Genomic DNA, 57,671 nt, shown 5'->3' on the forward strand with positions numbered 1-57,671 from the left:
GTGGCCCTTGCCGGCACCGCGGAATACGGTTCTATCGGTGCGTTCATCAAGTCGCCCAATCGTGCCATGGACAAGCTTGCCTGCTGAAACTGCTGCCACAGCCCAACCAGGCGCAGCATGGGTTGTGACAATTTTCCAGAAAACATCTGGAAGGCGACCAGCATGCCTATCGTGAATTCGGTGCTGTGCATCACGGTATACGCGCCGATCCCCAACACCAGCAAACTCATCAATTGCTCCATCAGGTTGGCCACTGTGTTATAGGTGTTCGCCAACTGCTTCGTCGCAAATCCCGCAGCGAGGTAAGTGGCCAGGTAGCCGCTGTACTTGCTGTTTAATTGAGGTTCCAGTTGCAGCGACTTGACGGTCTCCAGCCCGACGATGTATTCGGTCAGAAATGCCTGATTGCGCGCGCCCAGTTGAAATTGCTGCTGCAAACGGGTCTGGAACATGGGAGCGATAATCAAACTCATCGTGATGATCCCCGCCAGGATGGCCAGCACGACCAGGGTGAGCGTAACGCTGTAGTAGAACATGATGGCGGCGAAGATGACCAGGAATGGCAAGTCCAACACCAGCGTTACCGCCGCGCTGGAAATAAACTCGCGTATCGTCTCGATGCCATGCAGGCGAGCGGCGATCACGCCGGTCGGGCGGTGCTGAAAATATAAGGGCGGCAACTTGAACAGGTGCTCGAACACCGACGCGCCCAAGACTGCATCAACACGGTTACCTGTGTGAAGCACCAAATACTGGCGCAGCCAGGAAAGACCTGCGGAAAACAGCATAAAGACGCCCATGCCGATCGCGATGACGATCAAGGTACTTTGCGTGTGATGTACCACGACCTTGTCGATAATCGTCTGCGTGAATAACGGCGTTGCCAGCGCGATTAACTGGATCACCAGCGAGGCCAACAAAATCTCCTGCCACAGGCGCTTGTACTTCAGCAATTCTGGAACGAACCAAGCGAAGCCGAATGTACGGGGTTGCTGTGCGCGCATGCCTAAGTCCGGGTCGTTAACGGCTTCCGCCTTAGGTCTGACCCGGGTGATCATACCTTGGTAAATGTGTTCAAAATGCTCGAGCGGCATGGTTTGCGGCTTAGGCTGCTCTGCACTGACGAACAGGACTTGGTCACCAGTTGCCTGCAGTACCAGCATCGGGACCAAGTCCCCAATCGTGTCGCCACCTTGATTGGTAGCCCCCCCGACATCATCAGCGCCGCACTCAACCAAACCCCAAGCCACCAGCGGAAAGGATTCCTTGTGTAAATTTTTTCCCCGCGCTTTGCGCAGAGCCGTGTCGAAACCGTACCCTTCGCCGGTTAGATTGAACGAGCGCAAAGTGTACGGCGCGGCGGTTTGCTGCTTTGCCAGCGCCAGCGAGAATGGGGTTCTGTGTACTGCGCAGAGCGTTTGCAATGCCCAAAAAAAACCGTGTTGTTGTACTGGAAGATGTTCCATATTCTGCCGAGGTATTTTATCGGGTAAGCATCATGCTGCTCGAGTCGCCATCTTCCGGAAACGATACAAATACCACCTGCGGAATTGCCTTGCGGCAAGTGTAGCAAGTGTTTCGCATAGAAAATCTATCGAAAACCCACTTTTAGTGAAATTGGGCAATATTTTTTGATTTTCCGTACCACTCGCACCAACAAAAAAAGGCCCGCATCCAATGGATGCAGGCCTTTGATTTTCTTGCTGAGTTCTGGTGGGAAGTGCAAGTTTCGAACTTGCGACCCCTGCAGTGTGAAAGCTCAGATACGAGACAGTAGGAGCGGCCCAAGGACGGGCTTCATTGGGAGAGCCTGCGATTGACGACTCCCGAGAAATCCCGAGAGACTCCGTACTGACTCCGTACTCGCCCTCCAAATTTTCTTTGACACGGCGTTGATACGCTGGATTTCCCACAATGCCATCGAAACGGTGTAACTGCCAGAACTCACGCGCGAACAAGTCTAAGCTTTCGGGCAACACCTCAGTGCAAAACCCGCACGGACAAATTACTCAGGCGGTACCCGGCCACGTGCGAAAAGTGATCTGCTGACGGCCGCACAAATGAATGGCACCTCCGTGGATCAGCTTTGCCTAAATTATGGCTCAGGAATGTCTACAATAGTCGTGGCGATTCATTCCCTAGCTGGCAGTAACATGTAAAGCGAATTGGGCGGAGATTAAACAACGCTATCCCCGCCGGCTTCCGGTATTCAGCGCAGCGCCACCGCGTCGGTTTGCGAAGATTGCCAACCACCGCCAAGCGCCTTGAAAGCAGCAACCGCCGCACGTGCGGACTCAGTTTGCGCTTGCGCCCGCATGTCCGAGGCCCGCAGCAAGTTCTCGTCGGCCTGGAGGACTTCGATCAAGCTAACCACGCCTTTCTGATAAGCGGCGAACGATGCCTTCCTTGCAAAGCCCAGGGAGTCCACGCCTTGCCCCAGCATGGCGGCCTGCCCTTCACGCTTGACCAGATCCGACAGCGCGTTTTCCACGTCCGAGGTAGCCCGCAGCGCCGCCAGCCGGTAAGCGGACAGCGCCTCCGCCTCCTGCCCCTTGGCCTGATCAATTTGCGCATTGATGCGGCCGAAGTCAAACAGCCGCCAGCGCAGCCCCAGCACGCCGGAGCCTTGGCTGGCGCCGCCGGTGAACAGATTGCCGCCAGAGACCGATGTCGCGCCACCTATCATCCCGCCGAAGGACAGCTTCGGGTAAAACTCGGAGATGGCCATGCCGATGCGCGCGTTCGAGGCGGCGAGGCGGCGTTCGGCAACGATCAGATCCGGCCGGCGGCGCAACAAATCTCCGGGTGTACCGGTGGCTGCGATCTGTGGCGCAGCCGGAATCGCGCGCGCAATCGCCAACTCCTCCCGATACGTTCCAGGTGCGGTGCCCAGCATCACATCCAGCGAATTCATGGCCGTTTCCAATCCAGCCTCCAGTACCGGCACCGCCGCCCTCACCTGAGCCAGCGCGCCTTCGACCTGCCGCACCTGCAGTTCCGCGACCAGCCCCTTGCCATACAGCAAATTGATCGTCGCCAGCAGTTCTTGTTGTGTCTTGACCTGATTGCGAGCTACGTCAAGGCGGGTTTGCAGGCCGCGAATGCCGATGTAGATGTCGGCAGTCTCCGCTGCGACCGCCAACCGCGTCGCCGCCGCCCCGGCAGCCGATGCCTGATACTCTGCAAGCGCGGCCTCGCGCCCGCGACGCAAGCCGCCAAATAGGTCGAGGTCCCAACCGATGCCGAGGTTGGCTTCGTACGCGTTTCCATAGCGCTCAAAATTTGGCTGGGCGTTAAGCACTTGTCCCAGCGGCGTTTCCACCGATTGGTAGGCGCGCGCCGCTTGCGCATTGACGGAGCCCGATGGCAGCAGCGCTGCATTGGCCGCTCCAAGTCCGGCGCGTGCCTGCGCGACCCGGGCGGACGCCTGCGCGAGATCCAGATTCTGTTCCAATGCAAGCGTGACGAAGCGCGTAAGTTGCGGATCGCCAAAGCCGGCCCACCACGTGGCGAATTCGGTACCGGCACTGGCGTGTCTTTGCTCGACGGCTGCTTGTCCAAGGTAGCGATCCGGCAAGCGCATGTCGGGACGGACGTAGTCAGGTCCGACCGCACAACCGGTGGCAATGCAAGCGACGGCGAACGAAATGAGTGTGCGTTTGAGTAGCATAGGATTTTTCGCATAGTGAAGAAGTCATGGTGACTATATCACGTATTGGTCACTTGTTGTGCAAATCAACGACTAGCATTAAGCTGTCGGACATGACTAAACCCACCACCAATCAGAGCGCCGCCCGCGGCCCTGTCGATCACGAAGTACGCGATCAAATCGTTTCCGCCGCTACCGCACACTTCCGCCTGTACGGCTATGAAAAGACCACCGTCTCCGACCTGGCTAAAGCCATCGGCTTTTCCAAGGCGTATATTTACAAGTTTTTCGAGTCCAAACAAGCCATCGGAGAACTCATCTGCGCAAACTGCCTGCGCGAAATCGAAACCGATATCAGGGCAGCCATTGACAGCGCAGACCGGGCTCCAGAGAAGCTACGCCGCATGTTCAAGGCGATTGTTGAATCCAGCATGCAATTATTCTCTGAAGATCGGAAGCTATATGACATCGCGGCGTCTGCCGCCACCGAGCATTGGGAAGCCGTGCGGGACTACGAATTGCGTATCCAACAAATGCTGCAGGAGGTGTTGCGCCTGGGCCGGGAAACCGACGATTTCGAGCGAAAGACGCCACTGGACGAGGCGGCGAATGCCATTTACCTGGTCATGCGCCCTTACCTCAATCCGCTGCTGTTGCAATACAGCTTTGACTCCACCGACGACGCGCCGGCTCAACTATCGAGCCTGGTGCTACGAAGCTTGTCAAGATGATCATGAAGAAACGACGGTGACTATTGACATATTTAGTCACTAGTCTCAAAATGAAATCCTGTTTTGTTCATTTACGGGATTTCTATGCTTCGCCGTCGCCTCATTTTCTCCGCTGTCATGTCCGTATTGCCGCTGATGCTGGTCGCCTGCGGCGAGAAAAAGCTATCTGACCCACGTACCGATGCCCCGTTGGTGCGCGCCGCAATCGTCAAGGAAGCGGCGCTTGCTGCACGGGCGTTCACCGGAACCGTCGCCGCCAGGGTGCAAAGTGATCTGGGCTTTCGGGTCGCCGGTAAAGTGCTGGAGCGCTTGGTGGATACTGGCCAAACCGTAAAGCGCGGCCAAGCACTGATGCGCATTGATCCGGTCGATCTAAAACTCACCGCTCTAGCCCAACAAGAAGCGGTCGCGGCTGCCCGCGCCCGCGCGCAGCAAACGGCGCAGGACGAAGCACGCTACCGCGACCTGCGTGGCACCGGCGCAATTTCGGCGTCTGCTTATGACCAAATCTCGGCCGCTGCCGATGCTGCGAAAGCCCAGCTGAAAGCAGCCGAAGCCCAAGCCGAAGTGGCGCGCAACGCCAGCCGCTATGCCGAACTGGTGGCGGACGCTGATGGCGTCGTCATGGAAACACTGGTCGAACCCGGCCAGGTCGTCGGCGCAGGACAGGCGGTCATACGTATCGCCCATGCAGGCCGCCGCGAGGCCATCATTCAACTCCCCGAAACGCTACGTCCTGCGATCGGCTCGACCGGGTTGGCCGCGCTTTTTGGCAAGGATGGCGCAGCTGCTCCGACCAAACTAAGGCAGCTTTCGGATACAGCAGACCGCCTCACACGTACTTTTGAGGCGCGCTATGTGCTGGAGGGCGAGTTGGCCAACGCGCCGCTCGGCGCCACGGTGACTATCCAAATCCGGGATGTGCAGTCCGCTCCGCAGAGCGCCTGGCCGGTACCACTAGGCGCGCTGTTTGACGCTGGCAAGGGGCCAGGTGTCTGGGTGATTCAGGGCCAACCGACCAAAGTCAACTGGCGTCCGGTTACAGTCCAGCGTTTGGGCGACGACACCGCGCTAATCACCGCTCAACTCAAGCAAGGTGAGCGGATCGTTGCACTTGGCGCGCACCTGCTGCGCGACGGCGCGCAAGTGCGTGTCGCCGGCCAAGCTGCAGCGGGCGCAGGAGCGCAACCATGAGCGCAAGTCGTTTCAACCTGTCAGCGCTTGCCGTACGCGAGCGCTCCGTCACATTGTTCCTGATTTTCCTGATCTCCGTAGCTGGGATCGTTTCGTTCTTTAAATTGGGACGTGCAGAAGATCCCGCTTTCACGGTCAAGGTAATGACCGTGGTCACCGCCTGGCCAGGCGCAACCGCGCAAGAGATGCAGGACCAGGTCGCCGAAAAGATCGAGAAGCGGCTGCAGGAGTTGCGCTGGTATGAGCGTAGCGAAACCTACACCCGGCCGGGATTGGCGTTCACAACCTTGACGCTGCTGGACAGCACACCGCCGGCAGAAGTGCAGGAACAGTTCTACCAGGCGCGCAAGAAAGCCGGCGATGAAGCCGGCAACCTGCCAACTGGCGTGATCGGCCCCATGGTCAACGACGAATATGCGGACGTTACTTTTGCGCTGTTCGCGCTGAAGGCCAAGGGCGAGCCGCAGCGCTTGCTGGTGCGGGATGCCGAGACGCTACGTCAACGCCTGCTGCATGTGCCGGGCGTTAAAAAGGTCAACATCGTTGGCGAACAATCCGAGCGCGTCTTTGTCGAGTTCTCGCATGAACGCCTGTCGACCTTGGGAGTCAGCCCGCAGGAAGTGTTCGCCGCGCTGAACAATCAGAATGTCCTGACGCCGGCCGGCTCGGTGGAAACCAAGGGGCCGCAAGTATTCATTCGCCTCGACGGCGCTTTCGATGAATTGCAGAAGATCCGCGATACACCCGTCGTTGCGCAAGGTCGTACCTTGAAACTGTCGGACATCGCCACGATCAAGCGCGGCTATGAAGACCCTGCAACCTTCATGCTGCGGAACGGCGGCGAGCCTGCCCTGCTGCTCGGCATCGTTATGCGTGACGGTTGGAACGGGCGCGACCTCGGCAAGGCACTCGATCAAGAGGTGGGCGCGATCAATGCCGAACTGCCACTCGGCATGGGACTGACCAAGGTCACCGATCAGGCCGTCAACATCAGTTCGGCGGTCGATGAATTCATGGTCAAGTTCTTCGTTGCGCTACTGGTGGTGATGGTGGTGTGTTTTGCCAGCATGGGCTGGCGCGTCGGCATCGTGGTTGCTGCAGCTGTGCCGTTGACCTTGGCGGTGGTCTTCATTGTAATGGCCGCCACTGGCAAGAACTTTGACCGCATCACGCTGGGCTCATTGATTCTGGGACTGGGCCTGCTGGTGGACGACGCCATCATCGCCATCGAAATGATGGTGGTGAAGATGGAAGAAGGCTACAGCCGTATCGGCGCGTCCGCCTACGCCTGGAGCCATACCGCTGCGCCTATGCTGTCGGGCACACTGGTCACGGCGGTTGGCTTCATGCCCAATGGCTTCGCGCGCTCCACTGCGGGGGAGTACACCAGCAATATGTTCTGGATCGTTGGCATCGCACTGATTGCCTCGTGGGTGGTCGCCGTGGTCTTCACCCCTTACCTCGGCGTCAAACTGCTGCCCGAACTCAAACAGGTCGAGGGCGGCCACGACGCGCTCTACAACACCCCGCGCTATAACCGCTTCCGTCAGATACTGAAGCGCGTCATCACCCGCAAATGGCCGGTTGCAGGTGCGGTGGTAGGACTGTTCATCCTGGCGATTCTGGGCATGGCCGTGGTCAAGAAACAATTCTTCCCGATCTCTGATCGTCCGGAAGTCCTGGTCGAGGTACAGATGCCATATGGTGCGTCGATTGTGCAAACCAGTGCGGCCGCAGCGAAGGTGGAAGCATGGCTGTCCAAACAGGCAGAAGCGAAGATCGTCACCGCCTACGTTGGCCAGGGGGCTCCGCGCTTCTACCTGGCCATGGGGCCTGAACTGCCTGACCCGTCGTTCGCAAAGATCGTGATCCGCACCGATAACCAGAATGAGCGCGACGCGTTGAAGCAGCGCTTGCGCATGGCGGTTTCCGCCGGCCTCGCACCGGAAGCGCGCGTGCGTGTCACCAAATTGGTGTTTGGCCCTTACTCGCCATACCCAGTTGCTTACCGGGTCACCGGACCAGATACGGACAAGCTACGCAGCATCGCGGCAGAGGTGCAACAAGTCATGGAAGCAAGTCCGATGATGCGTACTGTGAATAACGACTGGGGCACCCGCACGCCTACACTGCATTTCACACTGCAGCAGGATCGGTTGCAGGCCGTCGGCCTGACCTCCACCGCCGTCGCGCAGCAACTGCAATTCCTGCTGAGCGGTGTGCCGGTGACCACGGTACGTGAAGATATCCGTACGGTGCAAGTTGTGGCCCGGTCTGCCGGCGGCAACCGCCTCGACCCAGCCAAGATTGCCGACTTCACACTGACCGGCGCGGGAGGGCAACACATCCCGCTATCGCAGGTGGGCAAGGTCGATGTGCGCGCAGAGGAACCGATCATCCGTCGCCGCGACCGGATGCCGACCATGACCGTGCGAGGCGACATTGCCGATGGTTTGCAACCACCGGACGTATCCGCCGCCATCACCGGGCAGCTGCAGCCCATCATGGACAAGCTGCCAAGCGGCTACCGTATCGAGGAGGCTGGCTCGATCGAGGAGTCTGGCAAGGCGACGAAAGCGATGCTGCCACTGTTCCCGATCATGCTGGCGATTACCCTGCTGATCATCATATTCCAGGTGCGCTCGATTTCCGCGATGGTCATGGTGTTCCTGACCAGCCCGCTGGGATTGATCGGCGTGGTACCGACCTTGATCTTGTTCCAGCAGCCATTCGGCATCAATGCGCTGGTCGGGTTGATTGCGCTGTCGGGCATCCTGATGCGCAACACGCTGATCCTGATCGGACAGATACACCATAACGAACAGGCGGGCCTGGATCCATTCCAGGCTGTGGTCGAGGCCACCGTGCAGCGTTCTCGTCCCGTGATCCTGACCGCGTTGGCGGCAATCCTGGCCTTCATTCCGCTGACCCATTCGGTGTTCTGGGGCACGCTCGCCTATACGCTGATCGGTGGGACCTTCGCCGGGACAGTGCTGACTCTGGTGTTCCTGCCAGCCATGTATTCCATTTGGTTCAAGATCGGTCCGACCACGAAAGCAGAGCCGCATCGCAGCCTGCACGCCGTAACGGCGCACTGATTTGCTCTTCTTAAATATCCACACAAATCGAAAGGATTTTTCATGTCGAAATCTACTGTTGTCATTATTACCGGCGTGTCATCAGGCATCGGACGTGCCGCCGCAGAAAAATTCACAAAACAAGGATGCCAGGTGTTCGGTACCGTGCGTAGTATCGCCAACGCCAAGCCGCTGCCCGGCGTCACACTCATCGAGATGGATGTGCGCGACGACGCGGCGGTTCAACGTGGGATCAACATGGTCCTCGGTCAGGCCGGCCGCATCGATGTCCTGGTCAACAACGCGGGCATGAACCTGATCGGCGCGGTGGAGGAGACGACCACCAGCGAAGCCGCATCGCTGTTCGACACCAATGTATTGAGCATCTTGCGCACTACCCAGGCAGTGCTCCCGCACATGCGAGCACAGGGCCAGGGAAGAATTGTCAATGTCAGCTCGGTGCTCGGCTTTCTGCCGGCACCGTACATGGGACTGTATTCGGCCTCCAAGCATGCAGTGGAGGGATTGTCCGAGAGCCTGGATCATGAGGTGCGCCAGTTCGGGATCCGCGTCACACTGGTCGCGCCGTCCTTTACCAAGACCAATCTGGACGCCAACTCGCCTCAGGCCAATTCCAGAATCCCGGACTACGACCGCGAACGGGATCTGGCAGCGCGCACCGTCGCCAATACTGTCAGCGACGCACCTGCCCCATCCGGGGTGGCCAACACGATCGTCGAAGCTGCCCTGGGTGCCTGGCGCATGCGCCGCACGCCCGCTGGAGAGGCATCGCTGTTGAGTAAATTGCGCCGTTTCATGCCTGCCGGCCCGGTCGACTCTAGCCTGAGAAAGACATTTGGGCTGGCTTGAACCTTCACCATGAACTTCACTATCAATCGTTCCTGAGACTGCACCTTGAACCCAAGCCCCCCCATCTGCTTCGTCACACCCTACGATTCGCCGAACAAGTCTAAATAGGCAAAGGGACGGGCTGGCGGAGCCCGTGTCTTCCAGACCCTTTCGAACGCCGCCTGCAATTAATCCGACGCGTAAGCGCAGACGACTGTCGATTGGGAATACGACCGAACAATCTACTAGATAGCTCACATGCTGCCGAAGAATACAAACAGGAAAAATCATCCGCACTTTTCCGTACTCTTCATGCCAACAAGCAAAAAAGGCCCGCGTCAGATTGACGCAGGCCTTTGATTTTCTTGCTGAATTCTGGTGGGAAGTGCAAGTTTCGAACTTGCGACCCCTGCAGTGTGAATGCAGTGCTCTACCCCTGAGCTAACCTCCCGAAGCGGGGCGAATTATCGCATACAACCTGCCCGCAGGGGAAGGCCATGGGCGAAAATTCTATCGATCTTTTTACGCGGCGGCCGGCGGAGCGGTCGTCGCGGTCCAGATGCACTGCCCTTTGACGGCCTTGTCCAGCCCCGCCAAGGTGGCCGCATGCGCCGCCAGCTCGTCGTCCGAGGCCGGCAGGAAGATGATGTCGGCCAGCGGCACCGGCTCCAGCAACTCGGCGCCGGCCACCACTTCCTCTTCCGCGTCCATGCCCAGGCTGTTCTGCCCGCGCGTCATCGACAGGTAGACGTCGGCCAGCAGCTCGGCATCGAGCAACGCGCCGTGCAGCTTGCGGTGCGAGTTCGACACGCCGTAGCGGTCGCACAGCGCGTCGAGCGAGTTGCGCTTGCCCGGATGGAGCTCCTTGGCCTGCACCAGCGTGTCGATCACGCCGCCGATGTGGCTGGAAAAGTCCGGCAAGTTCAACAGCTTGAATTCGTGATTCAGGAAACCCAGGTCGAACGGCGCATTGTGAATGATGACTTCGGCGCCCTGGATGTAGGCGCGCAGATCTTCGACGATCTGGTGGAATTTCGGCTTATCACTCAGGAACTCCGTGGTCAGGCCGTGGACGTTCAGCGCGCCCTCTTCCGACTCGCGTTCCGGGTTGATGTAGACGTGGAAGTTATTCCCCGTCAGCATGCGGTTATTCAGCTCGACGCAACCGATCTCGATGACGCGGTTGCCCAGTTTGGGGTTGATACCGGTGGTTTCGGTATCGAGTACGATTTGGCGCATAGTGTTCTGTGGTGGCTACATCTGGACGGAGGAGTATAACAGGCCGCTGCCGCTCAACGGCCGCGTGCCAGTTCGACGCCGCGATTGGCCAGCATGTCGGCCCGTTCGTTGCCCGGATGGCCGTTGTGGCCGCGCACCCAGCGCCATTCGACGGTGTGCATGGCCTGCGCGGCGTCCAGCGCGCGCCACAGGTCCTCGTTCTTGACCGGCTCCTTGGCGGCGGTCTTCCAGCCGCGCGCTTTCCAGCCGTGTATCCATTCGCTGATGCCTTTTTGCACATACTGGCTGTCGGTGTGCAGCGTGACCATGCACGGGCGCTTGAGTGCGTTGAGCGCTTCGATCACCGCCTGCAATTCCATGCGATTGTTGGTGGTGTCGCGGGTGCCGCCGCAAATTTCCTTCTCGGCGCCTTCGGCCACCAGGAACGCGCCCCAGCCGCCGAGGCCGGGATTACCCTTGCATGCGCCGTCCGTAAAAATCTCTACCTTATCCATCCTGCTGTTCCCGCCTTTTATTTGTTGCCGGCACGACCGCGGGGGCCGACGCCGTTTTTTTGGTCCAAGCCGGACCGATCAAATGCATGCCTTTCACGCGCTTGATCGCCTGCACGATATAGACGCCGCCCAAGTACGGCCACCAGCGCGGCCCGGCATTATCCATGAATGCGTAGCGATGCAGCCACTTTTCTGTGCGGCAGGCCGGCGCGTAGCAGCCGAAGTGACTCTGGCTGGCGCCCATATTCAATAATTTTAACCAGTCTTTCATGCGCGGCATAGAGATCAACTCCTCCGTGCGCGGCAGGAAGGAGGTACCGCCGACGCGCCGCAGCACGTGGCGCGCGCCCCACAGGCTGGCCGGGTTGAAGCCGCAGATGATGACCTGCCCTTCCGGGATCAGCACCCGCTCGACCTCGCGCAGCACCTGGTGCGGATCGGTGGAAAATTCCAGCACATGCGGCAGCACCACCAGGTCGATCGATTGCGAAGCGAACGGCAGCTCGGTGCAGTCGAGCGTCAGCGCAACCGGACGCTGCGCGGCATCGGTGACGGCGCGCACTTTGCGGTCGACCAGGAACTTGTACGGCATGCGGTTGGCGGCCAGTGCATCGATTTGAGGCATGCCGATCTGCACCGCGTTGAAACCGAAGATATCGGCTGTTAAATTATCGAGACAGGTTTGTTCCCACTCACGCAAGTACACACCGGCGGGCGTTTGCAGCCAGCCTTCCAGCGCTATAATGGATTTCTCAGATCCTGCCTTGTCCATGCCTAGCCTTTTTGCGATCCAATGACCAATTCATCTACTCAAGCACTCAGCGTTCTGACGGTTCCCGCGTTCCACGACAACTATCTGTGGCTGATCCATGACGGCGTCAACGCCGTCGCCGTCGACCCCGGTGACGCCAAGCCCATCCGGGCTGCGCTCGAAGCAAACGGACTCAAGCTCACCGCCATTCTACTCACCCATCACCATGCTGACCATATTGGCGGCGTCCCTGAATTATTACAGCATTATCAGGTTCCCGTTTTCGGTCCGCGCAACGAGACCATTGCCGCGGTCACTTTACCGGTCGGCGAAGGCAAGGTGTTCGACGTACCCGGCCTGCCGCTGCGGCTGTCGGTGCTCGACGTGCCCGGCCACACCATGGGCCACATCGCTTACGTGCGCGAAGCGTCCGACGATGCGCCGACCTGGCTGTTCTGCGGCGACACGCTGTTTGCCGGCGGCTGCGGCCGCCTGTTCGAAGGCACGCCGGCCCAGATGATCAGCTCACTGGGCAAACTGGCCGCACTACCAGATGATACCAAGGTCTACTGCGCCCACGAATATACGCTGTCCAACCTGCGCTTCGCGCGCGTGGTGGAGCCGGACAATGTGGCCCTGCAGGAACGGGTCAAGGTGGAGACCGACAAGCGCGAGCACAACCTGCCGACGGTGCCGAGCACGATAGGCGTGGAAAAGGCGACCAATCCCTTCCTGCGCTACCGCGAACCGGCCATCGCAGAACAATTGGTGCAGGCCGGACGGCTGGACCGCATCGATACGCCGCTGGCCACCTTCACCGCGCTGCGCTTGTGGAAAAATGACTTCTAATTGAAAACGGCCCTTGCGGGCCGTTGTCTTTTTCTTGGTTAGATCTCTTCGTACAGCGGCAGGGTCAGGAACTCCGCGAACTCGGTCGAGGTCGACATCTCTTCGAAGATGTGACCGGCGCGCACGTAGGTCGGACCGTCGCCGCCCGGCGCATCGCGCTGCACTTTGACCAGCTCTTCCTTGATCATTGCGCGCACCATGTCGGCGGTCACTTTACGGCCGTCTTCCAGCACGCCCTTGTCCGAACGGATCCATTGCCATACTTGCGAACGGCTGATTTCCGCCGTGGCCGCATCTTCCATCAGGTTGTGGATAGGCACGCAACCGTTGCCTGCCAGCCAGCTGCCCAGGTAGTGGATACCGACGTTGATGTTGTAACGCAGGCCGGCTTCGGTGATCGGCGCTTCCGGCTTGAAGTCCAGCAGCTGCGCGGCGGTCACGTCGATGTCCGGACGCTGCTTGTCGATTTGGTTAGGCTTGTCGCCCAGTACTTTGGTGAACTCGGTCATCGCCAGTTCCACCAGGCCCGGGTGGGCAACCCAGCCGCCGTCGTAGCCGTCGGTGGCGTCGCGCGCCTTGTCGTTGCGCACGCCGCCCATGGCGATCTCGTTTTTCTCCGGATCGTTCTTGATCGGAATCAGCGCGGCCATGCCGCCGATCGCCGGCGCGTTGCGCTTGTGGCAGGTCTTCAGCAACAGCAAGGCGTAGGCGCGCATGAACGGCGCGGTCATCGTCACCTTGGCGCGGTCGGCCAGGCAGAAGTCCTTGTCCAGCTTGAACTTCTTGATGCACGAGAAGATGTAGTCCCAACGGCCGGCGTTCAGGCCCGAGCTGTGTTCGCGCAGTTCGTACAGGATTTCGTCCATCTCGAAGGCGGCCAGGATGGTCTCGATCAGCACGGTGGCTTTGATCGTGCCCTGTGGCAGGCCCAGTTCGTTTTGCGTCATCACGAAGATGTCGTTCCACAGGCGCGCTTCCAGGTGCGATTCCATCTTCGGCAGGTAGAAGTATGGACCGGCGCCGCGCGCCAGCTGCTCTTTGGCGTTGTGGAACATGAACAGCGCGAAGTCGAAGATGCCGCCGGAAATGCGCTTGCCGTCGACCAGCACGTGCTTCTCGTCCAGGTGCCAGCCACGTGGGCGCACCACCAGGGTGGCGATCTTGTCGTTCAGCTTGTAGGACTTGCCGTTCTGCTCGAGCGAAATGGTGCGGCGCACAGCGTCGAACATATTGATCTGGCCGGTGATCTGGTTGTCCCAGTTCGGCGTGTTCGAATCTTCGAAGTCGGTCATGTAGCTGTCGGCGCCCGAGTTGAAGGCGTTGATGACCATCTTGCGCTCGACCGGGCCGGTGATTTCCACGCGGCGGCATTCCAGCGCCTTCGGAATCGGGGCGATCTTCCAGTCGCCGGCGCGGATGTGCGCGGTCTCGGCCAGGAAGTCGGGACGCTCGCCGGCGTCCAGGCGCTTGGCGCGTTCGACGCGCACGGCCAGCAATTGTTGACGGCGAGCTTCGAACTCGCGGGTCAGCTTGACCACCAGCGACAGTGCCTCGGTGGTCAGGATGTTTTCGTAGCCAGGCTTGATCTCGCCCGTGATTTCCATGCCTGCCGGCAGATTGATGGTGGACTGCGTCATGAGGTCTCTCCGAAAGAAAATATTAACTACAAGATCAAATTATAAGCACTGGCCTTCTTGTTGCACGTTGATTCTTTTAGTGTGCAGACTCAGTTACGCCTTGATATGTTTTACAGTATATTCACTAATAAGTTATGCAAACGAGACTAAAAATCACATCATCTATGCGTTTTTATCACAAATGACGGGCTAGGCTTTCCATGGGTCAATTCAGACAGATTTCCACCTTCGTAGAAGTAGTGTCCAAGGGCAGCCTGTCGGCCGCCGCGCGGGCCGAGGGCATTGCGCCCGCCATGATAGGACGCCGCCTGGACGCGCTGGAAAGCCGTCTGGGTGTCAAACTTTTGCAACGCACCACGCGCAAACTGGCGCTGACCAACGAGGGCGCGGCCTTTCTGGAGGATTGCCAGCGCATCCTGGCCGAGCTGGAGGAAGCGGAAACCGCCGTCGCCGAACGTAGCGCGCACGCCACGGGGCACCTGATGATCTCGGCCCCGGCCGGTTTCGGACGCCAGCACGTGGCGCCGTTGATCCCCTCCTTCCTGGCCGAGCACCGCGATGTCAGCGTCACGCTCAACATGAGCGACCGCGTGGTGGACATCGTCGGCGAAGGCATCGACGTCGCGATCCGCATCGCCAGCCTGTCCGATTCCAACCTGGTCAGCGTCAAGCTGGCCGACAACGAACGGGTGGTGGTGGCCGCGCCCTCCTACCTCAAGCGCCACGGCGAGCCGAAAACGCTGGCCGACCTGGCCAAGCACAACTGCCTGGCGATCAGCAGCGAAGGCAGCCAGCGCGGCTGGACCTTCCGCGACAACGGCAAGAACGTGGTGATGAAGGTCAACGGCAACATGGGCAGCAACGACGGCCAGGTGCTGCACGACTGGGCGCTGGCCGGCAAAGGCCTGGCGTGGCGCTCGATGTGGGAAGTGGGAAATGAGATCGAAGCGGGCAAGCTGCAAACCGTGCTCAACGAGCATGCCGCGCCGGGCAACGATATTTATGCGGTGTTCGCGCAGCGCCGTCACTTGCCGCTGCGGATACGCGCCTTCGTGGACTTCCTGCGGCACACCTATGCGCAGCCGGACTACTGGCGCAAATCCTGGAAATGATGCCGTTTGGGCCGCCCGCACAAAAACGCGGGCGAAAAAAAATCCTCGGATACCGAGGATTTCTTTATTTCGTTAGATTCAGCGTATTAGATTGGCTGAATGTTCGAAGCTTGCTTGCCCTTAGGACCAGCGGTCACTTCAAAAGAAACGCGTTGGTTCTCTTGCAGCGACTTGAAGCCTGCGGACTGAATCGCCGAGAAGTGAGCGAACAGATCTTCGCCGCCTTCGTCAGGGGTGATAAAGCCGAAGCCCTTCGAATCATTGAACCATTTTACGATACCAGTTGCCATTACAATTCCTATTTCAGTTAAGTTGGGCTTGCGCCCGTGATATCGTTTGAGGCAAGAAAGAAATGACAGACTAACTGCACTACTCTTGAATCTAAACGATCCCGCATTATACCCATTTACGAGAGAAAAACACGCTTTCACGAAAATAAATGCAAAGCCATCCTTTTTTTGGTAGAACACAGCCTAAAAGATAACTTTCCATCGCTCAACACTCGTAAGTCCGGGCGTATGTAACACTATAGACAACTTAATAGTACGCGACTTGAGCTGGATCAAGCGCACGTTTACTCATAAGTTGTTGCATGCGCGTCACGGGCAGCCCATTTCAGCAGCTTTTCCACCTCCGGCACCACCGCAGGCCAGCCTGTATGGTCGGCCAAAACGCCGCGCACCATCTGTTCGATGCGCCGCGCTTGTTGCCCAAACATGGCAAAACCAAAGGTCCCGGCCGATCCGGCCACGCCATGCAGCAATTCGTGGAGCTGATGCAGATGCGCATCCGGCGGCAACTCGTCCCCGGATGCCTGGCAGACGGCGAACGCCTGGGTGATCTGTTCGAGCGTCCCCGGCACGGTCGCGGCGAATTTTTCGCTCAACGCCGCCAGTCGGGCACGGAAGGCTGGATCCTCAGGCATCGCCATGATGTTTACTTGGTGCCGAAGATGCGGTCGCCGGCATCGCCCAGGCCCGGGACGATATAAGCGTGGTCGTTCAGGTGCGAATCCAGCGAGGCGCAGTAGATTTTTACGCCAGGATGGGCATTCTGGAACACTGTGATGCCTTCCGGCGCCGCCACCAGCGCCAGGAAGATGATCTGTTCGTCGGTCACGCCGCGCTTTTTCAGTACGTCGACCGCATGCACGGCCGAATTTCCGGTCGCCACCATCGGGTCGCACAGGATGAAGGTACGTTCAACCGTGTCCGGCAGGCGCACCAGGTATTCCACCGGCTGGTGGGTTTCCGGATCGCGGAACACGCCAATGTGGCCGACGCGGGCCGACGGCACCAGGTCCAGCAGCCCGTCGCTCATGCCGATGCCGGCGCGCAGGATAGGAACGATGGCCAGCTTGCGGCCGGCGATGACCGGCGCGTCGATGGTCATCAAAGGGGTTTCGATGGTGCGGGTGGTCAGCGGCAGGTCGCGGGTGATCTCGTAACCCATCAGCAGCGTGATTTCCTTGAGCAGGTCGCGGAAGGTACGGGTCGACGTATCCTTGGCGCGCATGTGGCTCAGTTTATGTTGGATCAGCGGATGGTCGGTGATGAACAGATTAGGAAAACGCGGATCTTGTTTCATTGTTTGCTCTTTTTAGTCGGTATGTGCCGGTCATTATACTAGGCCTCAGGTCCCAGAAACATGGCGACCGCCTCTTCCGCTATCTGGTCCAGGTTCGATCCCTGGCCCGGCTTGTACCACAACACGCTGTAGTTAATGGCGCCCATCAGCAGCAGGCGGGCGACCGCGCTATCGCTGCGCAGCAGGCCGGCGGCCGATAGTTCGTTCACCACGTCCTGCCACAGCTGATCGTAGCGGTCGCGCAGCACCTGCACGCGTTCGCGCAGCTCCGGCGTCAGGCGGCGCCAGTCGTACAGCAGCACCGGAATGAAGTCGTGGCCCTCGCCCAGCACGATCTCGAGGTGCGCGCGCACCAGCGCCTGGAACTTGGCGCGCGGCGGCAGTTCACCGGCGGCGATCTGCTCGGCGGCCGGCAGCCCCGCCACCAGGCCCTCCTCCATCACGGCGGCGAGGATCTCCTGCTTGCTCTTGAAGTGATAGAACGGACTGCCGGAGCGCATGCCGACCGCATCGGCGATATCGCGCGTGGTGGTGCCGTCGAAGCCGCGTTCGCGGAACAGGCGCGCAGCCACGCGCACCAGATCGGCGCGGCGGTTGTCGACAGGAGCTGTATTCGTCATAACTATTTATCCAATTTATTCAAGCTGCTTACTCAACCAGTGCCCGCGCCAGGATCGCGGCGCAATCGACGCCCGCCGGCAAGCGTCCGAACGCGCCGCCCGGTTCGCGCGCCAGCCGCGATGCGACAAACGCCGACGACACATACGCCGGCGCGTGCCGCAGCAGCAGGCCCGCCTGCACCGCCAGCACAACGCGCTCGGCCAGCACGCGGGCGCCGAATTCGTCGGACTGCGGTTGTTCCAGATCGGCCAGCAAGGCTTGCGTGTAGCGGACATAGTCGGCATCGGACTCGCCGGCCAACGCCAGCTCGGCCGCCAACGCTGCGCGCGCGGCAGGAGTTTTGCCGAAGGCGCGCAGCAAGTCAAGGCACATGACGTTGCCGGAGCCTTCCCAGATCGAATTGACGGGCAGTTCGCGGTACAGGCGCGCCAGCGGGCCGTCTTCGACGTAGCCGCTGCCGCCGATGACCTCCATCGCCTCCGCGCCGAAGGCCGGGCCGCGTTTGCAGATCCAGTATTTGCCGGCCGGCGTCAGGATGCGCGCCAGCAGCGCCTGCGCCGGATCGTCACCCTGGTCGAAACAGCGCGCCAGCCGCATGCCGAAGGCTGTTGCGGCTTCCGATTCCAGCGCCAGGTCGGCCAGCACGTTTTGCATCAGCGGCTGCTCGGACAGCGGACGGCCGAACGCAGAGCGTCCACGCGCGTGATGCAGCGCGTGCGTCAGCGCGGCGCGCATGGTGCCAGCGCTACCCAGTACGCAATCGAGGCGGGTGTGGCTGCCCATTTCCAAAATCGTCGGGATGCCGCGCCCCGGCTTGCCGATCAACCAGCCGTAGGCGCCGGTGAATTCCACTTCCGACGAGGCGTTCGAGCGGTTGCCCAGCTTGTCCTTCAGGCGCTGCACGCGGATCTGGTTGCGGCTACCGTCCGGCAGGTAGCGCGGCAGGAAGAAGCACGACAATCCTGCGCTGCCCGCATCATCGGTCTGCGCCAGGATCAGGTGCGCATCGCTCTGCGGCGCCGAGAAGAACCATTTGTGCCCGACGATGCGGTACACATCCTCTCCTTCATCACCGAACATCGCGCGCGCATCGGCCGGCAGCACCGGCTCGGCGCGGGTGGTGTTGGAGCGCACGTCGGAACCGCCCTGCTTCTCCGTCATGCCCATGCCGATGATGGCGCCGCGCTTTTGCTCGACCGGCAGCGAGCGCGGATCATATTGCGTCGACAGGATCCTTGGCAGCCACTTGGCGGCGATCTTCGGCGCCTGCTTCAGCGCCGGCACCGACGCATACGTCATCGTCACCGGACATTGCGAGCCGTTCTCCAGTTGGCCGAACAGCATGTAGCGCGCCGCCCGCGCGACCTGCGCGCCAGGCCCGCCCAGCCATGGCGACGCGTGCGCGCCGTTCTCGATCAACAGCGTCATCAAGCTATGCCAAGCCGGATGGAACTCCACCTCGTCCACGCGCTTGCCGCTGCGGTCGAAGTTGCGCAGCTTGGGCGAGTGCATATTGGCCAAGCGCGCCAGGTCGAGCACCTCGGCCTGGCCCAGTTGCGCGCCCAGCGCGTGCAGCGATTCGGCCGCATCGGCGCCGCCCTCGCGCAGCAATGCCTCCTGCAAGGCCGGATCGGCCGCATACAGATTGATGTTTTCAAACGGCGCAACCGTGTTGCGCACTTCATGCGTATCGAATGGATTCATTTTTTCTCCTTCTTGGGCAGGATGCCCATCTGCTTGGCGATGATGCCCAACATGACTTCATCCGCGCCGCCGGCGATCGACATCAGCCGGCCGTCGCGGAACATGCGCGCCACGCGGTTCTCCCAGCTGTAGCCCATGCCGCCCCAGAACTGCATGCACGCATCGGGCACCATGCGCAGCAGGCGCCCGGCCTTCAGCTTGCACATCGACGCCAGCTCCGTCACATCCTGCCCGCTGATATATAGCTGCCCGGCGCGATAGGTCAGCGCGCGCAGGCTCTCCACTTCCGTCTTCAATTCCGCCAGCTTAAAATAGACATGCTGGTTATCCAGCAGCCGGCCGCCGTAAATCGCCCGTTCGCGCGCCCATTCCACCGTCAGGTCGATGCAGTTGACCAGCGTCTGCACCGCATTGGCGGCGGCCCACAGCCGCTCCTCCTGGAACTGCAGCATCTGGTAGACGAAGCCCTGCCCCTCCTCGCCGATGGCGTGGCGCTGCGGCACGCGCACCTCGTCGAAGTAAATCAGGCCGGTGTCGGAGGCGTTCATGCCGATCTTGCGGATCTTCTTGCCGACCGAGACGCCCGGCGTATCCATCGGCACCATCACCAACGTCTTGTTCTTGTGCGCCGGGCCGTCGGAGGTGTTGACCAGCACGCACATCCAGTCGGCCTGCAAGCTGTTGGTGATCCACATCTTGCTGCCGTTGATGATGTAATCGCCGCCATCCTTGCGCGCGTGGGTCTTGATGGCCGCCACGTCCGATCCCGCATGCGCTTCCGACACGCCGACGCAGCCCACCATTTCGCCGCTGATGGCCGGCGCCAGGAATTCGCGCCGCAAGGCATCCGAGCCGAAACGCGCCAGGGCCGGCGTGCACATATCGGTCTGCACGCCGATCGCCATCGGGATTCCGCCGCAATCGACATGGCCCAGCGTCTCGGCCATCGCCATCGAATACGAGTAGTCGAGGCCCAGTCCCCCGTACTCGACCGGCTTGGTCAAGCCCAGCAAACCGAGCTCTCCCATTTTCTTGAACAGGGCGTGCGCCGGAAATATGCCGGCTTCCTCCCACTCATCCACGTATGGATTGATTTCGCTCTCGATGAAGCGCTTCAGTGTGCGTTGTAATTCCTGATGTTCGTGGCTGTCAAACATGGTCTGTCCCCTTATTATCAGGTCAGACTAGCGTAAATACCGGCACGAAGCAAGCAGTTGCTTTGTTGTCGTTTGCACTCTATGATGTTCGTCCAGATAAGGAGATTCCATGACCGAAGCCTATGTGTACGAGGCCATCCGCACCCCGCGCGGCAAGGGCAAGAAAGACGGCAGTTTGCACAGCGTGAAGCCGATTACGCTGCTGTCCGGCCTGATGCGCGAGCTGCAATCGCGCCACAAACTCGACACCTCGCTGATCGACGACGTCGTGCTCGGCTGCGTCACGCCGGTCGGCGACCAGGGCGCCGATATCGCCAAGATCGCCGCGCTGGCGGCCGGCTGGGACTGGAAAGTGGCGGGCGTACAACTGAACCGTTTCTGCGCCTCGGGCCTGGAAGCGGTCAACCTGGCGGCGCAGAAAGTGCGTTCCGGCTGGGAAGACCTGGTGGTGGCCGGCGGCGTCGAGTCGATGTCGCGCGTGGCCATGGGTTCGGACGGCGGCGCCTGGGCGCTGGACCCCGAAACCAGCCTCAACACCGATTTCCTGCCACAAGGCATAGGCGCCGACCTGATCGCCATGCTGGACGGCTACACCCGCGAGCAGGTCGACGCCTACGCCATGCGCTCGCAGCAGAAGGCCGCCGCCGCGCGCGCCGCCGGCCGCTTCCGCTCGGTGGTGCCGGTGCTCGACCAGAACGGCGTGCTGATCCTGGCCGAAGACGAATTCATCAAGCCCAACACCACCATCGAAACGCTGAGCGGACTGAAGCCCTCGTTCGAGGCGGCCGGCAGGATGGGCTTCGACAGCGTGGCCCTGCGCAAATATCCGCAGCTGGCGCGGGTCGACCATATTCATACGGCCGGCAATTCGTCCGGCATCGTCGACGGCGCCGCGCTCGCGCTGATCGGCAGCAAGGCCGCCGGCAACCGGCTCGGCCTGAAGCCGCGCGCGCGCGTGCTGGCCACCGCCGTCACCGGCACCGATCCGACCATCATGCTGACCGGCCCTGCCCCGGCCGCCCGCAAGGCGCTGCTGAAAGCCGGGCTGGACATCGCCGACATCGACCTGTTCGAAGTCAACGAAGCCTTCGCCTCGGTGGTCATGCGCTTCATGACGGAGCTCGGCGTGCCGGAAGAAAAGGTCAACGTCAACGGCGGCGCCATCGCGCTCGGCCATCCGCTGGGCGCGACCGGCTGCATGCTGCTCGGCACCCTGCTGGACGAACTGGAAGCCCGCGAACTCAAGCGCGGCCTGATTACCCTGTGCGTCGGTGGTGGCATGGGCATCGCCACCATCATCGAACGCGTGTGAACGGAACGACATGATCATGATCACCACACATCAAAACGGCGGCGCCATCACCGTCATGTTGTCCGCGCGCGCCATCAATCCGCTAAGCCGCTTGTTCCAGCGCGAGCTGGCGGCCTTGATCGACAAGCTGGAAGCCAAGCGCAGCGAGCTACACGGCGTCATCATCGGCTTCCACGCCGACGCCGGCGACTCCGACCACGAAGTGGAACACCTGATGTCGCTGACAACGGCCCAGGCCGGCGATTGCATGCATATGCTGGGCGCCTACAACGCTTTGTTGCGGCGCCTGGAATGCCTGGGCATCCCGGTGATCGCCACGCTGGGCGGCGCCGTCAGCGGCCATGCGCTGGGCCTGGCGCTGGCCTGCCATCACCGCATCGGCCTGCACGACGCCACCTTCAGCCTGCCGCAAGTGCATCTCGGCGTGGCGCCGGTGGCGGGTGAGATCGCCCGCAGCGTGCGCCTGGCCGGCTTGCAGGCCGCCATGCCGCTGCTGCTGGAAGGTGCGACGCTGACGGCCGACCAGGCGCTGCGCGCCGGCCTGCTGCACGCCGTGGCCGACAACGAAGAAGAAGTGGCCGAGCTGGTGCACGGCACCATGGCGGCCGACGCGCCAGCCGTGCAGCCGTGGGACGTCAAGGGCTTTCGCCTGCCCGGCGGCGCGCTCACGTCCGCGCCGGTGCAGACCCTGCTGCAAGTGGCGCCCGCCATGCTGCGCGAGCGCACCGGCGGCCACGCACCGGCGCCGGAAGCCATCCTGTGCGCCATGGTCGAAGGCCTGCAAGTGGACTTCGACAGCGCGCTGCTGATCGAAAGCCGTTACTTCTGCCAGACCGCGATCAGCCCGGTGGCCCGCAACCTGATGCGACTGAGCCAGATCCGCGCCGACCTGGCGTCCAAGGCGACATTGGAATTGGCCGCCGCGCTGCACCAGCGCTACGCCGACGAGGTGCAAACCTTGCGGTCCGAGTCGGTGCCGGAAGCGCTGCTGCGCAACGCCGCCCGCGCCGCTGGCCTGCCGCCACCGCCCGACACCACCGACATCCCGAGCAGGGCCGACGCCGCTGCGCCGGTGCCGGTGTCTGGCCTGGCCGACATCCGGGACCGCCTTTTATATGCGCTGTCCATCACCGCGCAGGATCAGGTCACCCGTGGCGCGATCAGCAGCGACGAGGCCGACCTGGTTTCCGTGCGCCTGCTCGGATTCCCTGCCCACACCGGCGGCGCCATCCACTTTATCCAGCACATCGGCCCGCAGCACTATGCAAAACGCATTGCCGAGCTCGGCACGCGCTTCGCCTGAATCCCCCCGCACGGCTGCCCGAAACAGCCGTGCGCTCCCCTCTGCCCAGCCTATTTTTTAGCCCAACTCAATAGAAAACTGTAAAAGTAGCCCGGATGTTGTCATTTTTCATGTAATTCCACTCTCATCAGTGATACATTGCGTTCTGGTTTTGCAAGATTCGCGCAGCCACGTTACATGTATAAAATGAAAGATTAGATCCTCGCGATGTTTTCCAGTATCCCAGCCCCATCCCCGCGTCATGAATTGGATAACCTCATGGAAGAGGCGGGCGATGTTGTTTTCCGCCTGAATCAGTTGGGGCAGATACTGTTTGCCAGCAAGCGCGCGGTCACCCTGATCGCCAGTCAAACGCCGTTGGCTGGTGACACGCTGCCGCGCCTGGTGTCGCTGGACGACCAGGCGCCGATGGCCGCCCTGCTGGCCGAAGTGGGCGCATCGGGCCAGTCCCGCCTGCTGGAAGCGCGCATCAAAACACCGGACGCCGAGATCTGGCACGAGCTGCGGATCTCCTGCTACGCCAACCAGCATGGCGCCAGCGAACTGCTGGTGGTCGGCCGCGACATGACGGTGCAGCACGCCACCGAAGAGCGCCTGCGCCACATGGCCACCCACGATGCCCTGACCGAACTGCCCAACCGCCTGCTGCTGTCGGACCGCATGCGCATGGTGATCGCCAACGCGCGCCGTTCAGGACAAGGCTTCTCGGTCGCCACCATCGGCCTGGACGGTTTTAAGAAAGTCAACGACGGCCTCGGCCATCCGATCGGCGACGCCGTGCTGCGCACCGCCGCCGCCCGCCTGCGCAAGACCCTGCGCGACAGTGATACGCTGGCCCGCGTCGGCGGCGACGAGTTTGTCGCCGTGCTGCCCGGCACCGCCACCGAGGCGCAGATCAAGCTGGTCACCGGCCGCCTGATCGCCACCTTGCAGTCGCCGTTTGAAATCGAGAACCACACGATTTATGTCGGCGCTTCGGTCGGCGTGGCGGTCTATCCGCAACACGCCGAGGACGAAGTGAAGCTGGTCGCGCTGGCCGACGCCGCCATGTCGCGCGCCAAGGAAACCGGCAAGGCCCGTTGCGTGGTCTACAGCCAGTCCCAGTCCGGCCCGCCGGAGCACGATATTTCGCTGGAAGCGGCCATGTTCCAGGCGGTGCGCGAGGGCGAGTTCCTGCTGTACTACCAGCCTATCGTCGACGCCCGCACGCGCGAGATCCAGGGCTTCGAAACGCTGATGCGCTGGAAGCATCCGACCTTGGGCATGGTGCCGCCGGCCCGCTTCATCCCGATCGCCGAGACCAACGGACTCATCAATTTACTGGGCGCCTGGGCGCTGAAAGCCGCCTGCGTGCAGCTGAAACAGTTCGAAGAGGTGGCCAAGCGCAGCCTCTACATCTCTGTTAATATCAGCCCGCGGCAATTCCGCAACGATAAATTTCTCGACGTGCTGGACGATGCGATCGCCTTCTCCGGCCTACTTGGTGAGCAATTGGTTTTAGAAATTACAGAAGGCACTTTGATGATCGACCCGGTGCATGCCGAGTCCATCCTGTCCAAGATGGCGGAGCGCAACGCCCGCATCGCCATTGACGATTTCGGCACCGGCTATTCCTCGCTGGCCTACCTGAAGCGCTTCCCTATTTCCGTACTGAAGATCGACCGCACCTTCATCCGCGACCTGCCCGGTTCGCAAAAGGACGGCGCCATCTGCAACGCCGTGCTCGACCTCGCCAAGCACCTCGACTTGTCGGTGGTGGCCGAGGGCGTCGAAACCGAAGGCCAGATGGAGTACCTGGAACAGCGCGGCTGCCAGTACATCCAGGGCTACCTGACCGGCAAGCCGATGGCCGCCAACGTGGCCATGGCCGCGCTCAAGGAAAGCATCCACGTCAAAGTGGTGCCAGCCGAACTGCGCCAGGTGGCGCAATGACGGCGCGTTTCACCGCCAGCACCCCGCTGGGCGACGCCACGCTGGCGACGCTGTGGGATTGCACCCGCCGGCGCGGCGACATGCCCGGTTTCGCCAAGGCCATCACCGCCATCCTGGGCGCGATGCGCGGCGAGGACGACCAGGAATTCAATATGACCCGCACCGTGCTGTCCGATCCGGTGCTAACGCAAAAGGTGCTACGACTGGCCAACAGCGGCATGTATTCGGCCTTCGGCCAGCATGTCAACACCGTCTCCAAGGCGGTGCTGGTGCTGGGCACGGAGGCCATCGGCCACCTGGCGCTGGGCCTGAAGCTGATCGAGGAACTGGCCGCCGGCTCGCCCGACGCCACCATCGCCCACATCGAAATGGAAAAGGCCGTGCTGGCCGGGATCGTGGCGCAGCAGATCGCCTACACGGCCGAAAGCCGCCACGGCGAGGAAGCCGTGGTGTGCTCGATGCTGCACACGCTGGGCCGGATGATGATGACCTTCTACATGCCGGAACGCTGGAACGAATTGCAGCGCGCCGCCGACCAGGAAGGCCGCAACATCGACGACATCGCGCCGGAAATGCTGGGCCTGACGATGGAAGAAATCGGCCACGCCGCCGCCCTGCACTGGGGTTTGCCCGGCACGCTGGTGAACGGCATGCGCAAGGTCGCGCCGCCGGCGCCGGGCGCCGAAGTGAGCACCTCGGACTGGATCGCCGGCCTGTCGACGATGTCGGCGCTGTGCGCGGAATCGCTGTGGCACGACGATCCCGACGGCACCGCCGTGGTCAAGCAACTGGCCGAGGCCTACTCCTCCATGCTGGGCGTGGAACCGGACAACCTGATGCACGCCATCGAGCAGGCCAAGGTGGTGGCGGCGGCAGACCTGACCATCGCGCCGCTGTCGCGCCCTGCCGAGCGCCGCGCCAAGGCGCTGGCCAAGACGCGCCAGCGCGCCGCCGGCAACAAGATCCTGCTCAGCGGCCTGGCCGACATGCGTGACATGCTGGAGACGGCCAACCCCGGCCAGATGGTGCAGATCGCGCTGGAAACCGTGTACAAAGGCCTGGACTTCTCGCGCGCGGTGGCGTTTGTGCGCAACCGCAAGGACAACCAGTACACCGCCAAGATCAGCTTCGGCGAAGGCAGCAGGGAGCTGCTGCCGGCGCTGACTTTCGACGACGCCTACGAACCGAATGTATTCCACGCGGCCCTGAACAGCGACCGCGTGATCTTCATTGAAAACGCCCGCGACGCCAAGTTCGCCGCCAAGCTGCCGTTGTGGTGGAAGAGTTCCTTGTCCGAAGCACGCAGCTTCGTGATCCTGCCGCTGTCGGCCAACGGCCAGCCGGCCGGCTTCCTGTATGGCGACTGGGACGATTCCTTCCCGCCTATCCAGCTGAGCCAGACCGAGTTCTCGCTGTTGAACGACATGCGCGCGCTGGTGGTCAAGGCGGTCGAGCGCCGCCACAAGCAGGAAGCCATCTCCACCCGCAATTAATAGCTGTCGCGCTGCTGCCAACGGTAGGACAGCACGGCAGCCAGCGCGGAGCACAGCACCAGCACCGCCGCCACGTAGTACACCGACTCCGGCCCCGCCCTCTCCCACCACTGCGCCAGGAACAAGCCGCCCAGCGAGCCGCCGACGCCATATGAAATGCTCATGTACAGCGCCTGGCCGCGCGCCTGCAAAGGCCCGGAGAACCAGCGCTGCAAAGTCATCACGCACGACGAGTGATGCAGCGCGAACGTGGCCGCGTGCAGCACCTGCGCCACGATCAGCAACCACAGCACGTGCGGGCCGAAGCCGATCATCAGGAAGCGCACCAGCGCCGCCGCCAGCGTCACATACATCATCACCTTGGCGCCCCAGCGCTTGAACAGCGGCGCCTGGAAGTAGAACAGCAGCACCTCGGCCAGCACGCCCAACGACCACATGGCGCCGATCACGGTCTTGCTGTAGCCGCTGCGTTCAAGGTAAAGCGAATAGAAGGTGTACAGCGAAGTGTGGGCCGCCACCATCAGCGCGGTGGACGAGAAGAAGGCGATCACCTCGCGCCGGCGCAGCAGCGACATCAACGGCGGCGGCGCCACCTTGTGCACGCGGCGCGGCACGTCCTGCAGGCGGAACGCGGCGGCGATGGTCAGCACCAGCAGCGCGGCGGCCACCCACGGCAAGGCGATGATGCCGTAGTGTTCCAGCGCGTACGCGGCCAGCGTCACCGAGACGATGAAGCCGATCGAACCCCACATGCGGATGCGGCCATAGAAGGTCAGGTCGCCGCGCATCTCGGACAGCATCAGCGCTTCGCAGATCGGCGCCTGGCCGCTGGTGAACAGGTTCAGCACGATCATGGCCAGCATGAAGTGGGCGAAGGTGCTGCCGAAGAAGAAGCCGGAGAATCCCACCAGCGCGGCAAAGCCGGCCATGCGCAGCACCAGCACGCGGCGGTCGTAGTGATCGGCGACGTAGCCCCAGACGTTGGGGCCGACGATGCGCAGTACCTGGGTCATCGACATCAGCACGCCAATCTGCGCCACCGTCATGCCTTTATCGGCAAAGAACAGCGTGGCGTAAGTGGTCCAGGTTCCGGCGTGCGCGTAGTAGCAAAACAGGAATAAGGCGAAGCTGAAGGCTTGTACCGGCACCGCTTAACGCGAAGTGGGCGATACGGGCGGCGCGATGTTCGGCGTCGTCACGTGGACGTCGCCGCATTGCGCGCGGTGCATCAGCGCGTGGTCCATCAGCACCAGCGCCAGCATGGCCTCGGCGATCGGCGTGGCGCGGATGCCGACGCACGGATCGTGGCGGCCGAAGGTTTCCACCATCACCGGGTTGCCGTCCTTGTCGATCGACTGGCGCGGCGTGCGGATCGACGAGGTCGGCTTGATGGCGATCGACACCGTGATGTCCTGGCCGGTCGAAATACCGCCCAGCACGCCGCCGGCGTTGTTGCCGATGAAGCCGGTTGGCGTCAGCGAGTCGCCGTGCACCGAGCCCTTCTGCGCCACCGACTTGAAACCGGCGCCGATTTCCACGCCCTTGACGGCGTTAATGCCCATCATCGCGTAGGCGATGTCGGCGTCGAGCTTGTCGTAGATGGGCTGGCCCAGGCCAACCGGGATGTTCTGGGCGATGACGTCGATGCGCGCGCCGATCGAATCGCCGGCCTTGCGCAGCTCGTCCATCGCCTCTTCCATGCGGGCGATCAGGTCGGCGTCGCCGCTGGCCGCGAAGAATGGGTTGTCGTGCACGTGGATCCAGTCCTGGAACGGCACTTCGATCTCGCCGAGCTGGCTCATGCAGCCCTTGAACACGGTGCCGTATTGCTGGTTCAGCCATTTCTTGGCGATGGCGGCGGCGCCGACCACCGGCGCCGTCAGGCGCGCCGACGAGCGGCCGCCGCCGCGCGGATCGCGGACGCCGTATTTGTGCCAATAGGTGTAATCTGCATGGCCGGGACGGAAACTCTCGGCAATATTGCCGTAATCCTTGCTGCGCTGGTCTTCGTTGCGGATCAGCAGCGCGATCGGCGTGCCGGTGGTGACGCCCAGATACACGCCCGACAGGATTTCCACCGTGTCCGGCTCCTTGCGCTGCGTCACGTGGCGCGACGTGCCCGGCTTGCGGCGGTCCAGTTCCGGCTGGATGTCCGCTTCCGACAACGGCAGTCCCGGTGGGCAGCCATCGATCACACAACCAATCGCGGGACCGTGCGACTCACCAAACGTAGTTACAGAAAACAATTTGCCAAATGTATTGCCGGACATAGGAAGAGAATCTTTGGAAAAAGGTGGAAAGTACCCAATTCTACCAGCCGGCGGCGATTGCCGTCGTGCCGGCATAATAATTTCCAAGACACAAGTTTCCATTGGTAAAATATCATTCTTTCGTTGAAAGCATGGCAAACTTGCACACCGGTATGCAACGTTCTGTATAAACCGTGGGAAATCCGCATACTTTTTAACAATTCGCTATATACTTGAACTCAAGAACACCGAGAAATCCTGGAGAAGCTACACATGCCCCCACCGATCACACCCCTTGAGCAATCCAAGGACGATCAAGACGATCTGGTATTCTTAGAAGAGCATCCGACGGCGCCTGCGGTACCGGGTGCCCGCAACGTTTGGCGGGTCATGATCATCGACGACGATGAGGATGTGCACTCGACTACCACCTTTGCACTCGGTAACCTCGACATGCAGCAGCGCCCGCTCGAATTCGTGCATGCGTATTCGGCTGGACAGGCGCGCGAACTGTTAAAACACGAAGCCGAAATCGCCGTCATCCTGCTGGACGTGGTGATGGAGCAGGACGACGCCGGCCTGCACCTGGTGCGCTACATCCGCGAAACGCTGAACCTGGCCGACGTGCGCATCATCCTGCGCACCGGGCAGCCCGGCTATGCGCCGGAGATCGACGCCATCCGCGATTTCGACATCAACGATTACAAGACCAAGTCCGAGCTGACCCGCATCAAGCTGTTCACCACGGTGACGGCGGCGATCCGCTCCTACGAACAAATCCGCAAGATCAACGACAGCCGCCGCGGCCTGAACCAGATCGTCCACGCCAGCACCCAGCTGATGTCGCTGCACGGCGTGCAGAACTTCGCCTCCGGCGTGCTGGCCCAGATCGCCGACCTGCTCGGCCAGGACGGCAACGGCGTGCTGTGCGTGCAGGAATGCCCGGAAGACGGCTGCCACAAGCTGATGGTGATGGCCACCATCGGCAGCTACCGCCACCTCGACAACGTCACCCTGTGCGACCAGGACCACAAGCCGGTGTACGACGCCATGGAGCTGACCCTGGGCCAGCGCCGCAACATCTACGGCCCGGACTTCATCACGCTGTACTTCGCCGGCAAGGCCAGCCGCGATTTTGTCGCCTACCTCGACGTCGGCCGCGCGCCGACCGAGATCGACGAGCGCCTGCTGGAAGTGTTCTGCTCCAACGTGGCCGTGGGCCTGGACAACGTGGAACTGGTCACGCACCTGCACAACGCCGCCTTCTACGATCAGCTGTCCAAGCTGCCCAACCGCACCCGCCTGGTCGAGATCCTGGACGCCACGCTGGCCGGCCCGGCGCGCGACGAGGCCACGCTGTCGCTGGTCGATCTGGATCACTTTGCCGAAACCAATGACGCGCTGGGCCACCAGTTCGGCGACATGCTGCTGGTGGCCGTCGCCGGCCGCCTGCAAACGCAGCTGGGCGACCAGCTGACGGTGGCGCGCATCGGCGGCGACATCTTCTGCGTGCTGGGCGATTCCTCGCAAGTCAATCCGGCCAATATCCTGGCGCTGTTCGCCCACCCGTTCAGCATCGACGGCCAGGACGTGCAGCTGTCGGCCACCTTGGGCCTGGTGCGCCTGGGCGAACATGAAGGCACCGGCGCCGACGCGCTCAAGGACGCCGACATCGCGCTCAAACGCGCCAAGTCGCAGCAGCGCGCCGGCCACTTCTACTTCTCGCGCTCGATGGGCGTGGAGATCCGCGAACGGGTGCGCATGATGCACGCGCTGCGCACCGCCTTTGGCCAGAACCAGCTGTTCGTGGTGTACCAGCCGCAGATCGACCTGGCCACGCGCCGCCCGGTGGGCGCGGAGGCGCTGCTGCGCTGGCAAACGCCGGACGGCAAGTTCATCTCGCCGGACCGCTTCATTCCGATCGCCGAGTATTCAGGCCTGATCATCGACCTGGGCGAATGGGTGATGCGCACCGCCTGCCGCGAGCTGGTGGACCTGCGCAAGGCCGGGCACACGAACTTCATGATGTCGATTAACGTCTCGCAGGTGCAGTTCCGCCATCCGCACTTCCTGGAGATGCTGCGCAAGGCGCTGGAAGATACGGGCGCGCCGCCGGAGTTCGTGGAACTGGAGATCACCGAATCGATGGCGATGGAAGAGCCGGATATGCTGATCAAGATGCTGGGCCAGATCAAGCAGACCGGCGTCAGTATCGCGATAGACGACTTCGGCACCGGCTTCTCGTCGCTGTCCTACCTGCAGCGTTTGCAGATCGACCGCCTGAAGATAGACCGCGCCTTCGTCACCGAGATCACCGGCTCCGCGCGCGGCAGCAGCATCGCCGAGATGGTGATCCAGCTGGGCCGCAACCTGGGCCTGGCCGTGATCGCGGAAGGCGTGGAAGACGAGCGCCAGGCGCAGATACTGCAAGCGCTGGGCTGTCCGCTGGCGCAGGGCTTCCTGTTCGCGCGGCCGATGACGGCGACAGCGCTCAACGGTTGGCTCAGCAACGACGCGCTGGAAGGCGCAGCCTAAAATAAAAACGCCATCCTCGGATGGCGTTCTCGTTTGTAAAGAGAGCTGGGCTTAATCAGCCTGGTCAGCCGTTTCAGCCGGCCAGTCGCGGATATACGCTTTCAACATCTTGTTCTCGAAGCTCTGCGCTTCCAGCACCGCGCGGGCGACGTCGTAGAACGAAATCACGCCGAGGATGGTTTTCGCGTTCATCACCGGCAGATAGCGCGCGTGCTTTTCCAGCATGATGCGGCGCACCTCGTTGACCTCGGTATCCGGGGTCACGGTGATCGGATGATCGTCCATATGCTTGCGCACCGTGCCCGCGCCGACCGTGCCGGCGTTTTCGTGCAGCGCGCGCAGCACTTCGCGGAAGGTCAGCATGCCGGCCAACTCGCCGAATTCCATGACCACCAGCGAACCGATGTCTTTTTCCGCCATCGTGTTAGCGGCATCCGCCAACGGCTGGTCAGGCGAAATAGTGTAGAGAATGCTGCCTTTAACCTGAAGAATTTCGGAAACTTTCATTTTGGGCCGTCCTGTCCGCTGATATAGGCTGTGTGAATGGGAGTTCTAATTATTGTAGCCTTATAGCGAATGTAGCGTATGCCCGGCAAAAAATCCAGCGCTCTGGATAAGCAAAACGCAACATTTTTACAGTGCTGTTGCCAAGCCGCGATTCAGGGTAGGATGCCGGGCATTCCTATCACTCCAACGAGACCCTATGAGCGGACCCAAATACCCCGGATTTGATACCCTCGCCCTGCACGCCGGCGCGGCGCCCGACCCCGCCACCGGCGCCCGCGCCACGCCGGTTTACTTCACCTCATCCTTTGCCTTCAAGGACTCCGACCACGCCGCCTCGCTGTTCAACATGGAACGCGCCGGCCACGTCTACTCCCGCATTTCGAACCCGACCAACGCCGTGCTTGAGGAACGCATCGCCGCGCTGGAAGGCGGCGTGGCCGGCATCGCCACCGCCAGCGGCCAGGCCGCGATGCACCTCGGCCTGGCCACCATCGCCGGCGCCGGCTCGCATATCGTCGCCTCGCGCGCGCTGTACGGCGGCTCGCACAATATGCTGGCCTACACGCTCAAGCGCTTCGGCATCGACACCACCTTCGTCGACCCGCGCGATCTGGACGCCTGGCGCGCCGCGATCCGCCCCAACACCAAGGTGCTGTTCGCGGAAACGCTGGGCAATCCCGGCCTGGACGTGCTGGATATCGAAACCGTCGCCGCCATCGCGCACGAGCAGCACCTGCCGCTGATGATGGACTCCACCTTCACCACGCCCTACCTGCTCAAGCCCTTCGAGCACGGTGCCGACCTGGTGTTCCACTCGGCGACCAAGTTCCTGTGCGGTCACGGCACCGCCATCGGCGGCCTGCTGGTGGACGGAGGCACCTTCGACTGGCAGGCCGCCTACGAAAAAACCGGCCGTTTCGCCGAACTGTGCGAACCGTACGACGGCTTCCACGGCATGGTGTTCACCGAAGAGTCCACGGTGGCGGCGTTCGCGCTGCGCGCGCGGCGCGAAGGCCTGCGTGACTTCGGCGCCGTCATGAGCCCGCACAACGCCTTCGCCGTGCTGCAAGGCGTGGAGACGCTGGGCCTGCGCATGGACCGGCACGTGGCCAACACCCGCAAGGTGGTCGAGTTCCTGCTGTCGAATCCCGCCGTGGAGTCGGTGTCCTACCCCGAGCTGCCATCGCACCCGGACTACGAACTGGCCAAGCGCCTGCTGCCCAAAGGCTGCGGCGCCGTGTTCTCGTTCAACCTGAAGGGCGACCGCGCCGCCGGCCGCCGCTTCGTCGACAGCCTGAAAGTGTTCTCGCACCTGGCCAACGTCGGCGACGCCAAATCGCTGGCGATCCATCCCGCCTCCACCACCCACTTCCGCGTGCCGGCCGACCAGCTGGCGGCGTCCGGCATCACCGAAGGCACGATGCGGCTGTCGGTAGGATTGGAGGACGTGGACGATTTGATCGAAGACCTGGCGCGCGGCCTGAAGCTGTCGCAGAAAGGAGCATGACATGCTGCTGACCGTACAAGGCGTGGACGCCTACTGCTACACCGGCGGCAAGCCGTTCGACGCCGCCCTGCCGACCGTGGTCTTCATCCACGGCGCGCAAAACGATCATTCGGTGTGGATTTTGCAGACCCGCTATTTCGCCCATCACGGCTACAGCGTGCTGGCGGTGGACCTGCCTGGCCATGGCCGCAGCAAGGGCGCCGCCAAGACCAGCGTGCCCGAACTGGCGGACTGGCTGCTGCAAGTGCTGGACGCCGCCGGCGTGCAGCAGGCCGCGCTGTTCGGCCACAGCATGGGATCATTGATCGCGCTGGAAGCGTCGCACAAGGCGCCTGAACGCGTGACGCATCTGGGCATGATAGGTTCGACCTACCCGATGAAGGTCTCGGACGCGCTGCTGGAAACCTCGCGCACCGATGAGCAGAGCGCCATCGACATGGTCAACATCTGGTCGCATTCGACGATCGCGCAAAAGCCGTCGTGCCCGGGACCGGGCTTCAACACCATGGGCGGCTCGCGCCGGCTGATGCAGCGCGTCTCGCAGATCAATCCGCAGCAGCTGTTCTACACGGACTTCTCGGCCTGCAACGCCTACGCCAACGGCGAAGCGGCGGCGCAGGCGGTGCGCTGCCCCACCCTGTTCCTGTTCGGCGCGCGCGACATGATGACGCCACCCAAATCCACCAAACTGCTGACCTCCACCATCAGCCACGGCAAGGTGGTGACGGTGGACAGCGGCCACTCGCTGATGGCCGAGCAGCCGGACGCTGTGCTGGATGCGCTGTTCAGTTTTGCGGGAACTTGAAGCGGATGATGCGGTTCGCGCCCTGCATGACGATGCCGCGATAACGGCGGCGGTAGATCACGATGCCGGCCGTGGTGGCCAGTACCACCACGATCAGCGTCACCAGATCGGTGTCGCCGTGCGTGACCACGGCGCGCTGCGCCGAGTGCATGGTCGAGGCCTCGAACTTCTTGCCGACGTATTTGGCGCCGATGACCAGTTCCTCGGCGTTGATACTGTTGACCAGGTACAGGCCAAAGCCACCCGGATGCACCGTCATCTTGCCGTCGCGGTAGACGAATGAGCGGCGCTCGTCGCCGATGCGGATGCTGCCGACCACGTGGCCGGCGGCGTTGATGGCGGTGGCGAAGCTGTTGCCGTAGCCGATCATCGCGCCCAGGTCGACCATCTTTTTGCCATCATGGACAAAGGCGTGCCAGCGGCGGTCCGCCGTTTCGGACGAGCCGACCACCACACCGGAATCGTTGACGGCGGTGGCGCCGCTGGAACGTCCGCCCAGCGTGCCCAACTCCTTCATGCCGACGCCGGGCCGGTAAATAAAGGCGCGGCGATAGCCGTCCGACAGCGCCGCCGTGCCGACGATCACGCCGTCGGTGTTGACGCCGGCCGCATAGCTGATGTTGCCGCCCAGGGTACCCAGGTCGACCAGCGGGCCGTCGCCATTGGCGCCGGTGGAGAAAGCGTGGAAGTAGCCATCCGTGGTGTCGGCGAAGCCTACCGTCTGGCCGGAGCGGCTGATGCCGGTGCCATAGCTGCTGCCGCCGCCCAGCGTGCCGAGATCGCGCATCGCCTGGCCGGAGCGGGCGACGAAGGCGCGCCAGTGGCCGGCGCCGTCCTGCGACGAGCCGACGACGTCGCCGCCGATGTTGATGCCGGTAGTGAAGGAGTCGCTGCCGCCGAGGGTACCCAGTTCAACCAGGCGCTTGTTCCACAGCACCGCGCGCTGGCGGCCGTTCTCTTCCTCGATGATGCCGGCCACCTGGCCAGATGCGTTGATATCGACCGCGATACTGGCCTCGTTGCCACGCTCGCCCAAACCCGGTGGGTGCAGCTGCTGGGCGGAAGACGCCATGCCAGCAAAACCCAACAAGACCACCGCAATCGGCATTCTCAGCATGACATCTCCCAGTTGATTTTAATGAATGTCAATTCTATAACGATAGCCGGACGGTCAGCAACTGTCCCCATCCTTCGACTGATACAGCATGAGCCTGTCGCCATGGTCTTGTGTCTTGCGTCCGCATCGCCGCGCTCCTAGACTGGTGCCACGTCCACACTAAGAACTGCAAACCATGACCGAACTCCTGCCCTTGATGAGCTATTGCCTGGTGATGTCGGCCACGCCCGGACCGAACAACGTCATGCTCGCCACCACGGGCGCCAACTTCGGCGGCCGCGGCGCGCTGCCGGTCATCATGGGCATCCAGGCCGGGATGTTCGTGCAAACCATGCTCATGTGCCTGGGACTGGGCAGTGTCTTTGTCGCCTACCCGGTGGCGCAACAAGCGCTGCGCATCGCCGGATCGCTGTACCTGGTGTTCCTGGCCTGGAAGCTCAGCGGGGCATCGGTGAATGGCGCGGCAGCGCCCAAGGCGGTGTCGTTCGCCCAGGCCGCGACATTCCAGGCGCTCAATCCCAAGAGCTGGGTGAAGGCCGTTACCGTGGCATCGGTGTTCATGCCTGCGGGGCAGAACACGGCCCTCAATGCGCTGCTGGTCGCGACGATTGGCGCACTCGTCGGCGCGCCTTGCAACGCCATGTGGGCCTTGTTCGGGCTCTCGATACGCCGCTTCCTGCAAGATCCACGCAAGCAGCGTCTGTTCAATTTGACGATGGCCGCCATCTTGCTCGTGCTCGCCGCGATGTTTTTACGCTAGACTCTCGCCATGTTCGCCATCGACCGCTCCTCTCCCATCGCCCTGTCCACGCAGATTGAGGCAAAGCTGCGCCACATGATCGAGAACCGGGCGCTGCCTGGCGGCGCCAAGCTGATGTCGATACGCCAGCTCGCCACCCAGCTGGCGGTCAGCACCAACACCGTCGTGGTGGCCTATGACAGGCTGGTCGCGGCAGGCGTCATCGATTCCCACGGCACGGCAGGGTTCTTTGTCAGCACGACGAACGGCGCCGGAAAATCCATCCCCGATGAGGTCGCGCTGGAAGCGGGCGTCGAGCAGGAGCCGGTCTGGCTGGCGCAGCAGGCCAACGATCAACGCCCCGGCGTCTTGTTGGCCAGCAGCGGCGCATTGCCGCCGACCTGGCTGCAAGACGCCGTGCCCGCCACCGTCGTGCAACGGGCCGTGACGGGTAGCGCCGCCGGCATGGCGTCGCGCTGCCCGCCCCAGGGGCTGCCGGAACTGCGTGAACACATAGCGCTGCTGTTGCGCGGCATCGGCATCGCCGCGGACGCCGGCCACATCCTCACGACCTTTGGCGGCACCCATGCGATCGACCTGATTTGCAGAAGCTTTCTGCAAGCCGGTGACACCATACTGGTGGAAGACCCCGGCTATTTCCTGATGTTTGGCCGCCTGCGCCAGGACGGCATACGGTTGGTGCCGATCAAGCGCCGCCCCGACGGCCTCGACCTGGATGAGTTGGAGGCCGCCTGCCGCGAGCACCGGCCGCGCCTGCTGTTCGTGCAAACGGCGCTGCACAACCCGACCGGCTGGAGCAGCAGCGCCGCCAATCTGCACAAGGTCTTGATGCTGGCGCAGCAGCATGGCTTCCTGATCGCCGAAGACGACGTACACGGCCATTTCCAGCAAGGCCACAGCACGCGGCTGGCCGCCATGGCCGGACTCGACGGCGTGATCTACTACTCCAGTTTTTGCAAGATGCTCAGTCCGGCCCTGCGGATGGGCTATCTCGCCGCCGCCCCGGCCTTGCTCAAGGTGCTGATGCGCACCAAGATCCATTCCATCATGACGATGCCGGCGCTGAACGAGTATGTGCTGCTGGAAGTCCTCAAAGCCGGCAACCTGCGCAAACACCTGGACCGTTTGCATCGGAAAATCATGGCGGCCCGCAACGCCAGCACGCAGCAACTGAGCGCGGCGGGCGTGCTGTTCGAGCAGCCCGGTGACGCCGGCATTTTCTTGTGGGGTACGATGCCGGAAGGCCTGGACGTCGACTTGCTGGTGCAGGACGCTTTCCGCAACGATATCCTGCTGATGCGCGGCGCCGCCTTCTCGGCCAACGACACGCCCGACCGGCATATCCGTTTCAACGTCGCGTTCAGCCAGCATCCACGCCTGAGCAATTACCTGCAGGAGCGCTTGCAAGCCGTGGCGGGGGCGCGTTCAAGCCTGGCGCGCGCCAGCGGCGCGGCGAGCCTGAAGGATTAGCGGCAGTCGATCGGCCCGAAGTGTTCGGCCAGGGTCTTGCCCAGGCCCGCTTCGACGGCCGATTCCACTTCCCGCGCCAGCGACGCCGCTTCGCGCGCCACTTGCTGGTCGCGTTCATCGTCGCTGTCGCTGACCACGCCGGCATTGATCGGCAGCCCGGAGAACACGAACAGGCGATAAACTTCGGCCAGCGTCAGCTTCTCCACATTGGCCAGGATGACCCAGTTGTCGCCGTCGCTGACGCGCTTGCCCCACTGTACCCGCTGCGGTGCATCGACCTTGACGCGCCCTACCCAGCCGGCGATCATCATTTTCTCCAGCAGCGTGTCCATCTCGTCGAAGCCCAGCCGCGTGCGCGCGCGGATCGCTCCAGCGCTCACCAGCGCCGTGTCGCCGCATTTGCAGGCCACGTGCAGCACCTTCAGTATCGCCATCGCGTCGACGAATTCGCCGCCCGGCTGCGCCTCATGCCACCAACGCTCGTACTTCACCACCGGCAGCGCGGCCACCAGCAAGGCGCCGAACAGCGTAATCAACCACGACACATAGACCCACAACAGGAACAGCGGCAGCGCCGCCAGCGCGCCATAGATCTTCGAATACGTTGGGAACTGGGTGATGAAGACCGCGAAACCGCGCTTGGCCACCTCGAACGCGAGGCCGGCCACCAGACCGCCCCAGGCGCCGTCGTACCAGTCGACGTCACGGTTCGGCACCGCCACGTACAGCAGCGTGAACCCGGCCGTGGTCAGCGCCAGCGACAGCACCGTGTAAATCAGCGCGCCGACCACCGGCACGTCGCCGATCAAATCGCTGGTGGCCATGAAGACCTGCCCGGACAACGTCAGCGACACGCCGATCAGCAAGGGGCCGAGCGTGATGATGGCCCAGTAGACCAGGATGCGCTTGGTCCAACGCCGCTCGGCGCGCACGCGCCAGATGCGGTTGAACACCCGTTCGATCAGGTTCATCATCGCGATCGACGTGAAAATCAGCGCCACCGCACCCACCGCCGACAGCCGCGTGGCCTTGGAGGCGAACATGGTCAGGTAGTTGAGGATGGTGGTGGAAATCGACTTCGGCATCACGCTTTGCACGAAGTAGGCTTCCAGCGAACTGCGGAAGGAATTAAACAACGGGAAGGTGGTGAAGATCGCCAACGCGATCGTCAACAGCGGCACCAGCGCGAACACCGTGGTAAAAGTGAGGCTGCCGGCCACTTGCGGCAGGCTTTCCTCGCGCAGGCGGCGTTGGGCAAACAGGAACAGGTCCCGCACTTCGGGCCAGGACAGCGAACGCATTGTCTCTATCCCGCCACGGCAACTGCGGGAAACATACTGTAAAACCGGATGAATATATTTTTCGTACATGAGCAATAATCGAAATACAAAAGTGGCAACGATGCCACCCGCTAAAGCGCCCTATAATACCGCTGATGAACCAACCTAATCTGATTATTCTCGTATTGTTTTACTCCCGCCACGGCGCCACGCGTAAATTGGCCGAGTTGATCGCCCAGGGCGTGGAAAGCGTTCCGGGATGCGATGCGCGCCTGCGCACGGTTCCCGCCGTGTCGACCGTGACCGAAGCCACCGAGCCGGATGTGCCGGCCGACGGCGCGCCCTACGTCGAACTGGACGACCTGGCCGAATGCGCCGGCCTGGCGGTCGGCTCGCCCACCCGCTTTGGCAATATGGCCGCCGCGATGAAGTATTTTTGGGACGGCACGGCCGCCCAATGGCTGTCCGGCGCGCTGGCCGGCAAGCCGGCGTGCGTGTTCACGTCCACCGGCAGCCTGCACGGCGGCCAGGAATCGACGCTGTTGTCGATGATGATACCGTTGTTCCACCACGGCCTGATGGTGCTTGGCCTGCCCTACACCAACCCGGAACTGATGACCACCTCCAGCGGCGGCACGCCCTACGGCGCCAGCCACTGGTCCGGACTTGACGGCAAGAAGACCATCACGGAAGATGAAAAACGCCTGGCCATCGCGCTGGGCCGGCGCCTGGCCGAAACGGCCGTCAAACTGCGCGCCGTCGCTTGAACGGGAACGCATGATGGAAAACACGATGCAAAAGTATTTTCACTGGGGCGCCATCGGCAGCCTGGCAACGCTGATTATCTGGTGCGTGCTGTGGGAGATGGTGTTGGCGCCGCTGAAGCCGGGCGGCTCCTGGCTGGTGCTGAAGGCGCTGCCGCTGCTGCTGCCGCTGTATGGCGTGTGGAAGCGCGACATCTACACCTTGCAGTGGACGTCGATGATGATACTGCTGTACTTCACCGAGGGCGTGGTGCGCGGCTGGAGCGACAAAGGCACGCTGTCCGCATGGCTGGCCTGGGGCGAGGCGCTGATCGTCTGCATCTACTTCGTCTGCGCCGTGATGTATCTGCGTCCGTATAAAAAAGCGGCGAAGAAGCTGGCCAAGGAACTGCTGGACAAGGTCAAGGTCAACACCGTCAAATGATGGACTTCCTCACCCACTGCCGCTCCGTGGTGGGCGACGCTTTTGTACTCGACACGCCCGCCGACATGGCGCCCTTCCTCAGCGATTGGCGCGGACGCTTTACCGGCAAGGCCCTGGCCGTGCTGCGGCCGGCGTCGGTCGATCAAGTGGCGGCGCTGGTGCGCGCCTGCGCGCAGTGGCGCGTGGCGCTGGTGCCGCAGGGCGGCAACACAGGCCTGGTACTCGGCAGCGTGCCGGATGGCAGCGGCAGCGCCGTCGTGCTGTCCCTGGCGCGGCTGAACACTATCCGGCAGGTTGATCCCGTCAACCGCACCATGACCGTGGACGCGGGTTGCATCCTCCAGCAGGTGCAGGAAGCCGCAGCCGCTGCGGGTTGCCTGTTCCCGCTGTCGCTGGCGGCGGAAGGCAGCTGCACCATCGGCGGCAACCTGTCCACCAATGCCGGCGGCACGGCGGTTCTCCGCTACGGCAATACGCGCGAATTGTGCCTCGGCCTGGAAGTCGTCACGCCGCAAGGCGAGATCTGGAGCGGCCTGCGCGGCCTGCGCAAGGACAATACCGGCTACGACTTGCGCGACCTGTTCATCGGCGCCGAAGGCACGCTGGGCATCATCACCGGCGCGGTACTCAAGCTTTATCCGCAACCCAAGGCCAACATCACCGCGCTGGCCGCGCTGCCCTCGCCCGCCCACGCGCTGCAACTACTGAACCTGATGCAGGACCATTGCGGCTCCAGCCTGACCGGCTTCGAGCTGATGTCGCGCTACTGCCTGGAGCTGGTGGCGCAGCAGTTCCCGTCGCTGCCCAAGCCGTTCGCGGCGCCGCATCCGCAGTATGTGCTGCTGGAGCTGTCGAGCAGCGAATCGGAGCAGCACGCCGTCGGTTTATTGGAGCAGGCCATCGGCGCGGCGCTGGAGCGCGACGTCATCAGCGATGCGGTGGTGGCGACCTCGGTGGCGCAATCGGCCGGGTTGTGGCAGCTGCGCGAGCACATCCCGCTGGCGCAGGCCAAGGCCGGCAAGAACATCAAGCACGATATTTCGCTGCCGGTATCGAGCATCGCCGACTTCATCGCGGCCACCGGGCCCTTGCTGGAAGCGGCCTTCCCCGGCTGCCAGCTGGTGTGCTTCGGCCATCTTGGCGACGGCAACCTGCACTACAACGTGGCGCCGCCGCTAGGCATCTCCAATGAAGACTTCTTGGCCAACCAGGACAAGGTCAATCGCGTGGTGCACGACAGCGTGGTCGCCTTCGGCGGCTCGATTTCAGCGGAACACGGCATCGGCGCCCTGAAACGGGACGAGCTGGCGCACTATAAATCGGCGGTGGAGCTGAACATGATGCGGGCCATCAAAGCGGCGCTGGACCCGCTGGGTATCATGAATCCCGGGAAAATTCTGTGATCGGGACTGCCATGAAGATTACCGCTGCACTGCTGTGGACCGTGGCGTTGGCTGCGCACGGCCAGGGCGTCAACAAATGCACCGTCGACGGCAAGGTCAGTTATAGCGACATGCCTTGTCCTGCCAATGCGGCGTCCGCGGTGACGCTGGCGGTGCCGTCCACGCCGGCAGCCGATCCCGCAGCGGCGGCCGATTTAGCGCGCCAACGCAAGGAAGCGGCCAAACTGGAAAAAGCCCGCCACCAGCGCGAGGACCAGGATGCTCGCGCCTCCGACAAGGCCGCGCAAGCCGCAGCCGTGCAGCACAAGCGATGCGGCAAACTTAAACTGAACAAGCGATGGGCTGATGAAGACGTGGCCCGCGCCTCTCTCCCCAATCTCGATAACGCCAAGCTGCGCGCCAAACGCGCCGGCGACACCCTGGCGCTGGAGTGTCCCAAGTAATGTCTGAAGCAATGCCTGAACCGACAGCAGCAGCAAGACCAAGTGCTCCGGCGCCGATCCGGGATGCGGCAGCAATGGGCCGATTGTCCCGCTGGCTGCTGTTGGGCGAATGGCGCGCGCATCCGCTACGCGCATTGGTGGCGATTGCCGCGATCGCGGTCGGCATCTCGCTCGGCTTCGCCATCCACCTGATCAACGCCGCCGCCTTCAACGAATTCTCGTCCGCCATCAAGGGCTTGTCCGGCGTGGCCGACGTCCAGGTGCGCGGCACCGAACCGTTCTTCGACGAAGCCATCTACCCGGTGCTGGCGCAGCGCGCCGGCGTGGCCGTGGCCTCGCCGGTGCTGGAGTTCGACGCCTCCGTGCCCGGCGAATCGACCGCGCTGAAAATCCTCGGCATCGACGCCTTCCGCGCCGGCTTCATCTCGTCCGACCTGGTCGGCGTGCCCGCCGAAGACCACCCGACCGATATCTTCGCCGACGACACCCTGTTCCTGTCGACGGCAGCGCAACAATGGCTCAAGCCCGCAAAAGGCGCGCCACTGACGCTGCAAGTGGGTGTCGGCGAACTGAAACTGCGCGTGGCCGGATCGCTGCAACGCGCCCGCGCCGGCCAGCGCATCGGCGTGATGGACCTGGGCGCGGCGCAATGGCGCTTCGAAAAGCTGGGCAAGTTGTCTCGCATCGACATCAAGCTGCGTGACGGCGTCAATCGCGACGCCTTCAAGGCCGAGCTGGAACAGCAACTGCAGCATGATTACCCCGGCCGCTTCCGCGTCAACCAACCCAACGACGAAGACCAGAACAGCCGCAACGAGGGCATGAGCCGCGCCTACCGCGTCAACCTGACCGTGCTGGCATTGGTCGCGCTGTTCACCGGTGCCTTCCTGGTGTTCTCCACCCAGGCCTTGTCGGTGATACGCCGCCGCAGCCAGTTCGCACTGCTGCGCGTGCTGGGCATGGACCGCAAGCACCTGCTGCGCCAGATCCTGATCGAAGGCCTGAGCCTGGGCGTGGCCGGATCGGCGATCGGCATCGCCGCCGGATATGGCATGGCGGCCGCCGCGTTGCACTTCATGGGCGCGGACCTTGGCGCCGGCTTCTTCTCCGGCGTGCAGCCGCAGGTGCAGTTCACGCCGGTCGCCGCAACGATCTACTTCGCGCTCGGCGTCAGCGTGGCCTTGCTGGGTTGCGCAGCGCCGGCGCTGGACGCGGCCCGCGCCAAGCCTGCCGTCGCGCTCAAGTCGGGCACCGAGGAAGCGGCGATGTCGCGCCTCTCCAAAGCCTGGCCTGCACTCGCCTGCATCGCCCTGGCCGCGCTGCTGTCGCAAGCGCCGCCGATATTTGAGCTGCCCCTGTTCGGCTACCTGTCGATAGCGCTGCTGCTGGTCGGCGCCATCGCACTGATGCCGCGCCTGGCCGCCATCGTGTTCCGCATGGCGCACCAGCGCTGGAGCGCGGCCACCGCCGGCAAGCCCGGCGCCTCGCCGGTGGTCACCCTGACGCTGTCGCGCCTCGCGAACGCCTCCAGCCAGGCCGGCATCGCGCTGGGCGGCGTGCTGTCCAGCTTCAGCCTGATGGTGGCGATGGCGATCATGGTCGCCAGCTTCCGCGTATCGCTGGACGACTGGCTGCTGCACATCCTGCCGGCCGATATCTACGTCAGCACCACCAGCGCCGGCACCACTGCGGGACTACGGCCGCAGGAGCAGGCCGCCATCGCCGCGCTGCCCGGTGTCGCCAGCGCTGATTTCCTGCGCGTGCGCGCCATCTCGCTGGCGTCGGCCCGGCCGCCCGTCGCGTTGATGGCGCGTCATGTGGACCCGGCCGATCCCGGCAAAACCTTGGCCATCGTCGGCGTCACACAGGTGCCAGGCCCCGGCGCTCCGCCGCCGGTATGGATATCGGAAGCGATGGTCGATTTGTACGGCATGAGCGTCGGCCAGCGCATCGAGCTGCCGTTGAACGGCAAACTGCACGCCTTCCAGGTAGCCGGCGTGTGGCGCGACTATGCTCGCCCGACCGGCTCGATCCAGATGCGGCTGGACGACTACCGCGCCATCACCGGCGACATGGACGCCAGCAACGCAGCGCTGTGGCTGAAGCCCGGCGCCAAGGCCGCCGATACCGAAAGCGCCATGAAGCGCCTGCCATTCGGCGCCGCGCTGACGACCACCGCGCCGTCCGAGATCCGCGCGATCAGCATGAAGATCTTCGACCGCAGCTTCGCCATCACCTATCTGCTGGAGGCGATCGCCATCGTCATCGGCCTGTTCGGCGTGGCCGCCACCTTCTCGGCGCAAACGCTGGCGCGGGCCAAGGAGTTCGGCATGCTGCGCCACGTCGGCGTCACGCGGCGGCAGATCCTGTCGATCCTGGCGATCGAAGGCGGCGCCTTGACGGGCCTGGGCATCGTCACCGGCTTCGTGCTGGGCTGGGTCATCAGCCTGATACTGGTTTTTGTGGTCAACCCGCAGTCCTTCCACTGGACCATGCAGCTGCACTTGCCTTGGCCTTTGCTGGCCATCGTCGCGGGCCTGCTGCTGGCCGCCTCCGCGCTGACGGCGCTGCTGGCCGGCCGCCAATCGCTGTCGGGCGGGCCGATACGCGCAGTCAGGGAGGACTGGTGATGAAGCATTTTGTACAACGTTGCGCAACCGCGCTGGCGCTGCTGGCGGGATGCTCGGCTCACGCGGCGGAGCCAGTGTTCAAGGCCGTCGCGCCGCTGGCGCCCGGCGCCTCGCTGAGCTTCCCGGCGGACTTCGGCGCCCATACCGACTATAAAACCGAGTGGTGGTACGTCACCGGCTGGCTGAACACGGCCGACGGCAAGCCGCTGGGCTTCCAGGTCACCTTCTTTCGCAGCGCCACCCAGCACGACCGCGCCAATCCCAGCCAGTTTGCGCCCAAGCAGCTGATCATCGGCCATGCGGCGGTCTCCGATCCGGCCAACGGCAAGCTGCTGCACGACCAGCGCAGCGCGCGCGAAGGGTTCGGCCTGTCCTACGTCAAGGTCGGCGACACCGATGTCAAGCTCGAAGACTGGCGCATGACGCGCGCCGCCGACGGCAGCTACCAGGTGCACCTCGACGCCGCCAGCTTCAAGCTGGACCTGAAACTGACGCCATCGCAGCCGGTGCTGCTGCAGGGCGACCGTGGATATTCCCGCAAGGGCCTGCAGCTTTCCGACAGCAGCTACTACTACAGCCAACCACAATTGACCACCACCGGCACCGTCACCCGCGCCGGCCAGGCGGTCGCCGTCACCGGCGCCAGCTGGCTCGATCACGAATGGTCCACCCAGTACGTCGCCGCCGATGCCGCCGGCTGGGACTGGATAGGCGCCAATCTCACCGATGGCGGTGCGCTGATGGCTTTCCAGATGCGCAGCAAGACAGGTGCTAAACTATGGTCGCACGCGACATGGCGCGATGCATCCGGTAAGATCACGCAGTTCTCGCAGGACCAGGTCAGCTTTACCCCGCAAAGGCGGTGGCGTTCGCCCCGCACCAAGGCAGAGTATCCCGTCGCGACCCAGCTCACCACCGGCAGTACCGTGTGGCAGATCGTCCCTTTGCAGGACGACCAGGAGCTCGACTCGCGGCGTTCCGTCGGCGCGGTGTACTGGGAGGGTGCGGTAACGGTCGACCGGGACGGCAAGCCGGCCGGCCGCGCCTACCTGGAAATGACCGGTTACGTAGGACCGATCAAGTTTTAGCGGTACCGAACAATTTAGTAACACCCTAATCGTCAACAAAGAATACTTACAAACAGCAGCCACACGATGACCAACAGCACCACCGCCAGCACCCAGTCCGCAGCCGCCCCCAACACAGCAAGGGAAGCCAAGAAAGGCAGTCTAGCCACCCTGCGCGGGCTCACGCCCTTCCTGCTGCCGTACAAACGCCAGTTCGTCCTGGCTGGTATCGCGCTGGTGGTCGCCGCCTGCTCCACGCTGGCGATACCCGCCGCCTTCAAGCAGATGATCGACCTGGGCTTCGGCGGCGCCGGCACCAAGAGCATCCAGCACGTCGATCTGGTGTTCCTGGCGCTGTTCGGCGTCGCCACCGTGCTGGCCCTGGCCACGGCGGCCCGCTTCTACACGGTCTCGTGGCTGGGTGAGCGCGTCACCGCCGACATCCGCAGCGCCGTCTACAAACACGTCGTCACGCAAAGTCCCGAGTTTTTCGAGACCACGCAAACCGGCGAGGTCCTGTCCCGCATCACCACCGACACCACGCTGATCCAGGCGGTGGTGGGCACCAGCATCTCGATGGCGCTGCGTAACGTGCTGCTGTTCATCGGCGGCCTGGTGATGCTGTTTGTGACCAGCCCCAAACTGTCGGCCATCATCATCGGCCTGCTGATCCTGACCGTGCTGCCGATCGTGATGTTCGGCCGCCGCGTGCGCAAGCTGTCGCGCGATTCGCAGGACCGCATCGCCGACGCCTCCGCCATGGCCGGCGAAATCCTCAACGCCATGCCGACGGTGCAGGCCTTCACCCACGAGAAGATCGAGTCGGACCGCTTCGGCATCTCGGTCGAAGGCGCCTTCGGCACCGCCATGCGCCGCATCCGCGCCCGCGCGCTGCTGACCATGATCGCCATCGTGCTGGTGTTCGGCACCATCGTGTTCGTGCTGTGGCTGGGCGCGCACGCTGTGCTCAACGGCGACATGACCGGCGGCGACCTCGGTCAGTTCATCCTGTACGCGTCCATCGTGGCCGGCGCCATCGGCGCCCTGTCCGAAGTGATGGGCGAAGCGCAGCGCGCCGCCGGCGCCACCGAGCGCCTGCTGGAACTGATGTCGGTCAAGTCGCAGATCCAGTCGCCGACCATGCCGCTGCCGTTGCCGCCGCGCGCCGCCAACGGCGCGGCGCTGAGCCTGCGGGACGTATCGTTCAGCTACCCTTCGCGTCCCGACACGGCGGCGCTGGGCCATCTGTCGCTGGACATCAAGCCGGGTGAAACGGTGGCCGTGGTCGGCCCTTCCGGCGCCGGCAAGACCACGCTGTTCCAGCTGTTCCTGCGCTTCTACGATCCGCAGAGCGGCAGCATCAAGCTCGATGGCGTCGACATCACCAAGCTCGATCTGCACACGCTGCGCGGCGCCATCGGCATCGTGCCGCAGGATACCGTGATCTTCTCGGCCGATGCGATGGAAAACATCCGCTACGGCCGCGCCGGCGCCACCGACGCCGAAGTGATCCAGGCCGCCAGGCTGGCCGCCGCCCATGAATTCATCGAACGCCTGCCGCAGGGCTATCAATCCTTCCTGGGCGAGCGCGGCGTGCGCCTGTCCGGCGGCCAGCGCCAGCGCATCGCCATCGCCCGCGCACTGCTGAAAAACCCGCCGCTGCTGCTGCTGGACGAAGCCACCAGCGCGCTGGACGCGGAGTCCGAGCGCCTGGTACAGAAGGCGCTGGAAGCGGCGATGATCGGCCGCACCACCGTCATCATCGCGCACCGCCTGGCGACGGTGCAGCGCGCCGACCGCATCATCGTGATGGAGGACGGCCGCATCGTCGAAACCGGCACCCACGCGTCGCTGGTGGCGCTGGGCGGCATCTACGCCAACCTGGCTGCACTGCAATTCCACAACGTCCACGTAGAACATTAATCAATTAATAAGCACAGCCGGCGCCACCAACCTTAGAATGCGTTATCTAATTTTTAAGGGTGCGCCATGCTGTACAAACTTTTGTTCAACATCGAACGGGTAGCGCGGGACTACATGATCGTGGTCGCCGTGTTTGGCGCACTGTGGCTGTGGTGGCGCTACCGGCCCGGCAGCCGACAGCGCCTGCAGGCGAAACCGATCGGCGTGCCGCAGGTCCGGCGCGAAGTCCTGACCTCCATCCTCAGCATCGTGGTAATAGGCAGCGTCATGCCGGTGGCTTTTGCATTGGGCCTGGGCCGGCACACCCACTTCTACCAGAGCGTGCACGCTTATGGGCGCGGATGGGGCTTTATCGCCGCCATGGTGCTGCTGATGATGCTGATCCAGGACACCTGGTTCTACTGGACGCACCGGCTGATGCACCACCGCCGCCTGTTCCGCTGGGCGCACCGCACCCATCACCTTTCCACCAACACCGGCCCCTGGTCCACCTACTCGATCAGCCCATTGGAAGCGGTGATCGACAGCGGCGCCAGCATCGTCATACTGCTGGTGTTGCCGGTCACCTTCTGGTCGCTGGTCATCTTCACTTGGATTAATACGGCCTTCGCGGTCTACACTCATCTGGGCTATGAGCTGTTCCCGCGCGCGCTGTCGAAGCACTGGCTGGGCCGCTGGATCAACACCTCCACCGCCCACAACACCCATCATGCGCGGGGCCGCTACAACTACAGCTGGTACTTCCTGTTCTGGGACCGGATGATGGGCACCCTGTCGCCGGACTACGACGAGCACTATCGCAACGCCGGTTTTTCAGCCTCCGAGGCAAAAAGCCGGTAACATTCTCCCTTTCAGGAGAACGCCTTGACCGATGCCGAACTGCGGCTCAGCTGCACAACCCACCTTCCCGGCCATCGCCAGCCATCGCCCGCCCAGCAATTCGGGGCGATGGCTGCCTGGTGCGAGGCCAACGGCGTGGCGCACGACACCTATGGCAACGGCACGCTGGTACAGGATTTCGAGCAGAAGGTCGCCACGCTGCTGGGCTTTGAATCGGCGCTGTTCTGCATCTCCGGCACCATGGCGCAGGCCACCGCACTGCGCATCGCCTGCTCGGAGCGCGGCAGCCGGCTGGTGGCGCTGCATCCGACCTCGCACATCCTGCGCCACGAACGCGGCAACCACCAGCTGTTCGACCATTTCCAGGCCTTGCAGATCGGCGACCAGCACCGTCCGTGGACGCTGGACGAACTGAGAGGCATCCCGGACAAGCTGGGCGCCGCCATGCTGGAGCTGCCGATGCGCGAGATCGGCGGCCAATGCCCGAGCTGGGACGACCTGGCGGCCATCAAGGCCTACTGCCGCGAGCTGTCCATCCACCTGCACCTGGACGGCGCGCGCCTGTTCGAAACCGCCGCCGCATACGGCCGCCCGGCCGCCGAGATCGCGGCCGGCTTCGATTCCGTCTACGTCTCGATGTACAAGGGCATAGGCGGCATGGGCGGCGCCATGCTGCTGGGGAACGAAGCGTTTATCGCCAAGGCCCAGGAGTGGTTCCGCCGCCAGGGCGGCAATGTCTACCAGCGCACGCCGTACGTGGTGGCCGCCGCGATGCAGTTCGATGCCCGGATGGCGGCGATGCCGAACTACTTCCGCCGCACCGAATGGCTGTACGAAGTGCTGCGCGACTATCCGCAGCTGACGCCCAACCCCGCCCGTCCGCAGGCCAGCATGCTGCACCTGCACCTGCCGGTCAGCCGCGAGCGCGCCAACGAGATCCGCAACCGCATCGCCGACCAGCATGGCGTGTGGCTGTTCAACGCCGCCAGCCACGCCGCGCTGCCCGGCCGCAGCTCGGTGGAGCTCTATATCGGCGACAACCTGCTCAACATGCCGGACCAGCGCGTACGCGAGATCCTGACCCTGTGGTCGGACGCGATGTCCAACTAATTCCTGCACAAGCCGGTGCAACCGGCTACACTGCGCCCCTTTTCGCGCATTTTTGACATTACTGAGTACATCATGACCTTCCAAGCCCTCGGCCTGATCGCCCCCATACAGAGCACGCTGGACACGCTGGGCTACAAGCAGCCCACGCCCGTCCAGAAGCAAGCCATTCCCGCCGTGCTGGCGGGCCGCGACCTGATGGCGGCGGCGCAGACCGGCACCGGCAAGACGGCGGGCTTCGCCCTGCCCATCCTGCAACGCCTGACCATGGACGGCATGACCGGACCGAAAGCGATCCGCTGCCTGGTGCTGGTGCCGACCCGCGAACTGGCCGAGCAGGTCTACGAGAGCTTCCGCAGCTACGGCGGCAACCTGCCGCTGAAATCGGCCGTGGCCTATGGCGGCGTACCGATCGAGCCGCAGATCGCCAAGCTGCGCAAGGGCCTGGACGTGCTGGTGGCGACCCCGGGCCGCCTGATCGACCTGCACGACCAGGGCGCGATCAGCTTCGCCATGCTGCAAACGCTGGTACTGGACGAGGCGGACCGCATGCTGGACCTGGGCTTCGAGCGCGACCTGGACATCCTGCTGGCGGCCCTGCCCAAGCAGCGCCAGACCTTGCTGTTCTCGGCCACTTTCTCCGACGAGATCCGCAAGATGGCCGCCGGCATGCTCAAGGATCCGGTGTCGATCCAGGTCAGCGCCAGCAATACCGCCACCAAGACCGTCAAGCAGTGGCTGATCCCGACCGACAAGCGCCGCAAGCCAGAACTGCTGCTGCACCTGCTGAAGAAGCTGAACTGGGGCCAGGTGCTGGTCTTCGTCAAGACCCGCAAAGGCGTCGAGACGCTGGTGACGACCTTGCAGGAACACGGCATTTCCGCCGACTCCATCCACGGCGATAAAACCCAGCCGGCCCGCCTGCGCGCGCTGGCCCGCTTCAAGAACGCCGAAGTGCAGCTGCTGGTGGCGACCGACGTCGCCGCGCGCGGCCTGGATATCGAGGCGCTGCCGCAGGTGGTCAACTTCGACCTGCCGACCGTGGCCGAGGACTACATCCACCGCATCGGCCGCACCGGCCGCGCCGGCATGGAGGGCGAAGCCGTCTCGCTGGTCTGCGCCGACGAAGTCGATATGCTGAAGGCCATCGAAACGCTGACGCGTCAGGTCATCCACCGCGTCGAGGAACCGGGCTTCGAGGCCGACCACCGCGTGCCGGAGACCGGTCCGAAAGGCGTGGCCGCAGCAATGGCCAAGAAGGCCGCAGCGGAAGCGCCGGCCAAGAAAAAACGCCCATTCACCGGTCCTGCCGGCGGCAAGGCGGCGCCAGGCGGTGTTGCCAAGGGCGGCGTTGCGGTGTCCGGCAAGCCCGCAGTAACAGCCCGTCCGGCCGGCGGCGATGCGTCGCTGGGCACCTGGACGCCACCGGCGCCTTCCGGCAAGCCACCCGGCGGCGCACGCTCCGCAGGCGGCAAGCCGGGCACAGGCCGCATCTACGGCGGCGCCAAGCCGGCGCCGGCAGCGCCCAAGGGGGCGGTCGTGGTCACCGGCGGACGCGGCGCCAAGTCGCTGGCACGGACTGCGGGCAAGGCCGCCGCAAAGCCGGGCGGCCGCAAGACCGGCCCGCGCTGAGCGTGAGCGCTTCGGGCGGCCACGTGCGCCGCCTGATAAAATAGCCACCTTTCCGGGCCGTTGCGGCCCGTGCACCACGTTGGAGAATTGAATGCAGCAATACCAGGAACTGATCCAGACCGTCCTCGATACCGGCAGCTGGCAAGACAACCGCACCGGCATCCGCACCCTGAGCGTGCCGGGCGCGATGATGCGCTTCGACCTGCTGAACGACGGCTTCCCCGCCGTGACGACCAAAAAACTGGCATTCAAATCCGTGGTCGGCGAACTGTGCGCCTTCCTGCGCGCCTCCAGCAGCGCAGCTGACTTCCGCGCGCTGGGCTGCAAGGTATGGGACCAGAACGCCAACGAAAACAAGCAGTGGCTGGACAATCCGTACCGCCTCGGTGAAGACGACCTGGGTCCGGTCTACGGCGTGCAATGGCGCCAATGGCCAGGCTTCAAGCTGATCGCCGTCGACCAGCCGGCGCAGATCGCCGACGCGCAAAAGAACGGCTTCCGCCTGATCTCGCAGATCGAGGACGAGGGCGTGACCAAGGTCCTGCTGCACAAGGCCATCGACCAGCTGCGCGAATGCCTGGACACCATCGTCAACAATCCTGGCAGCCGCCGCATCCTGTTCCACGGCTGGAATCCGGCGGTGTTGGATTCGGTCGCGCTGCCGGCTTGCCATTTGCTGTACCAGTTCATTCCGAACCCGGCCACGCGCGAGCTGTCGATGTGCCTCTACGTCCGATCGAATGACCTGGGCCTGGGCACGCCGTTCCTTTGTCATATTCCAAAACTGTCTTCATACACGATTCATTAGGCATGCGGGTTGGCAGCGACCTCTCTATAAATACAGTATCTATACGGTGCTTACAAAACTACCTCATACTATCAGGCAAACAATGGAAAACGCATATTTAGCGCTCTTGGAAGATATCTTGGAAAATGGCACCAAGAAAGGTGACAGGACCGGGGTCGGAACTATTTCCGTGTTTGGAAGAATGTACAGGCATGACCTAAGTCATGGCTTTCCCATCCTTACTACCAAAAAATTGCACGTACGTTCGATATTGCATGAGCTACTGTGGTTTCTGGCAGGAGAAACTAATATCGCTCGCCTTAAGGCAAATGGGGTGTCGATTTGGGATGAATGGGCGACGGAGAACGGCGAGTTAGGTCCCGTTTACGGAAGCCAATGGCGCGCTTGGAAAGGCGCCGATGGACGAGCCATTGACCAAGTTACCGCTTTGATTGAGGGAATCAAGCGAAATCCGAACAGTAGACGCCACATTATAAATGCCTGGAACGTGACAGACCTGCCTGACGAATCGATTTCACCAGTTCAAAATGCAGCAGCTGGAAAAATGGCATTACCTCCATGCCATGTTATGTACCAATTTTATGTTGCGGACGGGAAGTTGAGCTGTATGCTCACGCAAAGGTCTGGGGACGCCTTTTTGGGGGTTCCGTACAACGCTTGTAGTTTGGCGTTCCTTACACATATGGTGGCACAACAGTGCGACCTACAGCCCGGAGAGATTGTTCATAGCTTTGGCGACCTTCATCTATATTCGAATCATATAGAGCAAGCCAAACTACAATTGACGCGACAGCCACGTGCTTTACCAACCTTAAAAATCAACTGTAAGCCAGAATCAATTTTTGACTATAAATTCGAGGACTTTGAACTGGAAAATTACGAGCCACACCCTCATATTTCGGCCCCAATAGCAATCTAGAAAAAACGCATATTAATTTTTTATTTTCGCCCAGATGCGAAACTCCAATTCCAGCAATCAGAAGCTTTACAATTAAAGATAAATGAAAAGCTTTGCGGCGATTTGAAAATAGAGACTTTTTATAAATAGAGCTGTATTATCTCCAGTAGCCAATTACGCTACTGGAGAATTTTAGATGCCGCCGGATGGAACTATCGATTCTGAATTGACCGCCTTATTACAAGGAAGTGTCGAATCGACTAGAGAGTTCGTTCGCGCATCTCGTGTCCTCGGGCCAAATATCATCTCCGAAGCTTGTACTCTAATCGCTAGATGTCAAGCTGGCATTTTGCGCCGCACGTGGCTGGAAAATTATGTCCGCCCCCTAAAAATTATTTTTTCAGCGCTTTCAGATTTTAAAGAAAGCTCAAGTGAGCCCACCTTTTGCAACGGCCTATCAGAAAAGCACTGGCTGGAGTTCGGCGACTGGTTCGCGGCGCGTATCGAATATCAATGGGAAAATAGCACAACCCGGGCAAGTCAATTTGCGCGAATTGGCAACGTTTTAGCGTTGCTATCACTCGGTAACGTTTTCCCTTACCGAATCGAGTTCCTTCCTGCGGAAGGTAGGACTAATAAACCGAATGGCGAGTCCAAATTTACGAAGAAGGGACATGCGAGGAAGGTTCGAAAGCCTTCAGCGACTAGTCCCTTTTCATTTTCGGTGAAGGGAGCAGGCCGTCTTTATAACTACGAGAAATTTCAACCACTCGCTCGCAAATTTTTACTTGACGCGCTGCCCTATGTCGCAGTGTACCTATCACGATACTCCGTGGACAGACGAAAAATTATTCACAACAGTTTTGTGAATCTTTTGAATCATTTGGCGCAGAAAAAAGCTGAGTGTTTGTATGGTGGCATCTTTGAAAAGCTCGCATCTGCGAGCTACCAAACAATGACTGTCGACGACTGGGAAACGCTTCTATATGACTGGCGGGAAGCTTTGGTCGCGGATGGTAGCGGACGGCAAAAGACAACTAGCCATGGAATTTTTAAGGGGATAAGCCATCTCTTAGCTCATCTGGCCATCAACAAAATTGTTCCGAATCTGACCTTACCCGGTTATAAGGGCGGTAAACGAGGCGCACGAAACATTCCCACATTAGCGAATCTCTCGCCAAGTAACGGCGTGGAGGGTCTCACGACTGACAACGTCTGGAATCGTGTAAAGTTTTTTTTCGCGGAATCAGAGCAGTCTGAGTCATATGAGTTTATTGAGGCGCTGTGCAGCGCTGGCTTACTTACGGCCGACGCTCCATTGAGTATCCAGGAGCTGATTACTGGCATGCAAGCGTTAAACAAGGAGCGCCTCGTCGCACTGCGCGCACTTGCCGAGTCAGAACTCATGTCTTGGTACTCTCATTGGAAACGTGGAGCGGCCTGCATCCAGCTTACAGCTGGCAACGCGCACGAACTCGCATTCAAATTAGATTCCCCAGTCTTGACGGCCGCAATGCGTAGGAAGAACTCGCATCAGCTTCTATTTTCTGGTCCTGAAGACGTCCGATTGGGCAATGCACTGAACTATGTTTTAAACACCCAAGACGGCGTAGTGACCGGGATTTCTGGACGTTACCACCACATGACACGCTCATTTGGCGGGCGTCCCGTTTTTCATGCATATCTCCATCCACACCAAAATGCTACCACGGCGCTCTGGCTGATGGTGATGATTGATACCGGGGCGAATTGCGAGGTGGCCAGGAATATGCCTTGGAATTGCATTGCCAAAAGTGGCAATGGAATGTTTAAGGTTTGGGTGGGAAATAAGTTAAAGGCGGGTGGTACCCAAATCGTAGACGAATTCTCGGAAATTCCTACGTCTGGAGAAAGCATGAGTTTGCCTACTGCAATATTCATGTATCAGGAAATGGCTGCTCGATATCACAATCACGCAGCACCAGGACATGAAGAGTCCTTGCTTTTGCACGAATATCTCCACCATATTCACACCTTGACAGAATTTACCGGACGCGGTTGGTTGGCAGATTTGCTAAAAAACTCCGTGAGCCTCCATTCTCTCAATATTAAGCCAAGCTTTTTGCGTCCATCAGTATTGATGGCCAAGCAACACGAGAACGGAAACAACATTGCGGTAGCGCGGGATATAGCGCAGCACGCTACCGACAAAACCACCTTCGGTTACACCAAGAAGGCGCCGATTACTCTAGAATACAATCTTGGGATGCGGGAATTCGCCGAACGCCTCCAGGCAGTTATTATCGTTTCTATTGACGGTGCCGCAGAGAAGCTCGGGTTGTCCGCTGAGGACTTTAAACGCATTCTTTCTGACGCGCATAGAACAGGCTTGGGAGTTGCATGTTTAGACTCATTGGCTGGGGTTCAGGCTACCACAATTAAGGGGGAACCTTGTGACCGACTGGATGCCTGTTGCGATTGCAAAATGCGTTACGTCGTTGCAACGCTAGAAAACGCGGTTGATTTGATTTTATTCAACCGGTATTTGAACAGAGTCGAACAGGAACATCACGAAAAAAATCCAGATGCATGGGAGGAGCGCTGGTTGCCTTGGCGGGTATTTTCCGACGTAGCTGTAAGCAAGATGGCAATCGGCGAAACCGCAAAACTTTTTAAGGAGGCAACTGCTTTGGCGGATTTGCGTGAGTCCTCTTACATTCCAATTCCTCTCTTTTGAACATAAAAATGCTGGCCGAAAGAACGAACTATTATGTACGTGACCATACCATTCCCGATGGGTTGGTCTTGCCAAACGGTTATCGGCCGTGGTGGATGTTGTGTCCTTATGAACGTCCAATCTGGACAGTCCTTGATACTGGTGACAAAAAGGACGTTACCATCCGCTTTGATGTTCGTCTTCCTGACGGCAATTTACTCGAGGATTATCCGAATCTTTATGATACGGTGCGACGTATTACCTATGCAGTCCGGACTGGCCCCTTAGCCTCAATTGATTCCGGGCAAGCACAGGCACAGGTAGCGACAAATTTAATTACTCTAGTTCGCTGGATGGTTCTTAACCATATCTATCAATTTGACGACCTCACCAGCTCCGATGCAAAAGAATATGGACAGTTGGCGGTCTACGGCGTAGACAATATCCTTAATACTGAAGGATTATTGCAGCGCCGTGTCGAGACTCTTGAGGCACGTGCCCAAGTTAGTGTAGATGACACTCCGGATGAGCGCAGGCAAAAAATGCAACGTGTTCTTCCAATTGTCAACCCGACTGGAAAAGCGTGGCGAATAAACCGTTCCCAGTTTTTGGAAGACTCCGGAGTTAATGGGGTAGCAACGAAAAAAGCAAAAGCAATTTTGCAAGAGCTTCTTGAACGGATAGGCTACGCGGTTCATAAACCGTCGGCGGATTCGTTCGAGGATGCTACGGGGATTAGCGCTCCCGCGACAACATTAGATACGTTTGACGACCAGGCCGTCTCAACGGAGCATTTGAGAAGGCTGCTAAAGCCGTTCGAGTATCTTTACTTGCATAGGAAAATTTTGACCGACGCGATGCGGAGGCCACCGTTTCCTAATAGCTCTGCCAGTGCAATTGCGAAGAAATTTGGCACCGCTATTGGCCGTACCGATACTGTTCCAATTGAACAAGCAAAGGTCCTCATTGAGCGTTCTGTGAGATGGATACTAGACTTTTCTCCGGCGCTGCTTGCGTACCAAGCGGGTGCATCTTACGCGGGTGAAGTTGATATTATTAGTAACTATTCGCCATTTCCTATCCTATTTTCCGAAAGCGAGATAGAACCCGCGCAGGCTCCGGCTAATAACAGAGGCTTGCCGCTTGGAACTGCGCTGAATTATCTTTTAACCGCTTGCAGCATCGTAATCGCTGCATTCTCTGCGCGCCGGGCGGCCGAAATAGCAGGTTTAAAAGCGAAATGCATTTGGTACGACCCTGCGGGAAAGCCATGGTTACAAGTCTTTATTCACAAAACCCATCAACGAAACACCGCCATCCCTGTTCCGGAAGTCGTAGTGATGGCAATCTCCCTGTTGGAAAAAATAAGTGAAACAGCCCGCCTCGAAAACGGCTCGCCTTATTTATTCCAGTACAAAATAGGCGAAACCGGTAAAGTTCGTGGGTTAAGCCGCTGTGGAAGTCCGATATTTTCCTTCACCCGCCATTTACGTGATTTCGGGTACTTCATCGACGTCCCTCCACTTCCGGACCAAACGCGCTGGACGTTCCGCCCACATCAGTTCCGGCGATTTTTTGCGATAGTCTACATCTGGGTCTATGAAGGTGGCAACTGGGGAGCGCTCTCGTATTTTTTGCGCCACTTTGACTCGACAATGACCAAGCGCTACGTGATGGACCCTGTAGTAGGCAAAATTTTCGCTCAGGTTTCACAAGAACGTACAGTGAAGATTTTAGTGGACGTCGCGTTTGGCCGTACCAGAGTTAGCGGCAAACAAGCCGAGCGCTTAGTAGAGGCGACGGAGAAATTGCACGTTCGATTGGCCCAAAAGATTCAAGTCGTATCTGAGCGCAAGCTCTACCAGCGGGTGCAGCGATTAATAGAGCGCAGCGCAATTCAGCTGGTAGGACTACCTTGGTCGTTCTGTGCTTCATCCCCAGGCTCAACAGCGCCACACATCTGCAATTCTGACCCGTCAGCTGGACCAGAGGTGAACAAAGCGACGTTCAACATTTGCTCAAAGTGTGAACATCAATTTTTAACGCCAGCGTTCGCCCCTTTCTTGGAGCGCACGATACAAATGCATGAAAAAATTTCTAATTCATCAAACGCCCC

At 61.6% G+C, this 57,671-nt stretch carries 45 protein-coding genes, 1 tRNA gene and 1 pseudogene (2 of these 47 running past the window's edge); 29 read left to right on the top strand and 18 right to left on the bottom strand.

Going from position 1 to position 57,671, the window contains the following annotated elements:
- A protein-coding gene (locus V6M89_RS13180) for a peptidase domain-containing ABC transporter (RefSeq protein WP_332853590.1) crosses the window boundary here: on the bottom strand, positions 1–1,466 show its 5' portion. 721 nt of this gene lie to the left of the window's left edge; 1,466 of the gene's 2,187 nt are visible here — the first part of the coding sequence; the start codon lies at positions 1,464–1,466; its stop codon lies off the left edge, out of view.
- Positions 1,467–2,209: 743 nt separating this feature from the next.
- The gene (locus tag V6M89_RS13185; protein ID WP_332853591.1) at positions 2,210–3,670 is read right to left on the bottom strand and encodes a TolC family protein; all 1,461 of its coding nucleotides are present in this window, start codon (positions 3,668–3,670) and stop codon (positions 2,210–2,212) included.
- Between the two features lie 92 nt (positions 3,671–3,762).
- On the opposite strand from V6M89_RS13185, the gene V6M89_RS13190 reads away from it, so the two are divergent.
- The 4 genes from V6M89_RS13190 (at position 3,763) to V6M89_RS13205 (ending at position 9,521) form a co-directional block, all read left to right on the top strand.
- Positions 3,763–4,380 carry a TetR/AcrR family transcriptional regulator gene (locus V6M89_RS13190; RefSeq protein ID WP_332853592.1) on the top strand — a complete coding sequence of 206 codons (618 nt, stop codon included), beginning with the start codon at positions 3,763–3,765 and terminating at the stop codon, positions 4,378–4,380.
- A gap of 84 nt (positions 4,381–4,464) precedes the next feature.
- The gene (locus V6M89_RS13195) at positions 4,465–5,574 is read left to right on the top strand and encodes an efflux RND transporter periplasmic adaptor subunit (protein ID WP_332853593.1); all 1,110 of its coding nucleotides are present in this window, start codon (positions 4,465–4,467) and stop codon (positions 5,572–5,574) included.
- Positions 5,571–8,672, top strand: a complete 3,102-nt coding sequence (locus tag V6M89_RS13200) for an efflux RND transporter permease subunit (protein WP_332853594.1) — start codon at positions 5,571–5,573, stop codon at positions 8,670–8,672. The genes V6M89_RS13195 and V6M89_RS13200 overlap by 4 nt, the downstream gene beginning before the upstream one ends.
- Positions 8,673–8,714: 42 nt before the next feature.
- A complete protein-coding gene (locus V6M89_RS13205; protein WP_332853595.1) occupies positions 8,715–9,521 on the top strand; it encodes an oxidoreductase in 807 nt (268 codons plus the stop codon).
- Positions 9,522–9,876: 355 nt separating this feature from the next.
- Here V6M89_RS13205 and V6M89_RS13210 read toward each other — a convergent pair.
- From V6M89_RS13210 to V6M89_RS13225, 4 genes are all read right to left on the bottom strand, one after another.
- Positions 9,877–9,951: transfer RNA gene (locus V6M89_RS13210), tRNA-Val, on the bottom strand.
- A 71-nt stretch (positions 9,952–10,022) separates the two neighbouring features.
- Positions 10,023–10,739 (bottom strand): DNA polymerase III subunit epsilon, encoded by a 717-nt coding sequence (gene dnaQ, locus V6M89_RS13215; protein ID WP_332853596.1) that lies wholly within the window; start codon positions 10,737–10,739, stop codon positions 10,023–10,025.
- 53 nt (positions 10,740–10,792) lie between these two features.
- On the bottom strand, positions 10,793–11,233 hold the full coding sequence (gene rnhA, locus V6M89_RS13220) for a ribonuclease HI (protein ID WP_116990825.1): 441 nt from the start codon (positions 11,231–11,233) through the stop codon (positions 10,793–10,795).
- Entirely contained in the window at positions 11,226–12,005 is a 780-nt protein-coding gene (locus V6M89_RS13225) for a class I SAM-dependent methyltransferase (protein ID WP_116990826.1), read from the bottom strand. The genes rnhA and V6M89_RS13225 overlap by 8 nt, the downstream gene beginning before the upstream one ends.
- Before the next feature lie 21 nt (positions 12,006–12,026).
- On the opposite strand from V6M89_RS13225, the gene gloB reads away from it, so the two are divergent.
- A complete protein-coding gene (gloB, locus tag V6M89_RS13230) occupies positions 12,027–12,833 on the top strand; it encodes a hydroxyacylglutathione hydrolase (protein ID WP_332853597.1) in 807 nt (268 codons plus the stop codon).
- A gap of 38 nt (positions 12,834–12,871) precedes the next feature.
- Here gloB and aceB read toward each other — a convergent pair whose 3' ends face one another.
- Positions 12,872–14,470 carry a malate synthase A gene (gene aceB / locus V6M89_RS13235; protein ID WP_332853598.1) on the bottom strand — a complete coding sequence of 533 codons (1,599 nt, stop codon included), beginning with the start codon at positions 14,468–14,470 and terminating at the stop codon, positions 12,872–12,874.
- A 200-nt stretch (positions 14,471–14,670) separates the two neighbouring features.
- Between aceB and V6M89_RS13240 the strand changes: the two genes are divergently transcribed.
- Positions 14,671–15,582 carry a LysR family transcriptional regulator gene (locus V6M89_RS13240; protein WP_332853599.1) on the top strand — a complete coding sequence of 304 codons (912 nt, stop codon included), beginning with the start codon at positions 14,671–14,673 and terminating at the stop codon, positions 15,580–15,582.
- An 86-nt stretch (positions 15,583–15,668) separates the two neighbouring features.
- Here the strand turns inward: V6M89_RS13240 and V6M89_RS13245 are convergent, their stop codons facing one another.
- The 6 genes from V6M89_RS13245 to V6M89_RS13270 all read right to left on the bottom strand — a co-directional run bounded on the left by V6M89_RS13245 (position 15,669) and on the right by V6M89_RS13270 (position 20,651).
- Complete coding sequence (locus V6M89_RS13245) at positions 15,669–15,872, bottom strand: cold-shock protein (RefSeq protein ID WP_020703630.1); 204 nt, start codon at positions 15,870–15,872, stop codon at positions 15,669–15,671.
- A 284-nt stretch (positions 15,873–16,156) separates the two neighbouring features.
- Complete coding sequence (locus V6M89_RS13250) at positions 16,157–16,513, bottom strand: Hpt domain-containing protein (RefSeq protein WP_332853600.1); 357 nt, start codon at positions 16,511–16,513, stop codon at positions 16,157–16,159.
- A 5-nt stretch (positions 16,514–16,518) separates the two neighbouring features.
- Entirely contained in the window at positions 16,519–17,169 is a 651-nt protein-coding gene (gene upp / locus V6M89_RS13255; protein ID WP_332853601.1) for a uracil phosphoribosyltransferase, read from the bottom strand.
- Between the two features lie 38 nt (positions 17,170–17,207).
- On the bottom strand, positions 17,208–17,789 hold the full coding sequence (locus V6M89_RS13260; RefSeq protein ID WP_116990832.1) for a TetR/AcrR family transcriptional regulator: 582 nt from the start codon (positions 17,787–17,789) through the stop codon (positions 17,208–17,210).
- Positions 17,790–17,817: 28 nt separating this feature from the next.
- Positions 17,818–19,494, bottom strand: a complete 1,677-nt coding sequence (locus V6M89_RS13265; protein WP_332853602.1) for an isovaleryl-CoA dehydrogenase — start codon at positions 19,492–19,494, stop codon at positions 17,818–17,820.
- The gene (locus V6M89_RS13270; RefSeq protein ID WP_332853603.1) at positions 19,491–20,651 is read right to left on the bottom strand and encodes an acyl-CoA dehydrogenase family protein; all 1,161 of its coding nucleotides are present in this window, start codon (positions 20,649–20,651) and stop codon (positions 19,491–19,493) included. Before V6M89_RS13270 ends, V6M89_RS13265 begins: the two co-directional genes overlap by 4 nt.
- Before the next feature lie 109 nt (positions 20,652–20,760).
- Here V6M89_RS13270 and V6M89_RS13275 point away from each other — a divergent pair, with 109 nt between their 5' ends.
- The 4 genes from V6M89_RS13275 (at position 20,761) to V6M89_RS13290 (ending at position 26,691) form a co-directional block, all read left to right on the top strand.
- Entirely contained in the window at positions 20,761–21,963 is a 1,203-nt protein-coding gene (locus tag V6M89_RS13275; RefSeq protein ID WP_332853604.1) for an acetyl-CoA C-acetyltransferase, read from the top strand.
- Between the two features lie 16 nt (positions 21,964–21,979).
- Positions 21,980–23,266, top strand: coding sequence for an enoyl-CoA hydratase-related protein (locus tag V6M89_RS13280; protein ID WP_332853605.1), 1,287 nt, complete (start codon positions 21,980–21,982; stop codon positions 23,264–23,266).
- Between the two features lie 258 nt (positions 23,267–23,524).
- On the top strand, positions 23,525–25,198 hold the full coding sequence (locus V6M89_RS13285; RefSeq protein WP_332853606.1) for a putative bifunctional diguanylate cyclase/phosphodiesterase: 1,674 nt from the start codon (positions 23,525–23,527) through the stop codon (positions 25,196–25,198).
- Positions 25,195–26,691: an HDOD domain-containing protein gene (locus V6M89_RS13290; RefSeq protein ID WP_332853607.1), complete on the top strand. Its 1,497-nt coding sequence runs from the start codon at positions 25,195–25,197 to the stop codon at positions 26,689–26,691. The genes V6M89_RS13285 and V6M89_RS13290 overlap by 4 nt, the downstream gene beginning before the upstream one ends.
- Here V6M89_RS13290 and V6M89_RS13295 read toward each other — a convergent pair.
- Both V6M89_RS13295 and aroC read right to left on the bottom strand, forming a co-directional pair.
- Positions 26,688–27,839, bottom strand: a complete 1,152-nt coding sequence (locus V6M89_RS13295) for an MFS transporter (RefSeq protein ID WP_332853608.1) — start codon at positions 27,837–27,839, stop codon at positions 26,688–26,690. The genes V6M89_RS13290 and V6M89_RS13295 overlap by 4 nt on opposite strands.
- A 3-nt stretch (positions 27,840–27,842) precedes the next feature.
- Positions 27,843–28,961, bottom strand: a complete 1,119-nt coding sequence (gene aroC, locus V6M89_RS13300; protein ID WP_332853609.1) for a chorismate synthase — start codon at positions 28,959–28,961, stop codon at positions 27,843–27,845.
- A 252-nt stretch (positions 28,962–29,213) separates the two neighbouring features.
- On the opposite strand from aroC, the gene V6M89_RS13305 reads away from it, so the two are divergent.
- Positions 29,214–31,475 (top strand): putative bifunctional diguanylate cyclase/phosphodiesterase, encoded by a 2,262-nt coding sequence (locus V6M89_RS13305; protein ID WP_332853610.1) that lies wholly within the window; start codon positions 29,214–29,216, stop codon positions 31,473–31,475.
- Between the two features lie 51 nt (positions 31,476–31,526).
- Here V6M89_RS13305 and V6M89_RS13310 read toward each other — a convergent pair whose 3' ends face one another.
- Positions 31,527–31,982 (bottom strand): CBS domain-containing protein, encoded by a 456-nt coding sequence (locus V6M89_RS13310; RefSeq protein WP_026334688.1) that lies wholly within the window; start codon positions 31,980–31,982, stop codon positions 31,527–31,529.
- Positions 31,983–32,178: 196 nt separating this feature from the next.
- On the opposite strand from V6M89_RS13310, the gene V6M89_RS13315 reads away from it, so the two are divergent.
- Positions 32,179–33,489, top strand: coding sequence for an O-acetylhomoserine aminocarboxypropyltransferase (locus V6M89_RS13315; protein ID WP_332853611.1), 1,311 nt, complete (start codon positions 32,179–32,181; stop codon positions 33,487–33,489).
- Between the two features lies 1 nt (position 33,490).
- Positions 33,491–34,294 carry an alpha/beta fold hydrolase gene (locus tag V6M89_RS13320; RefSeq protein ID WP_332853612.1) on the top strand — a complete coding sequence of 268 codons (804 nt, stop codon included), beginning with the start codon at positions 33,491–33,493 and terminating at the stop codon, positions 34,292–34,294.
- Here the strand turns inward: V6M89_RS13320 and V6M89_RS13325 are convergent.
- On the bottom strand, positions 34,275–35,411 hold the full coding sequence (locus tag V6M89_RS13325) for an HAF repeat-containing protein (RefSeq protein WP_332853613.1): 1,137 nt from the start codon (positions 35,409–35,411) through the stop codon (positions 34,275–34,277). The genes V6M89_RS13320 and V6M89_RS13325 overlap by 20 nt on opposite strands.
- A 175-nt stretch (positions 35,412–35,586) precedes the next feature.
- Between V6M89_RS13325 and V6M89_RS13330 the strand changes: the two genes are divergently transcribed.
- A complete protein-coding gene (locus V6M89_RS13330) occupies positions 35,587–36,171 on the top strand; it encodes a LysE family translocator (RefSeq protein ID WP_332853614.1) in 585 nt (194 codons plus the stop codon).
- 9 nt (positions 36,172–36,180) lie between these two features.
- On the top strand, positions 36,181–37,641 hold the full coding sequence (locus V6M89_RS13335) for an aminotransferase-like domain-containing protein (protein ID WP_332853615.1): 1,461 nt from the start codon (positions 36,181–36,183) through the stop codon (positions 37,639–37,641).
- Here V6M89_RS13335 and V6M89_RS13340 read toward each other — a convergent pair.
- On the bottom strand, positions 37,638–38,942 hold the full coding sequence (locus tag V6M89_RS13340; protein WP_332853616.1) for a YihY family inner membrane protein: 1,305 nt from the start codon (positions 38,940–38,942) through the stop codon (positions 37,638–37,640). The genes V6M89_RS13335 and V6M89_RS13340 overlap by 4 nt on opposite strands.
- A gap of 134 nt (positions 38,943–39,076) precedes the next feature.
- On the opposite strand from V6M89_RS13340, the gene wrbA reads away from it, so the two are divergent.
- The 14 genes and pseudogenes from wrbA to V6M89_RS13410 form a co-directional block, all read left to right on the top strand.
- On the top strand, positions 39,077–39,688 hold the full coding sequence (gene wrbA / locus V6M89_RS13345) for an NAD(P)H:quinone oxidoreductase (RefSeq protein ID WP_332853617.1): 612 nt from the start codon (positions 39,077–39,079) through the stop codon (positions 39,686–39,688).
- A gap of 13 nt (positions 39,689–39,701) precedes the next feature.
- The gene (locus tag V6M89_RS13350) at positions 39,702–40,109 is read left to right on the top strand and encodes a DUF2069 domain-containing protein (RefSeq protein WP_116991060.1); all 408 of its coding nucleotides are present in this window, start codon (positions 39,702–39,704) and stop codon (positions 40,107–40,109) included.
- Positions 40,106–41,512, top strand: coding sequence for an FAD-binding oxidoreductase (locus tag V6M89_RS13355; protein ID WP_332853618.1), 1,407 nt, complete (start codon positions 40,106–40,108; stop codon positions 41,510–41,512). The genes V6M89_RS13350 and V6M89_RS13355 overlap by 4 nt, the downstream gene beginning before the upstream one ends.
- 11 nt (positions 41,513–41,523) lie before the next feature.
- Positions 41,524–41,955: a DUF4124 domain-containing protein gene (locus tag V6M89_RS13360; RefSeq protein ID WP_332853619.1), complete on the top strand. Its 432-nt coding sequence runs from the start codon at positions 41,524–41,526 to the stop codon at positions 41,953–41,955.
- 74 nt (positions 41,956–42,029) lie between these two features.
- Positions 42,030–44,585, top strand: a complete 2,556-nt coding sequence (locus V6M89_RS13365; protein ID WP_332853620.1) for an ABC transporter permease — start codon at positions 42,030–42,032, stop codon at positions 44,583–44,585.
- The gene (locus V6M89_RS13370; protein ID WP_332853621.1) at positions 44,585–45,673 is read left to right on the top strand and encodes a lipocalin-like domain-containing protein; all 1,089 of its coding nucleotides are present in this window, start codon (positions 44,585–44,587) and stop codon (positions 45,671–45,673) included. Before V6M89_RS13365 ends, V6M89_RS13370 begins: the two co-directional genes overlap by 1 nt.
- A gap of 66 nt (positions 45,674–45,739) precedes the next feature.
- Positions 45,740–47,575 (top strand): ABC transporter transmembrane domain-containing protein, encoded by a 1,836-nt coding sequence (locus V6M89_RS13375; RefSeq protein WP_332853622.1) that lies wholly within the window; start codon positions 45,740–45,742, stop codon positions 47,573–47,575.
- Positions 47,576–47,641: 66 nt separating this feature from the next.
- Positions 47,642–48,415, top strand: coding sequence for a sterol desaturase family protein (locus tag V6M89_RS13380; protein ID WP_332853623.1), 774 nt, complete (start codon positions 47,642–47,644; stop codon positions 48,413–48,415).
- Positions 48,416–48,439: 24 nt separating this feature from the next.
- The gene (locus V6M89_RS13385; RefSeq protein WP_332853624.1) at positions 48,440–49,525 is read left to right on the top strand and encodes a threonine aldolase family protein; all 1,086 of its coding nucleotides are present in this window, start codon (positions 48,440–48,442) and stop codon (positions 49,523–49,525) included.
- A gap of 72 nt (positions 49,526–49,597) precedes the next feature.
- Positions 49,598–51,154, top strand: coding sequence for a DEAD/DEAH box helicase (locus V6M89_RS13390; protein ID WP_332853625.1), 1,557 nt, complete (start codon positions 49,598–49,600; stop codon positions 51,152–51,154).
- A 91-nt stretch (positions 51,155–51,245) separates the two neighbouring features.
- Positions 51,246–51,953, top strand: a pseudogene (locus tag V6M89_RS13395) (thymidylate synthase); the annotation flags it as partial.
- 91 nt (positions 51,954–52,044) lie between these two features.
- A complete protein-coding gene (locus V6M89_RS13400) occupies positions 52,045–52,881 on the top strand; it encodes a thymidylate synthase (RefSeq protein ID WP_332853626.1) in 837 nt (278 codons plus the stop codon).
- Between the two features lie 175 nt (positions 52,882–53,056).
- Positions 53,057–55,576, top strand: coding sequence for a hypothetical protein (locus V6M89_RS13405; RefSeq protein WP_332853627.1), 2,520 nt, complete (start codon positions 53,057–53,059; stop codon positions 55,574–55,576).
- 8 nt (positions 55,577–55,584) lie between these two features.
- Positions 55,585–57,671 carry the 5' portion of a hypothetical protein gene (locus tag V6M89_RS13410; RefSeq protein ID WP_332853628.1) on the top strand. 76 nt of this gene lie beyond the right edge of the window, so only the first 2,087 of its 2,163 coding nucleotides appear in the window; it begins with the start codon at positions 55,585–55,587; its stop codon lies beyond the right edge, outside the window.

It is taken from the genome of Duganella sp. S19_KUP01_CR8 (assembly GCF_036688705.1).
Taxonomy (GTDB): Bacteria; Pseudomonadota; Gammaproteobacteria; order Burkholderiales; family Burkholderiaceae_D; genus Rugamonas.

Bases quoted from the DNA above. Each gene is read 5' to 3' on its own strand.
- V6M89_RS13185 (WP_332853591.1), bottom strand. From the start codon at position 3,670: ATGCTACTCAAACGCACACTCATTTCGTTCGCCGTCGCTTGCATTGCC.
- V6M89_RS13190 (WP_332853592.1), top strand. From the start codon at position 3,763: ATGACTAAACCCACCACCAATCAGAGCGCCGCCCGCGGCCCTGTCGAT.
- V6M89_RS13195 (WP_332853593.1), top strand. From the start codon at position 4,465: ATGCTTCGCCGTCGCCTCATTTTCTCCGCTGTCATGTCCGTATTGCCG.
- V6M89_RS13200 (WP_332853594.1), top strand. From the start codon at position 5,571: ATGAGCGCAAGTCGTTTCAACCTGTCAGCGCTTGCCGTACGCGAGCGC.
- V6M89_RS13205 (WP_332853595.1), top strand. From the start codon at position 8,715: ATGTCGAAATCTACTGTTGTCATTATTACCGGCGTGTCATCAGGCATC.
- dnaQ (WP_332853596.1), bottom strand. From the start codon at position 10,739: ATGCGCCAAATCGTACTCGATACCGAAACCACCGGTATCAACCCCAAA.
- rnhA (WP_116990825.1), bottom strand. From the start codon at position 11,233: ATGGATAAGGTAGAGATTTTTACGGACGGCGCATGCAAGGGTAATCCC.
- V6M89_RS13225 (WP_116990826.1), bottom strand. From the start codon at position 12,005: ATGGACAAGGCAGGATCTGAGAAATCCATTATAGCGCTGGAAGGCTGG.
- gloB (WP_332853597.1), top strand. From the start codon at position 12,027: ATGACCAATTCATCTACTCAAGCACTCAGCGTTCTGACGGTTCCCGCG.
- aceB (WP_332853598.1), bottom strand. From the start codon at position 14,470: ATGACGCAGTCCACCATCAATCTGCCGGCAGGCATGGAAATCACGGGC.
- V6M89_RS13240 (WP_332853599.1), top strand. From the start codon at position 14,671: ATGGGTCAATTCAGACAGATTTCCACCTTCGTAGAAGTAGTGTCCAAG.
- V6M89_RS13245 (WP_020703630.1), bottom strand. From the start codon at position 15,872: ATGGCAACTGGTATCGTAAAATGGTTCAATGATTCGAAGGGCTTCGGC.
- V6M89_RS13250 (WP_332853600.1), bottom strand. From the start codon at position 16,513: ATGGCGATGCCTGAGGATCCAGCCTTCCGTGCCCGACTGGCGGCGTTG.
- upp (WP_332853601.1), bottom strand. From the start codon at position 17,169: ATGAAACAAGATCCGCGTTTTCCTAATCTGTTCATCACCGACCATCCG.
- V6M89_RS13260 (WP_116990832.1), bottom strand. From the start codon at position 17,789: ATGACGAATACAGCTCCTGTCGACAACCGCCGCGCCGATCTGGTGCGC.
- V6M89_RS13265 (WP_332853602.1), bottom strand. From the start codon at position 19,494: ATGAATCCATTCGATACGCATGAAGTGCGCAACACGGTTGCGCCGTTT.
- V6M89_RS13270 (WP_332853603.1), bottom strand. From the start codon at position 20,651: ATGTTTGACAGCCACGAACATCAGGAATTACAACGCACACTGAAGCGC.
- V6M89_RS13275 (WP_332853604.1), top strand. From the start codon at position 20,761: ATGACCGAAGCCTATGTGTACGAGGCCATCCGCACCCCGCGCGGCAAG.
- V6M89_RS13280 (WP_332853605.1), top strand. From the start codon at position 21,980: ATGATCACCACACATCAAAACGGCGGCGCCATCACCGTCATGTTGTCC.
- V6M89_RS13285 (WP_332853606.1), top strand. From the start codon at position 23,525: ATGGAAGAGGCGGGCGATGTTGTTTTCCGCCTGAATCAGTTGGGGCAG.
- V6M89_RS13290 (WP_332853607.1), top strand. From the start codon at position 25,195: ATGACGGCGCGTTTCACCGCCAGCACCCCGCTGGGCGACGCCACGCTG.
- aroC (WP_332853609.1), bottom strand. From the start codon at position 28,961: ATGTCCGGCAATACATTTGGCAAATTGTTTTCTGTAACTACGTTTGGT.
- V6M89_RS13305 (WP_332853610.1), top strand. From the start codon at position 29,214: ATGCCCCCACCGATCACACCCCTTGAGCAATCCAAGGACGATCAAGAC.
- V6M89_RS13310 (WP_026334688.1), bottom strand. From the start codon at position 31,982: ATGAAAGTTTCCGAAATTCTTCAGGTTAAAGGCAGCATTCTCTACACT.
- V6M89_RS13315 (WP_332853611.1), top strand. From the start codon at position 32,179: ATGAGCGGACCCAAATACCCCGGATTTGATACCCTCGCCCTGCACGCC.
- V6M89_RS13320 (WP_332853612.1), top strand. From the start codon at position 33,491: ATGCTGCTGACCGTACAAGGCGTGGACGCCTACTGCTACACCGGCGGC.
- V6M89_RS13325 (WP_332853613.1), bottom strand. From the start codon at position 35,411: ATGCTGAGAATGCCGATTGCGGTGGTCTTGTTGGGTTTTGCTGGCATG.
- V6M89_RS13330 (WP_332853614.1), top strand. From the start codon at position 35,587: ATGACCGAACTCCTGCCCTTGATGAGCTATTGCCTGGTGATGTCGGCC.
- V6M89_RS13335 (WP_332853615.1), top strand. From the start codon at position 36,181: ATGTTCGCCATCGACCGCTCCTCTCCCATCGCCCTGTCCACGCAGATT.
- V6M89_RS13340 (WP_332853616.1), bottom strand. From the start codon at position 38,942: ATGCGTTCGCTGTCCTGGCCCGAAGTGCGGGACCTGTTCCTGTTTGCC.
- wrbA (WP_332853617.1), top strand. From the start codon at position 39,077: ATGAACCAACCTAATCTGATTATTCTCGTATTGTTTTACTCCCGCCAC.
- V6M89_RS13350 (WP_116991060.1), top strand. From the start codon at position 39,702: ATGGAAAACACGATGCAAAAGTATTTTCACTGGGGCGCCATCGGCAGC.
- V6M89_RS13355 (WP_332853618.1), top strand. From the start codon at position 40,106: ATGATGGACTTCCTCACCCACTGCCGCTCCGTGGTGGGCGACGCTTTT.
- V6M89_RS13360 (WP_332853619.1), top strand. From the start codon at position 41,524: ATGAAGATTACCGCTGCACTGCTGTGGACCGTGGCGTTGGCTGCGCAC.
- V6M89_RS13365 (WP_332853620.1), top strand. From the start codon at position 42,030: ATGGGCCGATTGTCCCGCTGGCTGCTGTTGGGCGAATGGCGCGCGCAT.
- V6M89_RS13370 (WP_332853621.1), top strand. From the start codon at position 44,585: ATGAAGCATTTTGTACAACGTTGCGCAACCGCGCTGGCGCTGCTGGCG.
- V6M89_RS13375 (WP_332853622.1), top strand. From the start codon at position 45,740: ATGACCAACAGCACCACCGCCAGCACCCAGTCCGCAGCCGCCCCCAAC.
- V6M89_RS13380 (WP_332853623.1), top strand. From the start codon at position 47,642: ATGCTGTACAAACTTTTGTTCAACATCGAACGGGTAGCGCGGGACTAC.
- V6M89_RS13390 (WP_332853625.1), top strand. From the start codon at position 49,598: ATGACCTTCCAAGCCCTCGGCCTGATCGCCCCCATACAGAGCACGCTG.
- V6M89_RS13400 (WP_332853626.1), top strand. From the start codon at position 52,045: ATGGAAAACGCATATTTAGCGCTCTTGGAAGATATCTTGGAAAATGGC.
- V6M89_RS13405 (WP_332853627.1), top strand. From the start codon at position 53,057: ATGCCGCCGGATGGAACTATCGATTCTGAATTGACCGCCTTATTACAA.